52 protein-coding genes (1 of these 52 running past the window's edge) are annotated in these 57,671 nt (G+C 42.8%); 9 read left to right on the forward strand and 43 right to left on the reverse strand.

Annotation, left to right across the window (positions count from 1 at the left end; translation table 11 throughout):
* The 4 genes from IAE45_RS19010 to IAE45_RS15235 all read right to left on the reverse strand — a co-directional run.
* Positions 1 to 3,651 (reverse strand): BspA family leucine-rich repeat surface protein (locus IAE45_RS19010; RefSeq protein ID WP_325123430.1); only part of this gene is annotated, 3,651 nt, incomplete at its 3' end.
* A 247-nt stretch (positions 3,652 to 3,898) separates the two neighbouring features.
* Positions 3,899 to 5,377 carry a helix-turn-helix domain-containing protein gene (locus IAE45_RS15225; protein ID WP_200127143.1) on the reverse strand — a complete coding sequence of 493 codons (1,479 nt, stop codon included), beginning with the start codon at positions 5,375 to 5,377 and terminating at the stop codon, positions 3,899 to 3,901.
* 551 nt (positions 5,378 to 5,928) lie between these two features.
* On the reverse strand, positions 5,929 to 7,239 hold the full coding sequence (locus IAE45_RS15230) for an NCS2 family permease (RefSeq protein WP_016610053.1): 1,311 nt from the start codon (positions 7,237 to 7,239) through the stop codon (positions 5,929 to 5,931).
* Positions 7,240 to 7,399: 160 nt separating this feature from the next.
* Positions 7,400 to 7,999, reverse strand: coding sequence for an NUDIX hydrolase N-terminal domain-containing protein (locus IAE45_RS15235; protein ID WP_200127145.1), 600 nt, complete (start codon positions 7,997 to 7,999; stop codon positions 7,400 to 7,402).
* A gap of 189 nt (positions 8,000 to 8,188) precedes the next feature.
* Here IAE45_RS15235 and IAE45_RS15240 point away from each other — a divergent pair, with 189 nt between their 5' ends.
* Positions 8,189 to 9,193, forward strand: coding sequence for a DUF389 domain-containing protein (locus tag IAE45_RS15240; protein ID WP_230472233.1), 1,005 nt, complete (start codon positions 8,189 to 8,191; stop codon positions 9,191 to 9,193).
* A gap of 44 nt (positions 9,194 to 9,237) precedes the next feature.
* On the opposite strand, the gene IAE45_RS15245 is transcribed toward IAE45_RS15240, so the two are convergent.
* From IAE45_RS15245 to IAE45_RS15345, 21 genes are all read right to left on the reverse strand, one after another.
* A complete protein-coding gene (locus IAE45_RS15245; RefSeq protein WP_200127147.1) occupies positions 9,238 to 9,864 on the reverse strand; it encodes a zeta toxin family protein in 627 nt (208 codons plus the stop codon).
* The gene (locus IAE45_RS15250; RefSeq protein ID WP_010747730.1) at positions 9,865 to 10,731 is read right to left on the reverse strand and encodes a class II fructose-bisphosphate aldolase; all 867 of its coding nucleotides are present in this window, start codon (positions 10,729 to 10,731) and stop codon (positions 9,865 to 9,867) included.
* Between the two features lie 22 nt (positions 10,732 to 10,753).
* Positions 10,754 to 11,146 (reverse strand): tetratricopeptide repeat protein, encoded by a 393-nt coding sequence (locus tag IAE45_RS15255; RefSeq protein ID WP_200127149.1) that lies wholly within the window; start codon positions 11,144 to 11,146, stop codon positions 10,754 to 10,756.
* Between the two features lie 18 nt (positions 11,147 to 11,164).
* Entirely contained in the window at positions 11,165 to 12,454 is a 1,290-nt protein-coding gene (locus IAE45_RS15260; protein ID WP_200127152.1) for a PTS sugar transporter subunit IIC, read from the reverse strand.
* Positions 12,455 to 12,485: 31 nt separating this feature from the next.
* Entirely contained in the window at positions 12,486 to 12,788 is a 303-nt protein-coding gene (locus tag IAE45_RS15265; protein ID WP_015509266.1) for a PTS sugar transporter subunit IIB, read from the reverse strand.
* A 24-nt stretch (positions 12,789 to 12,812) separates the two neighbouring features.
* Positions 12,813 to 14,882: a BglG family transcription antiterminator gene (locus IAE45_RS15270; protein ID WP_195960372.1), complete on the reverse strand. Its 2,070-nt coding sequence runs from the start codon at positions 14,880 to 14,882 to the stop codon at positions 12,813 to 12,815.
* A 236-nt stretch (positions 14,883 to 15,118) separates the two neighbouring features.
* Complete coding sequence (locus IAE45_RS15275) at positions 15,119 to 16,168, reverse strand: FUSC family protein (protein WP_200127154.1); 1,050 nt, start codon at positions 16,166 to 16,168, stop codon at positions 15,119 to 15,121.
* 261 nt (positions 16,169 to 16,429) lie between these two features.
* Entirely contained in the window at positions 16,430 to 17,650 is a 1,221-nt protein-coding gene (locus IAE45_RS15280) for an NAD(P)H-dependent oxidoreductase (RefSeq protein WP_042890446.1), read from the reverse strand.
* Between the two features lie 26 nt (positions 17,651 to 17,676).
* On the reverse strand, positions 17,677 to 18,282 hold the full coding sequence (locus IAE45_RS15285) for an NADPH-dependent FMN reductase (RefSeq protein WP_005234653.1): 606 nt from the start codon (positions 18,280 to 18,282) through the stop codon (positions 17,677 to 17,679).
* A gap of 24 nt (positions 18,283 to 18,306) precedes the next feature.
* The gene (locus IAE45_RS15290; RefSeq protein WP_200127156.1) at positions 18,307 to 19,245 is read right to left on the reverse strand and encodes an FAD:protein FMN transferase; all 939 of its coding nucleotides are present in this window, start codon (positions 19,243 to 19,245) and stop codon (positions 18,307 to 18,309) included.
* A gap of 201 nt (positions 19,246 to 19,446) precedes the next feature.
* Positions 19,447 to 20,298 carry a helix-turn-helix domain-containing protein gene (locus IAE45_RS15295; protein ID WP_200127158.1) on the reverse strand — a complete coding sequence of 284 codons (852 nt, stop codon included), beginning with the start codon at positions 20,296 to 20,298 and terminating at the stop codon, positions 19,447 to 19,449.
* A 64-nt stretch (positions 20,299 to 20,362) separates the two neighbouring features.
* Positions 20,363 to 21,085, reverse strand: a complete 723-nt coding sequence (locus IAE45_RS15300) for a deoxynucleoside kinase (RefSeq protein ID WP_200127196.1) — start codon at positions 21,083 to 21,085, stop codon at positions 20,363 to 20,365.
* Between the two features lie 119 nt (positions 21,086 to 21,204).
* Positions 21,205 to 21,540, reverse strand: coding sequence for a nucleoside 2-deoxyribosyltransferase (locus tag IAE45_RS15305; protein ID WP_233619091.1), 336 nt, complete (start codon positions 21,538 to 21,540; stop codon positions 21,205 to 21,207).
* Entirely contained in the window at positions 21,537 to 22,115 is a 579-nt protein-coding gene (locus IAE45_RS15310; protein ID WP_200127160.1) for an LOG family protein, read from the reverse strand. The genes IAE45_RS15305 and IAE45_RS15310 overlap by 4 nt, the downstream gene beginning before the upstream one ends.
* 322 nt (positions 22,116 to 22,437) lie before the next feature.
* Positions 22,438 to 22,845 (reverse strand): helix-turn-helix domain-containing protein, encoded by a 408-nt coding sequence (locus tag IAE45_RS15315; RefSeq protein WP_015509256.1) that lies wholly within the window; start codon positions 22,843 to 22,845, stop codon positions 22,438 to 22,440.
* Between the two features lie 247 nt (positions 22,846 to 23,092).
* Positions 23,093 to 23,302, reverse strand: coding sequence for a hypothetical protein (locus tag IAE45_RS15320; RefSeq protein WP_200127162.1), 210 nt, complete (start codon positions 23,300 to 23,302; stop codon positions 23,093 to 23,095).
* A 9-nt stretch (positions 23,303 to 23,311) separates the two neighbouring features.
* Complete coding sequence (locus IAE45_RS15325) at positions 23,312 to 26,407, reverse strand: WxL domain-containing protein (RefSeq protein ID WP_200127164.1); 3,096 nt, start codon at positions 26,405 to 26,407, stop codon at positions 23,312 to 23,314.
* A 550-nt stretch (positions 26,408 to 26,957) separates the two neighbouring features.
* Positions 26,958 to 28,181 (reverse strand): amidohydrolase family protein, encoded by a 1,224-nt coding sequence (locus IAE45_RS15330; protein WP_086338556.1) that lies wholly within the window; start codon positions 28,179 to 28,181, stop codon positions 26,958 to 26,960.
* Positions 28,182 to 28,197: 16 nt separating this feature from the next.
* Positions 28,198 to 29,559: a hypothetical protein gene (locus IAE45_RS15335; protein WP_005225442.1), complete on the reverse strand. Its 1,362-nt coding sequence runs from the start codon at positions 29,557 to 29,559 to the stop codon at positions 28,198 to 28,200.
* 349 nt (positions 29,560 to 29,908) lie between these two features.
* Entirely contained in the window at positions 29,909 to 30,793 is an 885-nt protein-coding gene (msrA, locus tag IAE45_RS15340; RefSeq protein ID WP_325123432.1) for a peptide-methionine (S)-S-oxide reductase MsrA, read from the reverse strand.
* Positions 30,794 to 31,159: 366 nt separating this feature from the next.
* Complete coding sequence (locus IAE45_RS15345) at positions 31,160 to 31,705, reverse strand: cysteine hydrolase family protein (RefSeq protein WP_017144326.1); 546 nt, start codon at positions 31,703 to 31,705, stop codon at positions 31,160 to 31,162.
* A gap of 120 nt (positions 31,706 to 31,825) precedes the next feature.
* On the opposite strand from IAE45_RS15345, the gene IAE45_RS15350 reads away from it, so the two are divergent.
* Positions 31,826 to 32,233, forward strand: coding sequence for an Lrp/AsnC family transcriptional regulator (locus tag IAE45_RS15350; RefSeq protein ID WP_404850161.1), 408 nt, complete (start codon positions 31,826 to 31,828; stop codon positions 32,231 to 32,233).
* 225 nt (positions 32,234 to 32,458) lie between these two features.
* Here IAE45_RS15350 and IAE45_RS15355 read toward each other — a convergent pair whose 3' ends face one another.
* The 4 genes from IAE45_RS15355 to rlmH all read right to left on the reverse strand — a co-directional run bounded on the left by IAE45_RS15355 (position 32,459) and on the right by rlmH (position 36,484).
* On the reverse strand, positions 32,459 to 33,979 hold the full coding sequence (locus IAE45_RS15355; RefSeq protein WP_325123431.1) for a C40 family peptidase: 1,521 nt from the start codon (positions 33,977 to 33,979) through the stop codon (positions 32,459 to 32,461).
* A gap of 421 nt (positions 33,980 to 34,400) precedes the next feature.
* Positions 34,401 to 35,159 (reverse strand): type I methionyl aminopeptidase, encoded by a 759-nt coding sequence (gene map, locus IAE45_RS15360; RefSeq protein WP_005234612.1) that lies wholly within the window; start codon positions 35,157 to 35,159, stop codon positions 34,401 to 34,403.
* Between the two features lie 42 nt (positions 35,160 to 35,201).
* Positions 35,202 to 35,939: a tRNA pseudouridine(38-40) synthase TruA gene (gene truA, locus IAE45_RS15365; RefSeq protein WP_005225435.1), complete on the reverse strand. Its 738-nt coding sequence runs from the start codon at positions 35,937 to 35,939 to the stop codon at positions 35,202 to 35,204.
* 65 nt (positions 35,940 to 36,004) lie between these two features.
* Positions 36,005 to 36,484, reverse strand: coding sequence for a 23S rRNA (pseudouridine(1915)-N(3))-methyltransferase RlmH (rlmH, locus tag IAE45_RS15370; protein ID WP_008379108.1), 480 nt, complete (start codon positions 36,482 to 36,484; stop codon positions 36,005 to 36,007).
* A 373-nt stretch (positions 36,485 to 36,857) separates the two neighbouring features.
* Between rlmH and IAE45_RS15375 the strand changes: the two genes are divergently transcribed.
* Positions 36,858 to 38,162 (forward strand): S1C family serine protease, encoded by a 1,305-nt coding sequence (locus IAE45_RS15375; protein WP_010747716.1) that lies wholly within the window; start codon positions 36,858 to 36,860, stop codon positions 38,160 to 38,162.
* Between the two features lie 68 nt (positions 38,163 to 38,230).
* Here the strand turns inward: IAE45_RS15375 and ytpR are convergent, their stop codons facing one another.
* The 4 genes from ytpR to pepA form a co-directional block, all read right to left on the reverse strand.
* Positions 38,231 to 38,845: a YtpR family tRNA-binding protein gene (gene ytpR, locus IAE45_RS15380; RefSeq protein WP_142964304.1), complete on the reverse strand. Its 615-nt coding sequence runs from the start codon at positions 38,843 to 38,845 to the stop codon at positions 38,231 to 38,233.
* Between the two features lie 577 nt (positions 38,846 to 39,422).
* Positions 39,423 to 39,884 carry a universal stress protein gene (locus tag IAE45_RS15385; protein WP_005225429.1) on the reverse strand — a complete coding sequence of 154 codons (462 nt, stop codon included), beginning with the start codon at positions 39,882 to 39,884 and terminating at the stop codon, positions 39,423 to 39,425.
* A gap of 12 nt (positions 39,885 to 39,896) precedes the next feature.
* On the reverse strand, positions 39,897 to 40,217 hold the full coding sequence (locus IAE45_RS15390; RefSeq protein WP_156236031.1) for a thioredoxin family protein: 321 nt from the start codon (positions 40,215 to 40,217) through the stop codon (positions 39,897 to 39,899).
* Between the two features lie 132 nt (positions 40,218 to 40,349).
* Positions 40,350 to 41,426, reverse strand: coding sequence for a glutamyl aminopeptidase (gene pepA / locus IAE45_RS15395; protein WP_005225427.1), 1,077 nt, complete (start codon positions 41,424 to 41,426; stop codon positions 40,350 to 40,352).
* A 292-nt stretch (positions 41,427 to 41,718) separates the two neighbouring features.
* On the opposite strand from pepA, the gene IAE45_RS15400 reads away from it, so the two are divergent.
* Positions 41,719 to 42,063, forward strand: a complete 345-nt coding sequence (locus IAE45_RS15400; protein ID WP_005225425.1) for a peptidase — start codon at positions 41,719 to 41,721, stop codon at positions 42,061 to 42,063.
* Positions 42,064 to 42,123: 60 nt separating this feature from the next.
* On the opposite strand, the gene IAE45_RS15405 is transcribed toward IAE45_RS15400, so the two are convergent.
* From IAE45_RS15405 to IAE45_RS15415, 3 genes are all read right to left on the reverse strand, one after another.
* Positions 42,124 to 43,158 (reverse strand): hypothetical protein, encoded by a 1,035-nt coding sequence (locus tag IAE45_RS15405; RefSeq protein WP_200127166.1) that lies wholly within the window; start codon positions 43,156 to 43,158, stop codon positions 42,124 to 42,126.
* A 77-nt stretch (positions 43,159 to 43,235) separates the two neighbouring features.
* Positions 43,236 to 43,637, reverse strand: a complete 402-nt coding sequence (locus IAE45_RS15410; RefSeq protein ID WP_005225423.1) for an Ohr family peroxiredoxin — start codon at positions 43,635 to 43,637, stop codon at positions 43,236 to 43,238.
* A gap of 185 nt (positions 43,638 to 43,822) precedes the next feature.
* Positions 43,823 to 44,071, reverse strand: coding sequence for a GlsB/YeaQ/YmgE family stress response membrane protein (locus tag IAE45_RS15415; protein ID WP_005225422.1), 249 nt, complete (start codon positions 44,069 to 44,071; stop codon positions 43,823 to 43,825).
* Positions 44,072 to 44,477: 406 nt separating this feature from the next.
* Between IAE45_RS15415 and IAE45_RS15420 the strand changes: the two genes are divergently transcribed.
* From IAE45_RS15420 to IAE45_RS15430, 3 genes are all read left to right on the forward strand, one after another.
* Positions 44,478 to 45,737: an ABC transporter substrate-binding protein gene (locus IAE45_RS15420; protein ID WP_087627106.1), complete on the forward strand. Its 1,260-nt coding sequence runs from the start codon at positions 44,478 to 44,480 to the stop codon at positions 45,735 to 45,737.
* 92 nt (positions 45,738 to 45,829) lie between these two features.
* The gene (locus IAE45_RS15425; protein WP_200127168.1) at positions 45,830 to 46,702 is read left to right on the forward strand and encodes a carbohydrate ABC transporter permease; all 873 of its coding nucleotides are present in this window, start codon (positions 45,830 to 45,832) and stop codon (positions 46,700 to 46,702) included.
* Positions 46,692 to 47,543: a carbohydrate ABC transporter permease gene (locus tag IAE45_RS15430; RefSeq protein WP_123834269.1), complete on the forward strand. Its 852-nt coding sequence runs from the start codon at positions 46,692 to 46,694 to the stop codon at positions 47,541 to 47,543. The genes IAE45_RS15425 and IAE45_RS15430 overlap by 11 nt, the downstream gene beginning before the upstream one ends.
* Before the next feature lie 72 nt (positions 47,544 to 47,615).
* Here the strand turns inward: IAE45_RS15430 and IAE45_RS15435 are convergent, their stop codons facing one another.
* The gene (locus tag IAE45_RS15435) at positions 47,616 to 48,557 is read right to left on the reverse strand and encodes a magnesium transporter CorA family protein (protein WP_200127170.1); all 942 of its coding nucleotides are present in this window, start codon (positions 48,555 to 48,557) and stop codon (positions 47,616 to 47,618) included.
* A 185-nt stretch (positions 48,558 to 48,742) separates the two neighbouring features.
* Here IAE45_RS15435 and IAE45_RS15440 point away from each other — a divergent pair, with 185 nt between their 5' ends.
* Together IAE45_RS15440 and IAE45_RS15445 are read left to right on the forward strand one after the other, a co-directional pair.
* Positions 48,743 to 49,570, forward strand: coding sequence for a manganese catalase family protein (locus tag IAE45_RS15440; protein WP_005225417.1), 828 nt, complete (start codon positions 48,743 to 48,745; stop codon positions 49,568 to 49,570).
* A gap of 135 nt (positions 49,571 to 49,705) precedes the next feature.
* A complete protein-coding gene (locus IAE45_RS15445; protein ID WP_016610001.1) occupies positions 49,706 to 50,545 on the forward strand; it encodes an aldo/keto reductase in 840 nt (279 codons plus the stop codon).
* Between the two features lie 351 nt (positions 50,546 to 50,896).
* Here IAE45_RS15445 and IAE45_RS15450 read toward each other — a convergent pair whose 3' ends face one another.
* From IAE45_RS15450 to IAE45_RS15470, 6 genes are all read right to left on the reverse strand, one after another.
* Entirely contained in the window at positions 50,897 to 52,426 is a 1,530-nt protein-coding gene (locus IAE45_RS15450) for a hypothetical protein (protein WP_200127172.1), read from the reverse strand.
* A 67-nt stretch (positions 52,427 to 52,493) separates the two neighbouring features.
* Entirely contained in the window at positions 52,494 to 54,026 is a 1,533-nt protein-coding gene (locus tag IAE45_RS15455; protein ID WP_200127174.1) for a hypothetical protein, read from the reverse strand.
* A gap of 188 nt (positions 54,027 to 54,214) precedes the next feature.
* Complete coding sequence (locus IAE45_RS15460) at positions 54,215 to 55,732, reverse strand: hypothetical protein (RefSeq protein ID WP_200127176.1); 1,518 nt, start codon at positions 55,730 to 55,732, stop codon at positions 54,215 to 54,217.
* 67 nt (positions 55,733 to 55,799) lie between these two features.
* The gene (locus IAE45_RS15465) at positions 55,800 to 56,867 is read right to left on the reverse strand and encodes a hypothetical protein (RefSeq protein WP_233619093.1); all 1,068 of its coding nucleotides are present in this window, start codon (positions 56,865 to 56,867) and stop codon (positions 55,800 to 55,802) included.
* A gap of 15 nt (positions 56,868 to 56,882) precedes the next feature.
* Positions 56,883 to 57,317 carry a hypothetical protein gene (locus IAE45_RS19015; RefSeq protein WP_233619095.1) on the reverse strand — a complete coding sequence of 145 codons (435 nt, stop codon included), beginning with the start codon at positions 57,315 to 57,317 and terminating at the stop codon, positions 56,883 to 56,885.
* A gap of 70 nt (positions 57,318 to 57,387) precedes the next feature.
* Positions 57,388 to 57,671 carry the 3' end of a hypothetical protein gene (locus IAE45_RS15470; RefSeq protein ID WP_200127178.1) on the reverse strand. 1,294 nt of this gene lie beyond the right edge of the window, so the window shows 284 of its 1,578 coding nt (coding positions 1,295-1,578); its start codon lies off the right edge, out of view; the stop codon is at positions 57,388 to 57,390.

Raw genomic sequence — 57,671 nt, forward strand, 5'->3', positions numbered from 1 at the left:
ATTGCTTGGCGTTTCTGGAACATACCAGCCTGGAATTTCTTTTGGTTCGCTTTCGTATGGCAGACCAATTTTCCCGCTTAGAATCGTTGGTTCCGAAAGTTGATTTCCTTCGGCATCCTCATACTTGACGGTTACAGGTGCTGCATCCGATCGATCGTAAACATAGAGCACTTCCTGTGGGTCTCCGCTAAAAATTCCATGAGCATTGCTTGGCGTTTCTGGAACATACCACCCATGGATTTCTTTTGGTTCACTTTCATATGGCAGACCAATTTTTCCGCTTAGAATCGTAGGTTCTGACAATTGATTTCCTTTGTCATCTTCATATTTGACTGTTACAGGTGCCGCATCTGAACGGTCATAGACATAGACCACTTCTTGCGCTTCTTCAGTAAACGTTCCATGAGCATTACTTGGCATTTCTGGCACATACCACCCTGGAATTTCTTTTGGTTCGCTCTCGTATGGCAACCCGACTTTCCCTCTTAATATCGTTGGCTCCGAAAGTTGTTTTCCTTCAGTATCCTCATACTTGACTGTCACCGGTTCCGCATCTGAGCGGTCGTAAACATAGATCACTTCTTGCGGTTCTGCGGTAAATGTTCCAAAAGCGTTACTCGGTGTTTCTGTCAAGGACCAGCCTGGTATTTCCTTTGCTTCAGTTTCATAAGGAAGGCCTATCGTACCGTTTAAAATTGTCTCAGTTGACAATGGATTCCCATCGACATCCTCATATCGAACTGTAACTGGTTGTGCTTCCTTTTTTTCCCACACATAAGTACCAGTCTTGCTTCCGTCATATTCATGAAAAAAGTTAGTTGGTGTCAGGGTTAAATGTTCGGTTGAAAGATTTCCCTCAAGGTCTTTTTCAAAGATCCAATTACCTGTATACAAGTCGGCAGGCATCACATTCTCCGGTAAAGTAGGCCGACGATTTTCAGCAAGATTTAAAAAGGTCGTCTTCTCTCCTAAATGTAATCTTTTGAGGCCGTTCATTCCTCTAAACATACCTCCAGCATTAGCGTTTGTAGAAGTAGAAGAGTCCATATTACTTGTGTTCCAATTTGATAAGTCTAATTCTTCTATTTTCGGTGTTACTTCAAATAAATTACGCATACTACTAACACTTGAGGTGTCCCAATTTGAGACATCCAAATGAACTAAGTTTCTAGCTCCTCCAAACATAGACGACATATCTTCAATATTAGAAGTATCCCAATTTGAGACATCAATCGTAGTCAATTTACTGACCCAGTCACCGGTCAAATTGTTGTAAAACATATAATCTGTTCGTTTTACTTTAGAGGTATCCCAATTCGAGACATCGATTTCTGTTAAGCTAGCAGTATTTTGAAAGACCCCCTGCATCCCTTCTACTTTAGAGGTATCCCAATTTGAGACATCCAACTTGGTCACTCTTCTAACACCATTAAACATGTTGTTTATATTCGTGACATTGCCTGTTTTCCAATTGGAGACATCCAGCTCGGTTAATTGACTCGCATTTTGAAACATAAAGAACATACTTGTGACATTAGATGTATCCCAATTTGAAACGTCCAATTCAGTTAAGCTGCTGTTTCCATTAAACATGTAGTTCATGATTGTTCCATTAGAAGTATCCCAATTTGAGACATTTACGGAACGTAAAGCGCTAGCTCTATGAAACATGTAACCAAAGTTTGTTACATTCGAGACATCGATTTTCTCTGCATTCTCGATTGTCTCCAAACTTGTTAATGGTGTATCTAAAGTATGCCCAGAAAACATGTATGCTGAGTTGGCTGGAAAAACGACCGTACCATTTACAACAATTCGAGCAACATTTCTATAGCTTGTTCGCCAAGGGGATGTGTGTGGTGCGCCGGCTGTTCCTTCTTCTAGCTCAACTGTTCGAGTTTCTTCATCCCATGTCCACGGAACGGTTCCCCACGTTCCTCTGACTAGTGAATCTGATCGCTCATAAACATAAATGACTTCCTGTTCTTCTTCTGTAAATCTACCTGATGCATTAACTGGTGTTTCTATAACAGACCAACCGGGAATTTCTTTGGGTTCACTTGTGTAACGTTCTCCCACCTCCCCATTTAATATGTCTGGTTCGGATAATTCATTTCCTTCATTATCTTCATACCGTATAGTCACTGGTGCTGAGATTAACCTTTCCCAAACATATGTCCCTGGGTTACTGCCATCATACTGATTCATAAACTCATCAGATGAAGCATAAATTACTGGAGTTGAACCGTTATCCCCTCCATCATTGATACGCTCTATCCATCTTCCAGAGTAGGGTAGACCTGCGTTGATTCTTGGCAATCTTACGTTTGAAGCAAAAATAGATTTCTCACCTAAGGTCAGTTCACGTAACGATTGGGTCATGTCAAACATATTATTCGTATTTGTAACATTCGTTACATCCCAGCTCGAAAGATCAAGACTCGTTAAAGATCTAGCCGAACTGAACATACTCAGCATTGATGTGACATTCGACACGTCCCAGTTTGACACGTCAATAGTAACTAATGAAGTCGCTACTCCAAACATATTCGACATGTTTGTTACACTCGAAACATCCCAACGTGAAAGATCCAAGCTTGTGAGAGAGTTAACCGCATTAAACATCAAGCCCATATCAGTTACACTGGAAACATCCCAGTTTGAAAGGTCTAAGTCGGATAGGGATCTGGCTAGACCAAACATGCTACGCATATTCGTCACGCTTGATACGTCCCAACTTGCAACATCCAAACTCGTTAAAGACTCTGCTGAATTAAACATTCCTCCCATATTTTGTACATTTGATACATCCCAATTTGACACATCTAAGCTTGCTAAAGATCTGGTTTGTCCAAACATTCCATTCATGTCCGTCACATTCGATACATTCCAATTTGATACATCAATATTTTTTAGTGTAGTAACGCCATGAAACATGCGATCCATGTTTGTCACATTTGACACATCGATATTTCCTGCATGCTCAATCGTCAGCAAATCTGTTAGACGTTCTGCCGCTTGCGCTTGCGGTGATCCAAACAACCATGAAACGTCTTCTGGAAAAATAACCTTGCCTTTAACAGAAATTTGAACAACATTCGTGTAGGTTTTCCAAGGTGCTGTGGCTGACGTGCCGGCTGCCCCTTCTTCTAACACAATTGTTTTCGTTTCTTCATCCCACGTCCACGGAACAGTTCCCCATACGCCTTCCACATTTTCATCTGACTCTTCATGACTGTCTTCCTTACTACTGTCTTCTGCACTACTATCTACTGATTCTTCATGACTGTCTTCTGTACTACTATCTAATGTAGCTTCACTGGAGCTTTCCTCAGAAGAGCTTTCAGATGAATCTGCCTCTATACCACTGTCTGTTTCGGTATGTTCCCCAGATCCATTGGTACTTATGTTTTCTTCAGTTGCTGTCGACGGTTGATCGTCTTCTATCAATTGCCTTTCTTCATAACGATCTGCATTTCCATCCGCCAATTCACTTAGAAACCCTTCAGCAACAGAAACATCCGTCATTTCCAAATTATTTTCTACGCTGTCGTTTTGAGAGCCATCCTTTACTGTATTAGCAAATACAGTGAGCGGCTGTCCTAGAGTCATTGCAATGACCAACATTATGTAACCTAACTTGCGTATCACTTCCCTAACACTCCTTTTCTTTTTAACGTAAACTTCTTGAAACATGAAAAATAATTATTCATGCAGGCACTGCTGAATTGGTAGAATAATCTATCACAAGCTTGGAAGTTCTAAACAAAAGTATATAAGGATGTTTTTTAATAAAAAAATCATGTTTTTCACCCTAGGGGGAAATTAAGTATAAAAAAACCTATGCAAAAGGCTTTCTTTCCTTCTGAATAGGTAAAAAATAGGGTTATTATTTTAATTATTTTATAAGTTCGAACATTTTTGGTTCGATCGTTTTGAATAAGAGTTCCCAATCTTGTTTATCTGGAACTGTTTTCAATAATAGGCAGTTGGTGCTCACCTTATACTCTGACAAGTATTCACTGTAGTTTGTCACAATCAAATCAATATCTTCTTGGTTTAAGAATTCTTCCGTCAAAGCTGGAATCGTAATAAAAAAGATTTGATGACGATCACCAAAGTATTGATATACTCGCGATCTTATCAATTGACAGACATACAGATCGCCTTCTAATAAAAAAACAATTCTCTTGCTTTTGTACAAATACTGTTCTTTCAATCTTTCTCCCAGCAAAGTTAAGCTCGTCGTAATATCTTCCAAAAAGTCTTCTGTTATTCCTGATTCAGCGAAAAAGGAGCGCAAAAAGTGATGATTGTTGATGTATGATTCTTTGCATTCATGTTTTGTTTTCTCTATGATTTCTGACATTATTCTATTTTGAACTGGTGAAATTAGATGATTCACATACCTAGAAAGGAAGAACGCACGATAGATCCATAAAATTTCTGATGTATACAACTCAGGCGAGCAATTCTTGAGATAGTTTTCAGTTAAATGAGCAAAAGAATCAATGCGCTGCAATTGCTTACAGAATACCTTATCTTGGTCTATTTGATTAAAAGGCCGCTTGGCAATCGTTACTAAAAATAGCCAACAGAGCTCATCTGCACATAAATCCACTTGATAGATCTTTTGAATTCTTTGCTGAATCAAGAATAAATTAAGAAAATCCTTGTTATTCCTAACACTCTTATAAAGATTTGTTGGTACATTGATCCTCTTTCCCTGGCGTACTCGCTCGATAGCAATATATAAATTATAGTAAAATTCATTTGGAGAAGTACCTGTACCAATCGTAATTTCTTTGATTTTAGATAAAAAAGTTTGATAGATCAATTCATGAATCTCTTTTGGAGGAACCAACGTATGAGGGGTCATTTCCCCTTCATAGTAAAAATCTTTGAAAAACTTTCGGATGTTTGCTTCATCGCCTTTTAAATCAATTGGAGTGAGTGATAGTTTTAATCCGTATTCTTTAAGAACCGGCTCAATTTGTCTTAAATAGCGTCGAAATGACGTTTCTGATATGTGAAATCGGTCAATTAATTCCGCTACGTCCTCTAGCTCTCCATAGAAAACGTTTCCCAATAATTCAAACAAAATTTCATTTTGCAATAGTTTTTCTTTTTGTTCAATAAATCGAAGGGAGTTCTTTTTTTCGAAAAGGTACCCATTGTTCGTTGAAACAATTTGCGCACTATCAGAAAAATACTCCTTTAGCTTATTTATATCAGTTAAAATCGTCCGTTCTGAAACCTCATTTAGTTTAGCTAATTGACCCTTAGTCGCTTTATGTGTCCGCTCAAAAAGATTCAATATACGAAACCAGCGAATAGTTGTTGGATCAACAATAAACTTTAACTGCAGATCTTTCATCCTAACACCTCCCAACTTTATAGAAAATCATACCATGTATTTTTAACCCATAATCATTTTTTCATTCCTTTTCTAACTTACTACATTTTCTCAATGATGTGAACGTCACTTGTAAATGAATATTTTTTTGCTATTGATCAAAGACTCTAGTCAAAAAATATCAAAACGATTACTGCTGAATAGAAGGCGTTATTTATCTAATCTAAACAAAGAACAATTGAAGTAAGAAAACCTATACAAAATCAGCTACGCCAAACCTTTTCCTTTTGCATGTGCTACCATTTGATTGAAGAAAATTATAAGTTAGAATCAATGATTCGTTTTTTTAAATCAGAATAAAATCATATGAATTTTAGGTAAAAAATAGAATTCCTTAACCACTCCTCGTATTTGTAAAAAATGAAAAAAACTACTATTCAGCATCCATCGCTTTAATAAACACTGTTTTACTTTTTTCAGTTTGTATTTATCAACTCTTATTCTCAATACAAAAAAAACAGCTAAGCCACAAGCTTAACTGTTCTTTCTTATATAATTGATAAACGTCTCTCTCACACATTCAAAATCCACATAAACCCAAGAAAGACAAAGAACAAGCCGTACATGATCGGTGAGACTTCTTTGCCGCGTTTGGCTGCTAACATGGTGATTGGGTAAAAGATGAAGCCCAAGGCGATCCCATCGGAGATGCTGTAGGTCAACGGCATGCCTAGTAGAATCAAGAAGGCTGGGATTGCGATTTCCATTTCGTGCCATTTGATTTCTCGCAGCGATTGTGCCATCAGCACACCTACAACGATCAGTGCTGGTGCCGTCACTTGGGAAGTAACAACGGATAGCAATGGTGAAAAGAACAAGCCGAACAAGAAGAAAACTCCAGTCGTCACGGCAGTCAAGCCAGAACGACCGCCCACAGCGATCCCAGCGGAGGATTCCACATATGCGCCTACTGGTGAGGTCCCTAATAAAGAACCAGCGAGCATGGCGGTGGAGTCAGAAGCAAGTGCTTTGCCGACCCGCGGCATTTTGTTGTCTTTCATAAAGCCCGCTTGATTGGCAAGTCCCACCAAGGTGCCTGCAGTATCAAAGAAAGTGACGAGTAAGAAAGTCAGTACTACGACCCACATTTGCAGGGAGTTGATGTCTCCTACATGGTTTAGCGCCACTAAGAATGTGGAAGAAATACTTGGTGCAGCAGAAACGATACTGGATGGTGCTTGGATCAAGCCAGTCAAAAGACCTAAAACAGTTGTTGCGGCCATCCCGATAAAAATTCCACCAGGAACTCTGCGAACCATCAAGACGGCAGTGATCACTAAACCAAAAATCGTCAGCCACGTCGTACCGACACTCAATGAGCCTAGTGCCACAAGGGTCGAATCATCGGAAACGATGATCCCGCCTTCGCTCAATCCCAAAAAGGCGATGAACAGACCGATCCCGCCAGAGATGGCGTATTTTAAATCAGCAGGGATCGCATCAATGATCAGCTCCCGTAATTTGAAGATCGTGATCACGATGAAAATCAGTGATGCCACAAACACACCCGCTAATGCTGTTTGCCATGGAACCCCCATTCCAATACAGACTGAATAAGAAAAGAAGGCGTTGATCCCTAATGCGGGTGCCGTAGCGATCGGGTATTTTGCTAAAACCCCCATCAAAATACAGCCCAATGCGCTGGCTAACGCCGTTGCCGTAAAGACGGCACCTTCGTCCATCCCAGATGCCCCAAGGACCGTTGGATTGACGAATAAAATATAGGCCATCGAGATAAAGGTGGTAAAACCAGCTAAGATTTCTCGTTTGACCGTTGTTTGTAAGGCATCCAGCCCAAAAAAGGAATTGATTTGATTCTTCATTTTTACTCCTCCAGCAATCAAGCAAAGGTGTCGCCATTGCTTGATTTTTTATAATGAAAACGACGAAATCAATCATAAACCAACTTTATCTGCAAGTAAATATTATCCAGTTAAAAAAACCAATAAAACGCTTTTTCCAACATCTTACCCTTAGCAGTTTCTAATCAACGTGTAACGACTTCTCATTCACCAATTGCTCCAACTGTTCCTTGGTGGTGCGCTTGATGGAAAGCTTCGGCAGCTCCTTCAACGAAAAGTAATCGCTGTTAGAGGTTTCACTATTTTTGATAAAATCTCCTGCCAAAACATCACAGGCAAAGACCAGCTTATAGTATTGAAACACTTGCGGAATGTCTGGTCTTAGATTCGTATCAAAAATTGCTCGCAGCTCCTTGACCTCAACGAGCAAGCCAGTTTCTTCCAGCACTTCTTTTTTTATGTTTTCCCGTGGCGTCAAGCCAATTTCTGCATAGCCTCCTGGCAGTGACCATTCTTTCGTCAGGCTGTCTTCCACCAGCAAGATTTTTTCGTCTTTTTGGATCAATGCTCGTACATCGCTTTTGGGCGTAGGATAGCCCTCATTTTTTTCTGTTAAAAGGGTCAACGCAGCTGCGTCTTGATCCACGACGGTACTCATCAAATGCAATGCCAACTCTTTGATCTCTTGGTAACGTTCCTTATCGTACACATCTTTGCCATAGTACAAACCTGCTTCAGCGATCGATAACAGGCGTTTGTATTGCGCAAAATAATCTTTCATCCATTCCCCGCCTTTTCCATTTCTCTGTTATGCTTCTTATTCTAGAGGAAATCGGCTGTTTTGCAAAAGATTGGCAACCCAATCCTTGAATTCTCATGGCTGCCAACGCCTAATAAACGCAGATTTTTGTAAAATCAGTCGATTTAAGGGACAATGAAAAGAGTAGAATGATTTTTCTCAGAAAGGATGATGAAGGTGAACTTAACGCCTGATTTAGTTTCCAAAGAACAATTGATTGGAAAAATTCAAAAAGATATGGACCAAACGATGCTCGTCTATGCACTTTTAGTTTGTGCAACGCTGATTGCTTCGATTGGTTTGAATTACAACTCTACGACAACGATTATCGGGGCGATGTTGATTTCGCCACTTTTAAATGGGATCAACGGGATCGGCTTTGGTTTAGGTCTTTCCCATTTACGTTTGGTTAAAAAAGGATTGCTGGTCTTTAGCATCCAAGTCATCATCGTACTAATCATCTCATTTGCCTTTTTCTTACTCACGCCAGTCAAAGATACAACACCTGAAATCATCACCCAAACGTCTGCGACGATTTGGGATATTTGCGTCGCATTGATCGGTGGTTCAGCACTGGCATTTGCCAAAGTCAGGGGCCGCGACAACGATGTCATTATCGGGGTCTCCATCGGGACGTCCCTGATTTTGCCGCTTTGTGTAACGGGTTATGGGCTGTCGATCAAAGACTATTCGATTTCATGGGAATCCGCTCAACTCTTTTTCACCAATTCCTTTTTGATTTGTTTTTCCTTGTTCATTACCATCTGGCTGTTGCAGTATGGGGATTTCCGTCACCAAAAATGGTGGAAGTTTGCCGTGGTTGCCTTACCGATCACGGTCATTGGGAGTTTCTTCGTTTATACGACGATCCAAACGACCATCGTGGAATACCATGCCAAGCGTTTTGTAGAAGCCAAACTGGGGGAACATTATTTGCTGGAGCAAACACTTAATGAGCAGAAACAATCCCTTGAATTAAAACTCGTCGGTGAACCACTCTCGAAACGAGCGGTCGCGCAGCTTGAAGCAAGTCTTGAAAATTATGCTTTGCCCGACTACCAGCTCAAGGTCAATGTCTATTCTGCCAATAAAGAGGGGCAATTTGATGCCAAAGTATTAGCCGAAATCCTCCAAGTCCAAAACCAAGGAACTTCGAAATTTTTGGGTTTAGACTAAAAAAAACAGGCGCTGCCCTTTTCAGGTGTAGCGCCTGTTTTTCTTCAATTTAAGTCATTGAGTTGTTCAGCGATTCGCTCGATCAACGGGCGATAATCCACTTGCTCGTAATCTTCCACATTGACTTCGATAAGCGCTCCTAACTGAAAGTCATCGTAACGGCGATCAGTGATGATTTGCCGAAACGCTTCTTTGGTTATATGGTTGGTTGCAGCTTGTCTATCTTCCAGTACATCCCCGTAATGGTACCGTTCCATGATAAAACTCAAATGGCGGTCATCCGCTCGATCACGTAAGTAACGTCTTTCCCATAAGGTTTCAAAAGAAGCTGTCAAACGTATGGTCAAGCAGTCATAGCCATAGCTTTGGGCGAGAAAAGTCAGCAAGGGCTTCTGCTTTTCACTAAAGGGGTATTCCGAGACCACCAAGCGTTTTCCTAAAGACATGTACAAACCCAATGCCTGATAGTAAAAAGGCCAAATATACTGCTTTTCGATCTGGGCTTTTTCTGCCAATGAATCAAAGCCGAGGGATTCGGCATAGCACTCTTTGATTTCATCTGGCGTAAGAGCGAAAAGATCAGGAAAACGTGTCTTCAACAGATTCAGTAAATAACTTTTTCCAGTTCCAGGGCTGCCTGCCAATAAAACAAGCATCTTTTTGCGTACCATCTATTTGCCGATCGCAGTCGGCGCTTTCGTATTCATGAAAAGGCCGATCTTGTGCTTGACGATTTCTTTGATGGCTTCATTGGATGGGATCACGTTGTGGCGCAAAGATTTGTTGACTTCCGTTGCCCCAAAATTTTCTTTCGCAATCTTCGTCCAATTGACCAACAATTCAGTACCTACATTAAACTTGCGAATGCCGTTATTGATCAATTCAGGATAATCTTCTTCCTTGACGCCAGTTCCTCCATGAATGACTAGCGGCACGTCGACGACTGCATGGATCTCCTTCAATAACTCAACATTCACTTCGGTTTTGGAGCGGAATTGACCGTGATTGGTTCCGATAGCGATGGCTAGCGCATCGACGCCAGTAGCAGCGACAAACTCTACCGCATCTTCTGGGCGTGTGAAGACTTTATCGTCTTCTTCCACATGAATGCCTTCTTCTGTGCCGCCGATCGTTCCTAGTTCTCCTTCGACGGACACCCCATGGGCATGAGCGTATTCTACGACAGCGCGCGTTTTCAAAATGTTTTCTTTGAAGGGCAAATGCGAGCCATCATACATCACCGAGCTATAGCCGCTATCAATCGCCGCTTTGATCTCATCGAAATCTCTGGCATGATCCAAATGCAAGACAGCGTCAACTAGCTCGTGATCGGCAATCGTTTTGACGACATTGACCAAGACATCATAGCCGATGTATTTCGCCGTATCGATACTTGTTTGAATGATGATGGGTGCCCCCATCTCTTTGGCTGCCCGCAGCATACTTGGCAGCATTTCTAAATTATGGGTATTAAAAGCCCCCACTGTAAAATTCAATGCTTCTGCTGTTTTCGTTACTTCTTTTAATGTTGTATACATCCTTGATTCCACCTCGTCTAGTTTAATTGCCGCTGATCGTAAGTTGTTTGGCGATTTGCCGCATTTCTTCCATTTTGTCCATGTAATAGTCGATCTTTGCATCGTCGCCGTTTCGTGCGGCGGCGGCACGTTGAGCATTGTAAAGGGACATCAGTTTTTTGTAGCCTTCCCCGATCGATTTTTTCGCCTGCAAGCTTTTTTCCAATGCGCCGATCGCCTCTTCTGTGCGAGAAAGTTTTGCCTGCGCTAAGCCTAACGCTTCATACAATTTTGCTTGTTCGTCGATGTCGGTTTCTGCTTGCAATTGACTTTCTAGATTTGCAATAAGCGCTTCTGCCTCTTGGCTTTCTTCAGCGGTCAAAGGAACCGCTGGTGTTTCTGTGGGCTTTTTTTCTTTTTTGAAAAAAGAGAACATGCGTCTTCCTCCTAGCGATTAAAAGTTTTTCAATAAGGGACTGATGATCCAAGCATATAGCAAGGCTGCCGTAACGGTATCCACATCAGTTGCCGTAGCGTTAACAAAGCCCATTTGATTGAAGATCGTTACAAGTAGGGCTGGCAGTAACGTAATGAAGAAGCCGTGAAAGATCCCTCCGATGATCGCCCCTCGACGTCCACCGACCGCATTGCCGAAGATCCCAGCGGTACCGCCTGCAAAGAAGTTCGTCAGCATCCCTGGCAAGATCATCGCCAAGCCAAAGACTGGTAAAACGAACATGGCGATGACTGTCCCAATCGTTGTAGTAATGAAGCCTAAAATAACTGCATTGGGGCTATATGGGAAGAACACTGGGCAATCGAGTGCTGGTTTTGCATCAGGCACCAATTTCATGGCGATCCCACGAAACGCAGGGACGATCTCGCCTAAGAGCAACCGAACGCCTGCTAGCAAAACATAGACCCCAACCACGAATTGAATAGCTTGCAAGAAGGCATACATGATGTAATTTTGATCACCAGAGAGCGTAGAAGCAAAGGTTTCTCCAGCAAACAAGACCGTCACGATATACAGTGGAACCATCACGACCATGACAGAAAGATAGGTATCTTGTAAAAATTCAAAAGAACGTGGCAGTTTGATGTCTTCGATCGATTTTTTCTTCTCGCCTCTTTCTCCAAACAGATAGGCAACGCCTGCTTCAAAGAGGTAGCCGATCGTACAGAAATGTCCGAGAGCAATGTCGTCTGACCCAGTGACTTTGCGGATGATGGGCTGAGCCATCGCTGGCATCGCTACGGCAAAGATCGCCCCAATCAACCCACCGACAAGAATCAAGACAACGCCGCGTAAACCAGCGAAATAGCCAAAGACCGTCGTCATGGTCGCCATCCATAAAATGGCTTGACCCGTTAAGAAAATATATTTCCATTTTGTAAAGCGTGCCAATAAAATATTAAAAACAAAGATGGCTAAAAATGTCAGCGCTATGTCCCGACCCAAGCCCAACTCATTCATCGCTTGCCCGTTGATGGCTTCGATGGAAGGAATTATGCCTTGCATGTCGAATCCTTCTGTGAAAATCTCGCCGAAATAGGTCAAACTACCGACGATGATGCTAGAACCAGCGCTTAAAACCTGGAAGCCCAATAGCGTCTTCAAACTTCCTGAAATGACTTGACCTGCTGACTTTTTCTGAAGCAGCAGCCCTAACATCGCGATCAAAGAAATCGTGATCGATGCCTGCGTTAAAATATTATCAATGATAAAATTGATGATGCCCATTTTTTCAAACTCCCTTCGTCATGCCTCTTCCTTACAGTGCGCCTTTTTCCGTTAATACTGGGATGATTTTTTCTTCGATTTCTGGTTTTGAAACGATGTTGCGTAAATAAATAATTGCGGTTGTCGGGTCCAAGGCAAACTTTTCAAATTGCGTTCGGAAATTCTCTGCCGTAATGATGATGTCTGGTTTCATTGATACCGCTGATGAGATATCAACATGATCCAATTTCGCCTCCACTCCTAATTTCGTTAAGACATCTTCTGTTGACATCTGAGCCGCAAAGCTGCTGCCAAGACCTGCACCGCATACGAATAAGATCGATAATTTGTTCATGATTTTTTCCCCTTTTCTTGTTTTTTATGAAAATAGCAATGATTGAAAAGCTTCAATCGTAGAGCAAGCCAGCAACTGCGTGACTTTTTCTTCATCATTGATCAGTTCGATCAATTCCTTCATGATGGCAAGATGAGAGTAGGAGTCCACCGCAGCCAAGCAAAAAATGATTTTGACGGGGTCCATTTCTGGGTTCCCAAATGCGACTGGCGGCGCCAAGGTGAGGACACTCACACCCAACTGCTGGGCGCCATCTTCTGGTCGTGCATGCGCCAGCGCCAAATGTTTGCCAATGACGATATAAGGACCGTATTCCTCCACCGCCGCAACCATTGCCTCGATATAGCGTTTTTCGATGATCTGTTCTTTTAATAGCGGCTGCGCAGAGCGTTCAATGGCTTCTTCCCAATTTTGAACAGGAACGTTTAATTGAATATGACTAGCGGATAAAACATCTTTTAACATTGGCTGAATCTCCCTTGCATTAATGGCTAATTGATTTTGTTCAAACAAGTGTGTCAATTTGCGATAGGCGGCAGCATCGACTGTCCCGCCGCTTTCTTCAATCACTGTAAGCAACTGATTGAAGAACAGCGTGGCATTTTTTTGGTCAAAGGCGATCCGCTTGAATTGTTCATTGTTGTTTAAGAAACGGCGGATCACTTGGTGATTTTCTTCATTGATGATCGGTGGGATCAGTAATACTGGCTTTTCTCGATAATCGATCTCATAGGTTGAAAAAACCAGATCTACATCGAATTTTGTAATCAAATTGACTTCTTGTGAATTCAAGACTGCCGCAACTTCTACTTCCGGAAACTTCTCCTTGAGGCTGGCTGCCAGCAGATTACCGGTTGCCATTCCATGGTTACAGACGACGACCGCCTTATAGATCGTAATGATCTCGTGGTTCAATGAACTTAGGGCTGTAGAAAAATGGATCACGAGAAATGTCAGTTCATCTTCTGATAGTGGTTGACCGACGATCTCTTCGATCGTAGGAGCGAACCCCTTGACGGCTTGGTAGATTTGTCCATAATTTTTGCGAACGGTCTCTTTGATCGGATTGGGTACTTGAATGCCGCTCTTGGCTCGAACGATCAGCGCGGCCATATGTTTATACAATCCCTCTAACAGCTCTTCTTCCTTTTTACTAAAAGGGATCTTGGTTTGGCATTCGACAAATTGAATCAGCTGCAGCGACAAAAGTTGCGCATGCGCCCATTCGATGGAATTGGACAAATCTTTAAAGTTCAGTGACTCGATGATGAAAGAAAGATAGTTGACTTCGATTTCTGGTGGCTGGATCGAAAAGGTTTCAGCGATCGCCTGGATATAGGCTGACCCTTGAAGCTGATTGCTGGAAGTAGACCAGTTCATGCGAGTGATAAATTCCTTCATTCTGATACGCATCAGCCAAATGGCGGTAAACAATAAGATTTGGCTACTGTACAACTCATTTTGATTTGGCGGCAACACTGCTTGCATCACTAGTTGGATCTGTTTGATTTCTTTTTGCGGCAAATAGCGATAAAGCAATTTCGTAAAGACTAGATCTGGGGTCTGTTTATCAAGTGGCAGCCTACCGATCCGCTGATTGATGATGTCAAAAATCATCGTCCGAATCGCTCGCTCCGATCCATTCAACCGCAGTCCTTTTTTTCCTAGGCTGATGATCTCAATGCCATATTTATTGATGTCCGCCCGCAAACGGCGCATGTCTTCATCCATGCTGCTTTTTGATATCTGGTACGCTTCTTCTTTTTTATTCAACACCAGGATCTCTTTTGAAAATGTCAGATGCAGCAACAGATCAAAACTACGCTCTTCACGGGTCATATATTCCGACTGTTGTGCGTGTAATGCCTGCCAAACGATGGCTTGCTGTTTCGAGGTCAGTTTCAAAAGGATGCCCTTTCCTCGAAGGGTTTGGATCGGTCCGATGTGTAAGTCAGCAAGAAACGTGTTGATCTCATTCAAATCATTGCGGATCGTCCGCCCACTGGCTGCGGTCTCTTCTGCCAGTTGCTCGATGGATAGTGGATAATCAGTCACTAACAGGCGATGCAAAACATCTACGATTCGTTTTTTCACAACTTTCTCTCCTTCTCTGATTTGAGTATATGATTTCGCTTACAACAAAAAAAGTAGATGTTTCTGCCACTTTAGTTTGCAAAAATGTAAACGCTTCTATTTCAAAATAGGAACCTTTGCTCGATTATTTCATATTTCCCTTATTTTTCCTATCCGATGGAGATAACGTTTAGATAGAGGATCAAAGGCAAAAAAAAGCAAGAGCTGCTGCTCTTGCTTATCGATGATGGTGCATTCTATTGTGTATGATCCGTCGTGTCTTCTGGCTTATTTCCCAGCGCTTGTTCCATTTGCTTTACTGCCCAATCCATTAGAAAGATCAACAGCATTGCCAGCACGCTGCCGATCAATGCCCCTGAAAAACGCAATGGGATCAATTTCAGCGGCGTAAAACTAGTACCGATGGTCATTAACAGCAGGACTTGCGGATTGGTAAAAAAATTAGCAACGGTATAATTGACTGGCATAAAAAACTCCGTCAATATGTTTAGAATGATCAATACCACTGCGATTGCTTCAAGGGGCATATGCAAGGACATCAATAAGAAACCCAGCAGCAGCCCCACGATTCCCCCCAGTACCCTACCGATCGTGCGATTTTTGATTTTTTCCATATGTTCCCCTGCCAATACGGCAGCAGCGGAAATCAAGATCCAATAGCCGTTGCTGTCCCGCAGCAGATAGGCAATGTAGGTCGCAATAAACAATATCAAAGAAAAGTGCAGCGCCTTGATGACCATTTCTGGTTGCTGAGATAATGCTAGCGAATATTTCTCGTGCAAGCTCAGTTGTTGAAAGGCCGTTTTTTCTTCTTTCAGCGGCAGCTGTTCAGCCAACGAAATCACCAGTCCAGCAAGCAGCGAGCCTGCGATGCCATAAAGCAAATAGGAACTGTGGTGCAAGATCTCTCCAAGGTGCGCTGCGTGAAAATTAAAGCCGGTGGCATAAAGCATCAACACGAAGAAATAATCGGGCTTGGGGATCCGCATCACTTTTGACAACAAAAACGCAGAAAACGATAACGCACCGATGATAAAAGGCGCGCTCCAAGGAATCAGTGCTGTCCCAGCGCCTAAAATAAATGCCAGCAGCAGCGCAGCGCCGTGGGTCAAAATGGCGCGCAGATTATAAAAAAGGGACCGATGTTGAAAAGCCAAGTAGGAAAAAGCCCCCATCGCCCCCACAGAACTTATCAAAGGGTCCTGAACGAGGATCCCAATAAACAAAGGAACCGCCATCGCAACCCCTGATCCTAACGGACGCAAGACTTTTCGTTTGTCTTTCATGCAATTCCTCCTATCAAAAAATATGTACGATGATACAGCCGTTTTATAATCAACGTCCTAAACTAGTATACGAAGCAAAAGATGAATATGCAAATTTTTTTCAGAAACTTTGTGAAATTCTCGCAACGATGACCTTGATCAACCCAATCGCTCATAGAAAACCGTTTATTCATGAAAAAGCAGCAAAAAGAGAAGCATTCGCTTGGCAACTGATTGCAAGCGAATGCTTCTAGCGATTCCTTCTCTCCCTTTAGACAACCCTTATTTCACTGAAGCGCTGGTGACCGCATCTGCTGCAGGTGCGTCATGAGTACTGGCACTAGTGACCGCATCGGTCGGTTCTTGGTGCACAGAAGCACTGGAAATGGCGTCTTCATTGCCGACAAGTTTTTGACCGGTTTGTTGCAAATACCATTCGATGATTGGCTTGAAATCAAGGATGTATTCGTTGATCCCCGCATATTCGCCGTTTTCATCGTGCATCGCTTGATAATTGTGGACGATGTATTTTTCTGGCACCTGTTTCGGCACATGGACCCGAACCGCGTCGGTTGCCCCACTGCGCAGCTGTTGGATCACCCACTCAACATTTTTGAAAGATTTTTCAGGATGGCATTTTGCTAATGGATTGCCGACTTGTCCTGGCACACGTGCTGCCAGCATATTTTGGGCTTCTTCCCGCAGATTGTAATACAAGAATTGGTTGTTGCTATCGGCAAATGTCAATTCCATCGGCATTGAATCTAAGAAGTAATTGATCTGATCGACTGTCAGCAAGCCGCGATTTAGTTTGACGTAGGTATTGCCAGAAACAGCACCGACTGCTTCAGCGGCTTTTTCCAGCCATTGATCATCATACATATCCACCCCTTCCACGGTGGTTGCGATTTTCCCTGTGGCGTAGAGGTCTTCGGGCGGCAATTGTTTGGGACCCGCTAAGGCAGAAACGACTTTGATAAATTGCAAGAAGCTGTTGATCGTCGCATCTAAAAAAGCAACCGTTCGGGCATCGATCAAATCACCGGCTTCATCAAAAGCTTCTTTGGCTTTGCCTAACAAAAACTCATTCCCTGGCATCACTAAAGCATTGACTCCCGGTGCGTCCAAAATCTGGCGCAGATGCAGCTGGGCCCTTGAAGTTCCTTGATCATAGTAAGAGGCACCCACGATCATTACTGGTTTGTTTTCCAAAGGATGGATTTTGAATGAAAGCCATTCTAGCAAGCTTTTCAGTCCTGCCGTCACGGTATGGTTGTGCTCTGGTGTAGCAATGATCACACCGTCTGCCATCAATAATTGCCGATTCAAACGCTGGATGGCTGGGCTTTGGGTTTGATCTTCCTCTTGATTAAAGAGAGGAAAGTCTTTGATCTCTACAAGTTCTAACGTGAATTCCTTTTTGTATTGCTTTTTGATAAAGTTCAGCAGCTGACGATTGGTGGAGACTTCAGCGGCTGATCCGACGATTCCTATCAATTTCATTGTCTTTACGCTCCTATCTTTTGCGATTAGATGGTTTCCCATGAAAATTCAGCAGCTTCTTTTTGATTGGCGGCATGGGCGTGCTGCAACTGGCTGGTAATTTTTACAAATAAAAGAAAATCGTTGAACAGTCCTTGCAGTTTTTGGGTCTGCTCTTCATCGATCAAGTTGCCTTGCTCGTCAAACGCTTGCAGCGAATGACCTAATAGAAATTCAGAGCTAGGCATGATCCGTGCTTTTAACTCTGGAGAGTCCAGAATCTGTCTTAGATGGGCTTGGGCACGAGAAGAACCTAACGTCCCATAAGAAGCACCAGTGATCATCACTGGCTTGTCAACAAACGGGAAAATTCCATAGGACAACCAGTTCAGGGCATTGATCAACGCTGCGGGTACGGCATGATCGTATTCTGGTGTGCTGATGATCACACCGTCTGCTGCCGTGATTTTTTCAGCAAGCTGGGTTACTTGTACGGGCAACTCCTTTGATTCTGGTTTGTTGAACATTGGAAGATCTTTGATCTCGACTAGTTCGATCTCTGCCTCATTGGCAAACATTTTTTTCATAAATTGCAACAACGTGCGATTGGTGGAACGAGTGGCATTGGTTCCTACGAATCCGATAAATTTCATCCTGTCTCTTCCTTTCTGGTTGGGCTATCTTAAAAGTCTTGCCTGAATGCCTTTAGAGGCAATGACTTCATTTTCTTTGGTTACGATGATTCCTTCGATTTCTGGCTGCTGCTGAATCTCTTGCAAAACAACTGGAATGGGCTTGCCAAACAAGCGCGAAGTCCAGATTTCCCCCAGTAACGATGTCGCTGCAACGATCGTGATGCTCAAATACCCACATTCGATGGGAAAGCCACTCTGAGGATCAATCAAATGATGATACGTTCCTTCAGCGGTGGTCAAGACCCGCTCATAGATCCCCGAAGTGACGACGGTTTGGTCCTTGATTGGCAGAATGCCCAAGGTGTCGGCCCGACCACCCTTGGGATCTCGGATCCCGATCCGCCAATGCCCGTCCGAATGATTTGGTGCAGCGCCGAAACAGACAATATTTCCGCCTAAGTTGATCAATCCATACGCTACGCCACGGGTTTGGCAAAGGGTGCGTAACTTATCAGCGATGTAGCCTTTTGCTAATGCTCCGAGGTCGATCCTCATTCCAGCTTTTTTCAAAAAAACCTTGCCTGCTGCCAATTGGATCTGTTGCGGGTCTGTTAGCGCAAGCAACTCTTTGACCTGCGTCTCTGATACGATGCGGGCATCTTCAAACCCGATGCGCCATGCTTGGACCAGTGGACCGATGGCAATATTCAGCTGACTGTGGGGAGCACAGCTATGGTGTTTGCCGATTTCGATCAGCTGGTACAATTCTGGATCAAGCACAAGCCCCTTTTGTCCTGCCAACTGATTCAGCTGATTCAATTCCGATCGCGGATCATTAGCACTAAAGCGATGGTCGTATACTTTCAGCTGGGTCTCCAGCTCGTCCAGTACACTTTCTGGTTTTGTATGAGCGACTTTTAACTCAATGGACGTGCCCATCCGCTGAATCGTGCGAGCGGCTTCTCTCACTGCTGCCTTCATAAAATCCCTTCTCCTAAAAACGATGCATCTCAAATTATGTTAGTTTTTTCACAATTAAAGAATACTCCCGATATATTTTTTTGTCAACACGATTATATATTTTTTTATATAAGAAAAAACAAAAAAAGCAGTCCCTTCGTCGAAAGGACTGCTAGTTATCAAGCATATGAGCAACAAAACTTTTTTGTCGAAAATATATTTTTATTCGATCGTTTCTTCGACCGCTTTTAAATGCGCCAGTAATTTTACGTTTTTATTGATTTTGGCATATGCTCGTGCATCGTGTAACATTTCCAAAATTGTTTCTTTCGGATGTTGTTCGCGAATGGCATTTTCGGTCAGTTGGGCTGCCGCGCGAGCCAAGTAGTAGGTCAAATGATTGTCAGAACAAATCGCCAACACATAATTCAACAAGGTATCACTAGTTTCCAAATCATCGACTTTGGCATAAAAGACGCCGCAATGAAAGACGATGTTCAACACCCGCCACGTGTCTTCGATCGTTTTGATCGGATAGGTATAAATTTTCTCAAAGACCTTCGTCACATAAAACTCGGCCTTTGCCCATTCTTCTTCTCTGGCATACACCAAACCGATCCCAGTATACGCTAAGAGATCAAACAATTCCTCCGCCGTTTCATTCATCAATAACTGATCGAATTGAAACAGGACATCGGTAATCGCATCTTCATTAAAAATCATTTCAAAGCCTTTTAAATAATCATATTGCGCTTTTAATGCTGGTTCATCGATCAGCTTCACTTCGATTTGACTTAACAATGCAGCCAACTGTTCGTACTCGCTCGTGATCAAGTAGAATTCGGCTTTTGCCAATTCTTCTTTGATTTTGGTCGTTGCGACATTCATGGAAGAAAACAAGTCGACCAATGGCAAGCCGATCCGATTACACAATTTGATCAAAATTTTGAGGGACGGTGCTTGACCGTTGTTTTCAAATTTACTCAAAGTGGCTTGCGTACAGATTCCTTCCGAAAGTTCTTGCTGCGAGAAGCCCGCCTGTTTCCTCGCCTCAATAAATCGTTCAACATTCATCGCCTTGCTCCCTCCCATTGTCGATAAGACACTTTTTTTCCCTAAGCTGTCCTCAACTGCTGGATCAGCTTGTCACAGATGCTGCATTTTTCTTAGAAAAATCACCTTTTGCGATGGCTTTGTCCGTACAATAGTGTCCTTTGTCATGGATCTGACGGACTTCCGCCAATTTTTCTTGGATCATCTCGAGGATCACCATGAGGTTGTCTTCATTGGCAACAAAGTCCAATTGATCCCCATCAATTTGCATTTTCGGACAAACGTCAAAGTTTTCATACCATTCATCGTATCGCTGATTCAACTCTTTGTAATAGTCGTACAATGTCGGATCGTTGGCAATTTGTTCATAGGAACGCCCACGTTTGTTGATCCGTTCAATCATTGTATCCAAGGAAACCTTGATATGAACCATTAGATCTGGATGTTTCAATGGCGCTGATTCTTCCAATTCCCGCAACATCGTGTTCAACAGGTTATCGTATTGTTCGACTTCCATCGGTGCGATGCGACCTAGATCCGCATTTAGATGAAACATCAAACTATCCTCATAGATGGAGCGGTCAATGACATTGTCATCATTGGACAAAGCTTCCCGCATCCCTAAAAAGCTTTTGTTTAAGAAAAAAATCTGCAATAAAAAGGCGTATCGTTCTGGATTGGAATAAAACAATGGCAGAACATCGTTGTCCTCCACGTTTTCATAGAAAGGCTTCGACGCCATTTCCTTCGATAAAAAATCAGTCAAACTGCTTTTTCCTGCCCCGATCGTTCCTGCGATTAATAACACATTCATCATCCTTTATTAAATATAGTCACCGACAAATGCTCGGTGCGCCATCGCTTCAAAATCATACGCTGTTCATGCCGCCAAATCAGTCAAATACGCTTGCACCGACTCCGTCAACATCAAATTGACCGCCGCGGCTTTTCCTGAAAAGCGATCACTGGTTTATTTCGTACGTGTGCTGCGCCGATTTCAAAGGCTGATCCCGGATCGGAGATCCCTTCATGGTCATCCAAAACGGCAACGACGACGTCGGCTCGTGTCAATTCCAGCATGTCTTTTTCGAAAATTTCTCTTGCCCATTCTGGTGTATTGGGTTCAGATGAACCTTCTTGATACAAGCGCGGCGAATAGACCGCCAAGGGCTGCGGGTTTTCAGCTAAACTGCGTTCTACCTGTTTGAGTCGGGCGACTTGTTCGCTTGAAAAAAACGGTCCCGCTAAATAGACATGCTTCATCCTGCCAAGCACTCCTTTCCTGACCCCATCGCAGCCAATCGTTGGATCAACGACTCAACGTCAGATAGGAAAAAAAGCGTTTCGGACAGCTCAGCCCAAGCAAAGCTAGAAGCTTCAAACATTTTTAGCAGCGGCTTCAGTCCATCATTTAAGCCTTCGGTCATCAATACACCGATCGGCTTGCCTGACAATGGCTCAAGAGTCGTAAAAGAGCATACTGCTGACAACTCCTCTAGTGTACCAAATCCACCAGGTAATACAAGGTAGGCATCGCTCATTTCCAGCAATTGTTGCGTTTGTTCCTCCCTCGTATCCGTATAGAACTCAGTATACGTGCTTGATCCAGTGACGATTGGCGGCAATTCTTCTGCAAAGGAACCTGATGGATAGATCCCTGTCACTGCGCCTTCTTTTTCAAAGACCCCTTTCACGATCTCCTTCATCAAGCCAGCCAAAGGGCCGCAATAAACCAACTCGATGTGATTTTTTGCCAAGGCATTGCCGATGGCACGAGCGGTCTTTGCCAACTTTTCCTCATTTTCTAAACGGGTGCCGCAACATACAGTTACTCTCAAAAACAACAGCTCCTTCTTCACTACATCTGCTATTTTACACAATCTCTCAAAAAAGTAAATACTATATATTGTGCTCCATTTAGACAAAAACCGTTCTATTCACTATATATTGTATATAGCCGTTAGTATCTTTTCACTTTTCCTTAAACGTTACAAACCTTGAAAATAGCAGAAAAGAAAAAGTAGAATCAGCTTTCATCGATTGCCTCAGCCCTCTTTCATCCCACATAAAAAAACACGACGCAGCTGGGCTCGTGTTTTTTTATCCATCACTTTTTTTCTCTTGTTCAAGCAAAATTCAGCAAAATACTGTATAAAAAATTTATTTTTCGTCAGTGGCTGCTTTCAGTTTTTTCAACTCCTCTTGCTCGACAAAAAAGGTCACTTCTCCTGTTTCTAAATCGACGGATGCTTTGACTTCAACCCCTTTTGGGAAAAACTTGCTGGCATCGGTCTCGATTTTCAAACGCATCGTTCCATCTTTCAATCCAGCGCCATAGGTCATCGTACGAAAGTTCTTTTTCATTCCTGCTCGCTCCTTTTTTAATAGCTCATCGACACTGCACCCATAAAGGGTACTCAGTTTTAATAAATTCAAACTGTCTGGTACCGTCTTGCCGGTTTCCCAATTTGAGATCGATGTGCGGGTCACTAAAATTTTTGTTGCTACTTCTTCTTGGCTCATTTGCTGTGTGACTCGATGGTTCTTTAGTGCTTCCCCAATCGTCATCTTGGCCTCCTTCTCCTACCTTAACGCAGACCTGCTGTGATTGCTGCTCAAATCCATTGATATTGCGGCATTGTCAAACAGTTTTGACAGGATTTTCTTAAACGAACTCTCCGTGATAGCGGTTTTCTTTCTATCATAGATGAAAAAAGAACAAATGACTAGAAAATGATCTTCTTATTTTTAAGAAAACATTTGGCGAACGACTACATCTTTCGTGACAAAATGTTTCCGAACTATTTCTTGCCCTTCAACGTGAAGGAGTAAAAAGCAGCATCTGCTCTAGTAAACGTGATGAATGATTCCCCCATTTCTCTAAGCAAAGAAGATCCGCCAAAGCACAAAGGGTGCTATCGGTTGCTTCATCATCGATGGCTGCTTGCAGATAAAAAAACAGCTGCAGATTTTCTCTGCAGCTGCTGGCTCCATTTTCTTCCTTTTTTCGATTACTGAGAAACATTGGGGCGGCTCAGTCCATCTCTGGGACAAAGCTTAATTCCCAATGGATAATGCCCGTATAGCTTGTTGCTTGCGGTGTAGCACTGATAGGAACTTCCAGCATCACACTTTGATCCATTGTTTCTCCATCACCAAAACGTTGGATCCATGTCCCGCTGCCTTGTCCCTCTTCTGCTTTTGCCAAGATTTGTCTGCCTGCATTTAGTTCACGGCTTTCCCAGTAGGTTGGGGCGCTGGAGGTATTCGAACTTGTCGTTGCCATGCGGATGTTGTTGAGTAAGAGCTGGACTCCCCGCAGCTGATGGCCTTCCTCACTGACAAACCCTGCTTCATCTAGCCGTGCGCTCAGTGTCCAGCCGGTGGACTCCTCACGCCGATCCGAAATTTGAACATAATTTGGACGTTCTTCACCAGCAGGATCATTCTCTGCATTGCGCAGCTTTTGCGGCAGTGCTGGATAATAGACTTGACTCGAACGAATCGGCACGTGTCCGAAATCAAATTGCGAGATAAAGTCGATACTGATCAACCCTTGGTTTTCAGGAAGAGTCGGACGATTGTCTGGATCAACATCTACATCAGGATTCAGAGGATCTCGAGGATCGACACCGTCTACGATGACGGAGGTCTCATCGCGTCGTCCATTTAAAAATGCCGTTGCCGTTACAACTTCTTGCCCGCGGAAATAATCAAAGTCATCAAATTGGGAAAGATCAAATTCAAAGGAGCCATCTTCTTCGGCAATGACATGGAACCATTCCGTTTCCTCTTCCCCCGTTTCAACGGGTCCAATCACTGGTTCTGGTAAACTCAGATCCCTACTGAAACGAACGTAAGCGCCGGGACTGGTTTCTCCCGTGATCGTATAGGAATTTCGTCGAGAGCGATCATTGGTCAAAGGATCAAGCGCGATCTCGACACGAGGAATCTTCTCAAATAAGAGACGTTGTGCTCGTGAAGCAAAGTTCACTCGAGCATCTTCCGCTACATTGGGGTCTACTGCGGTAACCTTAGTGCCACTCGGTACTCCTCCTGGAGAATTTGCGAGCCCTGGACGAGAAAAAGTAGACTCAAAGCTTAAAATATTTTCCCAAGTATAGGTAGATTCCTCCGTTCTATTGTCACGATTCCACTGATGTATAGAATGATTCCGTGCATCCAGTATCAAATTTTGGAGCAAAGCCGTGTTCCCTGTAAGATTTCCAGTTTTTTGTAAGTTTACCTTTGCCGCATCATTAATATTCATCCTAATAGATGAGCTTAAAGCTTCAAGCCTATGGGCAGTCGAAATCAAACTATGTTCGGGTCTATGACCATCAGAACGAATATCTAAGGTAGCATCTTCCTCGATGGTCAAAACCCCACCCGAATGGTAGTAAATAATATGCTGATTTGTATTTTGATTCACTGCTTCAATTTCAAGTGTACTTCTCTTTCCGAGAGTAAGGCTGCTAGTATTCCCAAGTGGCATCGAAATAAGCGTTCTATTGTCCCAATTATCGCCAATATGAGTACGACCAGGAGAATAAATGCTTACTTTACTATCTTCTAACAAATGGATATGAGAAGTCACATTCGACCAGCCTTGTTTTGATATGGAACCAAAATTATGTTTTGGGTTCAAGTAAAGAATTGAACGTTCCCCAACCGTCAAAATACCATGCCCAGAAAAGTACAAATTAGATCCAGCTGCTTCACCTGCAGCAGTCCCATTAGCAGTAATGGTTATTTTCGCATCGTCTCCAATAATAAGACTCGTATTCGGATTAAGACTCCGCTGAAGATCATAAAAATGAATATTCCCTGAGTTGATCGTGGAAAGTTCAACTGTTGCTCCATCCTTGATCTCCATACTGTTGATTTCAAAATTCGCTTGATTAAGATCATTAATATCCCAGTTACCACGCCCTAGACCTGCGTTATAAGGAGACATTTGATGAGAAGACACATGGCCCGATAAAACAACTGAAGTACTACGAGTATATAACAATTGATTGCCAATATGCGTAACATTGTGATAACGGATCTTTGAACGAGCCTCGTTCGCATCACTTATATTATTGAGTTGAATGGGACCATAGAAATTCCCACTATAAATTTCCAAATTTTGAAGTGTAAGGTCCCAATGGATGTTTTCAGCTGTATTGACTGTTATGTTATTAAAGGCTACCGACACTGATCGAAAATCGATTTTATGTCCTTGTCCGTCGATGATTAACGTTCGAGAAATTCGTGGCGCATTGTGATAGAGGTAAGTAGGGTGTCCATTAGGATTTTGATCCCACCAATGGTCAGTCATTGTAACGTTGCTTAATCCGTCTGCCGGACGATCAGGAGAGTCAAAATCATCTACCAGAAGGATATGGTTATATCTTGTGTCCTGTATAGCTCGCATAAACTCTAACCAATCGCTTACTTCTATCGTCCGAACATCATCCCCTAATAAATACAGATTGCCCGGATCATCGGCATCAAAGGGAAGCGGTTGACTCGTCTGCTCTGTTTGGCCAGGGTCGGTTGTTTCTGGCTGCTCTGTTTGATCATGTACGGTTGTTTCTGACTGCTCTTCGTTCTCGGGTTCTGTTTCCTCTCGATCACTTTCTGGCGCTTCTTCCTGACCTTCCTCACCTTCTGCTGGTGAACCTTGGATTTCTATCTCTATCCGTTCTTCTCCTACCATGACTTCGTAGGTTCCTTCTTCTTCAAAGGTTAGGGGCAAAAGCCAACTGCTCTGAGGTGTTTCGCTAAGTAGCTGCCATTGGTCAGCTTCCACCTGTTCAATCGTCATTCCTTCGGGAAACAAGGAGGGCTCAATCACTGCCTCTGGCGGCAGAACCACCGCCACTTCGGTTACTGGCTGATGTGCCATGATTTCGATGGGGATTTTCTCCCCTAAATAGCCTTGCTTGTTGCTTGTTAAAAATTGAAAATCAACGTCTGTTAAATCAGCCCTTTCTTCCACTGAAGAAAGCTCATCCTCTTCTCGTTCTTGCTCCTGCAGCGCATACAATGGCGCAATAAAAGTATCTCGTAAGAAGGGAAAACTCAACGGAATACTCACTAGCCCAATCACTAGGAGCAGCAATTTTAGCGGCTTCTTTTTCATTTTGTTGATCTCCTCCTTTCTTTGTCTAGGTACTATGATTGTGACGATTGGCTAGTGACTGCTCACAACAACTAGGAAATACAGCCAACGAAATACTCAAAGCCAATACAGTTTTTGCTCCTTTTCTTCGCTTAAGCTGAGCAATGCGTTTCTTATGGATAGCTGCCAGAGGCCCAAGCCTAAACGCTTTTGAAAAATCTGATTTTAGAAGTGAAAAACAGGTGCCCACTCCTCTTTTCCTGCGGAGAAAGATCCACACTCCTTGATTGTCTCTTTAAGTATAATGGACAGCTCCACAGATCAAAAATCAGGATATTCATCAGTCAAGGAAATCCTTGCATGGGCGGCATTCCCTCCTTCTAGATCAGGAAGGTTCATTAAAGCGAAAACGTCCCACTATCGGTTTCAGAAAATCAAAGCGCATACCCTTCGACCTCGTTGCTCCTATACAAAAAAACATCCGTCAAAAGCAGTCAGACTGCCTTTGACGGACGTGTTCTTTCAGTGATTCACTTTTTTTGTGACAACCACCATAGGGGCGAAAAATCGCTTAGCGGTGGATCGTCACTTCTTTTTTGACTTCCACAGTGATGCGGCCATTTTTGATGACCATCAAACGTTCAGGTATATCGATCAGCACATCGGCTTTTCTCTGAGTATCTAAAAGAATCAAATCTGCGCGGTTGCCAACAGCGATCCCATAGTCTTTGATATTTAATGCTTTGGCGGTATTGGTCGTAATCATTGGCAAGACCGTCGGCAAGTCATCGGCGCCGCCTAAATGCGCCACTGGCACAGCCAACATAGCGATTTGGATCAAATCCCCATTGCCATAGGGCGTAAAGGCGTTTCGGATATTGTTGCTGCCTAAGCAGATATTCACACCAGCATCACGTAACTTGCGAATCGGCGTCACGGCACGGCGAACGTTGTAGGCATCGTTTCTAGCACCTAAGTGCAAGTCGGTCGCAGGCAACGGCATCACATTGATTTGGGCTTTGACCATCAAATCGATGACTTCTGCCAGCTGATTTGGTTCCATGGCGTGCAGCGCAGTCAAGTGTCCTACTGATACCCGGCCTTGGTAGCCTTCTGCAATGGTTTTTTCACACAGGTAGACGATCGATGTATCGTCTGCTTCGTCGGCAAAATCTTGATGCAAGTCAATGTCTTTGTCAAATCGTTTGGCGATCTCAAAGATCAAGTCGATGTGTTCATTGGCTGGCGCATCATTGTAAGGAATGCCGCCAACGACATCGGCGCCTTTTTCCATCGCTTCGATCATCATTTTATCCGTCCCTGGGGCTTTAAAAATCCCTTCTTGCGGAAAGGCAACGACCTGAATATCGATCAAGTCGCGGTATTCTTCTTTTAAGCGCATGATGGTGTCAAACCCTGTGAAGCCTTGTGCTGGATCAAATTCGGCATGGGTGCGCACAGCAGTCGTGCCATGTACGATCAGCATTTCTAATGCGCGTTTCGCCCGATCATAAATGTCTTCTTCGGTAAAGGTCGGTTTCAGCTTTGCCGTAACTTGGATCGCTTCTTGCAACGTACCTGAATTATTGGGCTCACGATCGGCGATCAAGGCTTTGTCTAAGTGGATATGGCTTTCGATCAATCCAGGGATCACCACTTTGCCTTTCGCCTCAATCGTTGTTGCTGCTGATTCTTCAATGTTGGGTGCAACTGCGGTGATTTTTCCTTCTGAAATTGCAATGTCTACTAGTTCTGCATCGTCTTCAAGACGTGCTTGCTTGATCAATAAATCCATGTTTTCCTCCTATCCATCAGCCAAACACTAAGCCGATGACTAATAATAATACGGCTGCTAAACTCAACCACTTCACGTTTCCTTTGACTACATCCAGAATCGGAATTTGGAAACCAGAAGATAAAGCTTGCATCGTAATGTTGACAAAACTCATTTGACTGCCGAGGCCAACCCCCATCGTGACAAAGCCAAGAGCTAAGACTGGGAAGCCTAATGAAACGGCAACTGGTAGCACGAGTGTTAAAACGGAGCCGACATAGGCACCTGCGGGAATCCCAATCAAGACACCCGTCAAGATCGCCACGGGAACGACGATCGCTGCGGGGGCATTTTGTGCCGCACCTGCAATTACAGCAAACGTCCCAGTTTCAGCGATTACGTTGATGAAGGCTAAAAAGATCCCCACTTGGAACAAGCGGGTCAAAATATACGTCGATCCGTCCACCATCGCTTCCACCGATTGATTCATCGAAAAGTCGGTACAAACAAAAATCAACGCCAACGTGACCACCATATAAACTAGCGGCGTAAAGAGGACAAAGCCGATCAGGTCATTGATCAACGGACCAAAGATGACCGCAAAAAGCAAGAAGATCGCAGGCAGTGTCGTTTTGAACAACTCGCCATTGCTTTTGTTTTCATACTCTTGGTTGGCTGATTCTTTAAAGCCCAGATGACGACGCTTGGTCCCAAAGAATGCCAATAAAATCGCCAAACCAACGAATAACAACCAAAATGGGCGCATTTGATCGACGTAAGAAGCGACACTAAAGCCGCCTAGTTCAGACACGATACTAGATTCCAAAGAGGCAGGAGAAGTCGTAAAGGAGACCGCTGCCGCTAACGACATCGCTGCGATCAATTCGGGTACCACCCCAACTGCCGCAAATGCTAACGGTGCGATCACCATCGCACTCCCGCCGCCGATCCCAGACATATAAGTCGCTGCTGCCAATAAGATGACAATAAACCCTGCCACATATTCCACTTTTCCTTTAGTCCCTCTTTTGGCTAAGGTTAAGGCCGCCGTATAACTGCCCGCTTTGAAGACCGCCATCGCTACAGCGGAATTGATGATTGGCACCGTAATACTCAACATCGTCGGAATAGCTTCCAACAGTTGCGAATTGGCTTCAGCTAAACTGATCCCGCCAATAATCATCGCCAAGATCCCAGCAATCAAGCCAGCAATGATCATATCTACTTTTTTAAAGAGCAAAACCAGCACTAACACTAATGGAATCAGTACTAGAAATGCTTTGACTCCTGTTGGTGCGACGATCTCATTGATCGCTTCTGCCGCAAACACTGTTCTTTCTGAAAAGATAAAAAGAATGAGAGCCATAAACAGTGAGACGAACGTTCCCTTTTTTTTCATCACATTTCTCCTAACTTATATGAACCTTCATATAATAAATGTTGTGTTGCTATGGGGTGTTGCCGATTGATTTTTCCGCTGATTTTTCTCTGGTGTTTCCCACCTTCTTTCCTCGAAGAAAGGAATCAAGCAAAAGACACCTGCTTTTTCGACCTTTTTCGCCACTTTTTCTTTCTCTATTATAATTCTTGTTGTTAACGCTTTCTTTGGACATTATTCTAAAATAAATCTACGTTTTTTATCCAATTGGCTAAAAGCGCAGAAAAAAGCGCGGCTTGTGGAGAAAAGAGCCTTCATTTGATCCTCTTCCCCTTTTCTCGGAGCCTCGCTTTTTTTAGTGATCTTCTGTTTACGATCGTTTTTTTCCTCGGTTTGTCCAGCGTTTCAGCCGATAAAAAAGCATCAGTTGTTTGCGCGCTCGCTTGATCCGCTGGTAGCGCTTTGGCTGTTTCTTGTAAAATGCTTGATGGTAGTTTTCCGCTGGCCAAAACTGCATGGCCTTGCGGATCTCAGTCACGATGGGTTGCTGATAATAACCAGATTGGGCTAGTTCCTTTTTGGCTCCTTGCGCAAGCACTTCCTGTTCAGCAGTCGTATAGAAAATGATTGGGCGATAAAAATTGCCGCGATCTTGAAATTGTCCGAAAGCATCTGTCGGGTCTGTCACTTGCCAGTACAACTGCAACAAGTCCTGATAGGTGATGATTTCGGGATCAAAAATGATCTCTACCGCTTCGACATGCCCTGTTGTTCCGCTTAGTACTTGATCATACGTCGGATTCGGGACTGTTCCCCCGGTATACCCCGACAAGACGGAAAGAATGCCCGGCTGGTCTTCAAAAGGCTCTACCATACACCAAAAACAGCCGCCAGCAAAAATAGCCACTTCTTGTGCTTTTCCACCTGTTTCGTTCGGCTCCACGGAAACTTCTGCTGGTTGGACTTTGCTTGTTTCTTCATTAATTGCCTTTTTCAGTGCTGACTGGCTGATTGTTTGATAAAACTCTGCGACATTCGGGGTCAGATTGTTTCTCAGTGCCAAAGGACGCAGCGACGCTTCTAGTTTTTCCAAAACCCGTCTGGTCTGTTGGTCTTCAAGGCTATTTGACGATTCTTTTTCGTGTTTGCCTGCTTTTTGTTTGGTCGCCAGCTGGGTTTCCAGTGTATTTTTTGCTTGCACCAGTTGTTCTCGTTCCCACTGTCTCGTGCCAGGATGCAAGATCAAATTATAGATTTATGACAGCCACGCCATCGTTGTTTGCTTCATCACCATTGCCCCTTTGCCTCATGAAGGAGCGACTCTCGCTCCTTGTTTGGTTGCACTGTACCATAGTTTCGCCGATTCGCCCAATTTGATGCCCAAAAAAACGTTCGAGAGAAATCCTCGAACGTTTTTGGCTTTTGTATGGGTTGGGGCGTAATTGGTTCGCATGCATCCTTTGAGGAATCAGCTCAGTATCATTGGTGGGTACGCAACTGGGCATTCATTTTTTTTAGAAACATTGAAGCGGAATGAGATAGGATCGCCAATTTCAAAGAGTGATCAAGAACCACTCAATGCAAATGAACCTTTGCCTTTGTTAGTAAATACGCAATTTTTCTACAATCCGTTTAAATAGTCATCGGTTTTCATCACCGTAGAGAAAGTTTCCAACGCCGATAAAAACGCTCGTTGAACAGCTTCCGCAGGAATTTCGTGTGCTTCAAATGTTAATGCTTTCGTTGCCGTGGCATCAGAAATCAGTATGGGCTGATAACCGAGTTCTTTACTAGCTCTTGTGGTTGAATCGATGCACATATGCGTCATCATCCCAGTGATGATAACTTGTTGAACACCTAAAGAGTCTAACGTCTCTTTTAAATTTGTTTCAATGAAGGAGTTAGGAAAGTGCTTTTCGATAATAATAGAAGAATACGTTGTTTTTAACTGTTCATGCAGCAGCACACCTTTGGTCCCTCGTTCAAAAAAATCAGCTGCTTCTTGATCGTTGATGTGTTGGATATAGATGATCGGGAGTTGCTTTTCGATAAAAGACGCTTCTAGTTTATTTATGTTTGCAAGCGCCTGTTCAGGGGAATGAAGGGCCATTCTTCCTTCTTTAAAATAGTCATTTTGGACATCAATAATTACTAAAGCTTTTTTCATAGAATCACCATTTCTTTTCTTATTTGTTATAATCCAGTATAAATACATATGACCCTACAACAAAGCGTCTCTTGAAAAAGATAAAGTCAATTCACTTTCATTATGAAAGGAGGAACCCTTATGGACATCATCGATGAACAAATCCTAGCTATCCTGAAACACAACAGCAAATTATCGAACAAAGAAATCGGCGAAATGGTCCACCTGACGGGACAAGCCGTGGGCAATCGGATCTTGAAATTGCAAGATGAGGGAATCATTCAGCGATTTAGTATTGTGGTGAATTACCCAAGTACGCAATACATCCGGTTTTTTATGGATTCAAATCGCTATACAGCTTTTGAAGCCTTCGTGAATCAATACAAAGAAATTGAGGTTTTTCATAAAGTTTCAGGTCAAGCTTGTTATCTCTTGGTCAGTCATTTTACAGATGTAACCTTCCCTTTATTTATAGAGAGTCTCTCAAACTGGGGCAGGTATAGTGTAGAAACCTTTGTGGCTGATAAACTCAATCATGGGGATGATTGATGTGCTTGCTAAAGGGTTGTTGAATAAAGCTTTCACTGGAGCGGTGAGAGGGATAAGAAAAAGGGGCAAAACGATTTGAGTTTTTTTCCTTTTAAATGAATTGTTCGAAATTCATTGTTCTAATTATATTAATTAAACTTGAGAAAGCAAAAAGCGAATCAAGTGTGGATTCGCTTTTTGCTTTCATCTAGGATAATAAAAAATATTGATAATTTTTGCGAGAACTTATTTAACACTTGTACCTTGAGTGTTAACATATCCAATCCATGTATTTGTATTATCATATAAGGAATAGAAGGTCTTTCCATTTCCTAATGTATATTTTACTTTAGCAGTGTAACTATTACCATACAACTGACCTGCTTCGAATTTTTTACTAGTCCAATAAAAATTGTTCCACATAGGATAGTTTTTGCTAGTAATCTGTACTCCTATGTTAATATTTTCAGTTCTTAAATCTTCAGTAGCATCAGAATTAATATAACCTATCCATGTGTCGCCTTGATATATAGAATAAAATATCTTTCCATTTGACAAAGTATATTTATATTTTGCTTTATAGACCAGACCACTCGAATAATTTTCTGTACTTCCTAATTTACTCGTCCAATATAGGTTTCCCCAAATCGGATAATTCTTCGTCGCACTGACAAATTTATCAATATTTTCAGCCTTCAAATCAATAACCGCTTCAGCATTGATATAACCAAACCATTGATCACCACGATAGAGAGAATAAAACTTTTTACCATTTGTTAAAGTATAACTAACAGATGTATAGTACACTGGATTATCGGCGAAATCAGAAGTATCGCCTAGTTTACTAGTCCAATAGAGATTTCCCCATCTTGGAAAATTTTTAGTTGCCATAATATTTTTATTCTCGCTTGTAGCGGTTAATTCTTCAACTGCTACAGTATTAATAAATCCTACAAAGGAATCTCCACGATATAGTTCATAAAACGTTCTACCATCACTAAAAGAGATTTGATTTTTCGCATAATAAACTAAACCATCTTGAAAATTAGAAGTATTTCCATTTTGAGAAGTAAATTCTAAGTTGTTCCATATTGGATAATTACTGACCGCCATAACCGTTTTTCCATAAGGCACTGTTTGGTATTCTGATAGATCCATCCGGATGGCAAATGATGGATAGAAACTGTCCCAGATTGGAGATAATTCAACCGTTCTTCCAAAAGTTGGAGCATGAATATACTGATTATTTCCAATATAAATGGCAGTATGACTCGTTTTCCCTCTACTTCCCCAAAAAAGTAAGTCACCTGGTTTAGCCTCAGAGATAGGAATTTGCTTTCCAGCATACTCTTGCTCCCACGTCAATTTTCCGACATCTTTTCCTGTAACTTGATTAAAAACATAATAAACTAAGCCAGAACAATCAAATTTGTCAGGTCCCAATCTATCAGGATTTGTTTGAGTATATGGTTTACCTATATGTTTTTTTGCTTCTGCTACAATTTGCTCTCTTTGACTCAGATTACCGACTGATAATGAACGAGATACGACCTCTCTTGTTAGTTGATTATTTTGAGAATTAATTTCATTGATGAATTCTACATATTCTTCATATGTCATAACTGAACTACGATTATCCTTTGAATAGTCTTCAAAAGTCACCTGCCCATCGTCAAACTCATCTGCTTGTACAGATTGGAATGTGAAATTATGAACAAAAAAACAACCAATTCCTAATAATAAAATACCCCATACACGTTTTTTCACTTTATCTCTCCTTTATATTTTTATCTTAAAAGTATATCACGGTTTTTTCAGTAAATAAAGGCTATAAAGAGATAAATATAGATGAATAAAAACTTCTAAATTTAAAGATTCTGATTCTTCCGAGATTTTTTTTCGTTCTCTCAAAACTATGACGATATTTTAAAAAGGAAATAACAAAAAAATAATTCGATACTGACTCTTCTTATATCCAGCTTTTATATCTTTTAATGTTTACTCCAAAAAGCTTCTACTGGAAGTAGTTTGATTGTTTCATAATCATTTCCTAAAAAGACCTACTTTTCTTCCTATTTGAATGTGCTATACCCTAGCTTCGCAACTTCGACAAGTAAATGCAAAAAATCGTTCGTGTAGAAACACTCGAACGATTTTCGTATTTTCTTCTATTCTATCGGCCTTGTGTTCACGTTTCTTCCTTTTGCAATGTCATGATAACTGGACCTTCTTTGGTGATGGCGATCGAATGTTCATATTGGGCACAATAACTGCCGTCAATGGTGCGTGCTGTCCAGCCGTTCGGGTCCATCTTCATGCGCCAAGTGCCGGTCGTGATCATCGGTTCGATGGTAATCGTCATGCCTTCTTTCAACCGAATTCCTTTGCCAGGTAACCCGAAATGAGGAAAGAATGGTTCTTCATGAATGGTTGGGCCAATGCCGTGAGCAATAAAGTCCCGCACGACACCATACCCTTTTTCTTCAGCGAAGCTTTGGATCGCATAACCAATATCGCCAACACGGTTGCCGACTTGTGCTTGCTCGATGCCTCTCATCAAGGCTTCTTTCGTTACTTCCATCAGCGCTTGATGTTCTGGTGAAATCTCTCCTACCGCATACGTCCAACAGCTGTCAGAGATTGCCCCTTTGTAATCGACACAAAAATCGACTTTGACGACATCGCCTGATTTTAAAACATATTCTGAAGGGAAACCATGACAAATCTCTTCATTGACACTGATACACGTCGCAAATTCATACCCTTCAAACCCGATTTGCGCGGCTGTTGCCCCTGCAGCTTCTATCTGTTGATGGACAAAGGCGTTGATTTGGTTCGTAGTGATACCGGGAACGATTTTTTCCCGTAGCTGTTCGTGAATACTTGCCAAGATACGACCAGAAGTTTTCATTTGTTCGATCTCTCGTGGGGATTTTAATGTGATCAATAGATGATCTCCTTTCCTTAAATAGCCATTACCCTGTTTCTTTTAATAATACACCTCATCTAGAAATAAGCCATGAGAAGGCACTGTTTCACCAGCTGCTTGTCGTACTTTATCGGCTAACACTTGATCGATCACTTCTGGTGGCAGTGTGCCATCGCCAATGGCAATCAGTGTGCCTGTTAAGATTCGGACCATTTTATGCAAAAAGCCGTTGCCTTTGAAGGTAAACCGCAATAGATCGCCTTCTGGTGTGATGGTGATTTCATCGATCGTGCGCACCGTTGATTTTTTTGATTTTTTCAATGCAGAAAAGCCGATAAAGTCATGGGTGCCGATCAACTTCTCAGCCGCTTGCTGCATTTTTTCCAAATCAAGGGGCTGCGGGCAATGAAAACTGGTATTGCGAGCAAAGACCGATGGGATCGCGTTGTTCCAAACGTAATAGCTGTATTGCTTGCCTTTGGCGTGATAGCGTGCATGGAAGCGCTCAGGTACCTCTTCAATCTTGTTGACGACGATGTCTTGCGGCAAATAGCGGTTAAAGAACTGCTGCATCTCTGGCAAACTCATTTGATGGGTCGTCTTGAAATTTGCCACTTGTCCTCGAGCATGCGTGCCCGCATCGGTTCTGCCAGAACCCACGATCTCAATTTCTTCTCCCGTCAATAATTTGATGACCCCTTCAACTTTTTCTTGGATCGTTTTTTCAGAATCTCCTAGTCGTTGCCACCCTAAGTAGCGCTTGCCGTCATATTCAATCGTTAATTTGATATTTCGCATGGTTGTTGCTCCTTTTTACCGATACTATCGGTGGATAATTTTTTCTATTATATTGCTTGAGGTATTTACTTATGATACGGCGCCCCCGTATTGATTCGATACGCGCGATAGATTTGCTCCAATAAGATCAGTTTCATGAGTTGGTGCGGGTAGGTCATTTTGCCAAAGGAGATTTTGGCATCACTGCGGGTCATGACTTCTTGACTCAAGCCTAGGGAGCCGCCGATGACGAAGGTCAGTTGGCTTTTTCCTTGGATGCCGAGTTGATCGATTTGCTTGGCGAAGGCTTCGCTGGTAGGGTTGGTGCCTTCGATTGCTAAGGCAAAGACATATTCGGTGTCTTTGATTTTGGCTAAAATGCGCTGCCCTTCTTTTTCTTTGATTTGCAGCATTTGGGCTTCACTCAAGGTTTCTGGTGCTTTTTCATCTGGTACTTCGACAAACTCAAGCTTTGCGTATGCCCCCAATCGCTTGGCGTACTCGTTGATTCCTTGAACGAGGTACTTTTCTTTTAATTTTCCTACCGTGACGATTTTGATTTTCATAGGTTCCTCCTCGTTATCCCCTTATTTTATGAACATGTGGACAATGCTATCCACAACCTTTTACACACTTTGACTTTCTTTGAAATTCTTCTATCTTATCTATAAAACTGCGACACTTCAAGGGTTTCTTCATCCACCCAACAGAAGCTTTCAAGTTTGTCCACACACTGTGGATAAAAAGACCTTCGCTTCTCCCCAGTTTTGCCTGCTATTTTTATTCAAAAATGAACGGGTTTTGCGAAGAAAATTTCATCGTTTGAAACAGATTCTTACGCAACTTCTTCATATTTTTTTCAAAATCTCTTAGTAGACTAATCTCAGATAGAAGGAATATACTGATTATAACGAATTATTCATTAAGGGGGAAATAGTAATGGCAAGAAAATATGTCACACCAGGCAAGAAAACTTCTCCTGGTTTATTAAAACGATTAGGTATTGGGATTTTAGGCGGTATGGTCGGCGGTTTATTGACCTTCGGCGGTCTGTATCTGGCAATGGGTTCCTCTTTGACTTCAACACCAGAAACCACGACCAACAGCGGGGTCCAAGATTCTAACGGACAAACCCAAGTATCCAATGTAAAACTTGATGTGACTAGCGATGTCACTGAGGCAGTTGAAAAAGTACAAGATTCTGTCGTTTCCATCATTAATCTACAACAAAGTCAAAGCAACGATTGGAACAGCCTCTTTGGTCAGCAAGGCGGACAAAGTGAAGGCGATAGCCAAAGCGACGACGACAGTGCTTTAGAAGCTTCTTCTGAAGGGAGTGGGGTCATCTACAAAATCGATGGCGACGATGCCTATGTCGTAACCAACAACCACGTCGTAGAAGGTCAAGACGGTTTAGAAGTTGTTTTAGCAGACGGTACGAAAGTCAAAGCTGAATTGGTCGGTACTGACGCTTACACAGACTTAGCTGTATTGAAAATCTCTTCAGAGCATGTGACGACTGCCGCAACATTTGGTGATTCAAGTGCCTTGAAAGTCGGCGAACCAGCCATCGCGATCGGTTCTCCTCTAGGCTCTGACTACGCAAACTCTGTGACACAAGGGATCGTTTCTTCCTTGAATCGTCAAGTAACAAGCCAAAACGAATCTGGTGGTACGATCAGCATCAATGCGATCCAAACGGATGCTGCGATCAACCCAGGGAACTCAGGTGGTCCACTGATCAACGTTGATGGTCAAGTGATTGGGATCAACTCAAGTAAAATCGCCAGCACCTCTGGCTCTGCTTCAGGTGTTAGTGTCGAAGGGATGGGCTTTGCGATCCCAAGTAACGATGTCGTTGAAATCATCAATCAACTAGAAGCAGATGGCAAAGTGGTTCGCCCTGCACTAGGTATCCAAACGATCGATTTAGGTTCCATCACATCACAACAACAAGAACAAATCTTGAAAGTTCCTTCATCCGTAACTTCTGGCGTTGTGATCTACTCAGTCAACAATGCAACACCAGCAGAACAAGCAGGATTGCAACAATATGACGTTATCACGAAGATCGATGACACAGAAGTCAGCACAACAACGGATCTGCAATCTGCGTTGTACAAACACAAAGTCGGTGACACGATCACTGTAACCTTCTATCGTGGCGATGAAGAAAAAACAGCAGAAGTAAAACTTTCCGTTGATACGTCGATCAACGAACAATCAACAGACAGCAGCAACTAATCATCAAAACCAATCGAAACAATCAAAAAATGAACTGCCGCAAAAACAGGAAGCGGCAGTTCATTTTTTTAGGCTTTACCGACTGGAAAAGCTTCACCTACAACGGCATCTTGAGGCAGCTCAAGGATGCCTTTTTTCATTGGTGCACCTTCTAAATGCAGTTCTTTAGCAGAGCAGATCATTCCAAAGCTTTCTACGCCACGAAGCGTCCCAGGCCAAATCATCAAGCCATCTGGCATCATTGCGCCAGGTTTTGCGACAACGACTTTCAATCCTTTACGGATATTGGCAGCGCCACAGACGATTTGCAAAACTTCCCCATCCCCGACTTCTGTTTCCGTGATAGATAGATGGTCGCTGTCTGGATGTTCCACACAAGATTTCACATAGCCAACGACGATTTTTGGTTCTGTATCTTCTGGCAGTTCTTCGCTGAATCCTGCTTCTTTGATCATGGTGTTCAATTGTTGGATTTGTTCTTTCGTCAACGTCACTTGGCCACGGCCTTCGATCGTCATCACTTCTGAGATCGCAAAAAAGTTCCAGCCGACGATCGTGCCTTCTTCATTTTTGATTTGGGCAACATTGCCTTTGCGTTCGACGGTTTGTTCTAATCCTTTATCATCTGCTGTGATGGCAAGCAGTGTATCACTGACATATTCTTTGTTATAAGCAAAAATCACGTTTTTTCCTCCTTAGGTACTTACACATTCCGCCCATAATCTTAACAAATTTTTCGGCATCCGTCATGGAATTTCTTTGTTTTCCTTGAAATTCTACTCATTTTCAAAGACAAAAAACGCCTGAGAACTAACTTCTGCTGGCTGGCTTAGGTTGAGGATTGGCGAAGGAGCAGAACCCGCGGCTTCTGAAGAACTTGCTGGTAGAACTACTTTCTACGAAAGAAGGCAACAACAATAAGTTTTCCAAAAAACGGATACAGGAAAAAACTAAGAACCAGCTGCGGCTTATTAACTAAGACGCTGCTTTGCTAACGAGCCGATAAACGCTGGTTCTAAAAACTTCTGTTTTGCACTATTACCTAAGAAGAAAGACAGCAGCGACAGATATCTTCCCTCAAAACGAGCACAAAAAAACCTAAGAACCAGCTGCAGCTCATTAGCGAAAGACGGTGCTTTGCTAACAAGTGAAACATCGCTGGTTCTCAGGAACTTTCTTTTAACCCTTGTCTTCTTTTGCTGCCATCTTCTTTAAGGAAAAGAACACGGCAACGACAAGCTTATTTTTTCCAAAATGACCTTACGCTTTGGTTTCTTCAGGTGATACGATCAGCACATCGCACCGGGCTTCACGGATAACGAAGCTGGCGACACTCCCCATCATGAAGCGTTCCACGGCGTTCAGCCCAGATTGCCCCACCATGATCAAATCGATGTCGTATTGGTCTGGTAATTGAGTGGCAAGGGCATCTTTGATGGAGCCGTAAGCGACGATGCCTTCTACTAAATCAAAATCCACTGATTTGGCGTAAGCTTTGCAGTCGTCGATCAGATTTTTCGCCGTGTCTTTTTCTTGTTCCAAGATGGAACTATCCAAAGGTGCATAGCCCATCATGGTCGGCACTTGCTGATCGATGATCGTTGCGGCATAGACCTTCCCTTGATTTCGACGAGCGACTTCCACTGCTTTTTTGAAGGCAGACATCGCTTGATCTGAACCGTCGATCCCTACTAAAATGTTTTGATATCTTTGTGCTTCCATCTTTTTCCCCTCCTATGCTGATTGTACGCTGGTTAAAAAGGCTTCGATCTCTTCTTTGGTTTTGCGATCCTTGTTGACTAATCGCCCCAGCTCCTTGCCGTCTTCGATAACGACGAGGCTAGGAATACCAAAAATGTTCCATTCAACCGCTACATCCATGTATTCATCACGATCGACTTCGATAAATTGAAGATTTGGAAAGTCCGCTTCGATCTCAGGCAATTGCGGTTTGATGTAGCGGCAATCCCCACACCAATCGGCGGTGAAAAAGAAGACATTTTTGCCTTTCTCCACATATGTTGCTAACTCTGCTAAATCTTTTGGAATAATCAAATGCTCACCACTTTCTTTTCTTTTAGTATACACCTTTCTTTCAGGGACTACCAACTGACATGCTGATCTTAGAACCTCTGCAGAAAAAAAGAGACAACGGGTTGCTGTCTCTTTGCTTTCGTTCGTTCTCGCTTATTGTCCTGCCAAGATCGTATCAACGGTTGAACGATCCAAACCTTTCAAGACTTGAATCACCATTTCCCGTGCCGCTTCATAATCAGCGATACTGAATAGGGTTTGGTGGGTGTGGATGTAACGTCCAGGAACACCGATGACTGAACTTGGGATCCCTTCATTTGCCATGTGTGCCGCACCAGCATCGGTACCGCCTTTGGAAACAAAGTATTGGTACGGAATGTTGTTGCTTTCTGCTGTATCCAACAAGAATTCTTTCATCCGTGGCAACATGATCATGCCTGGATCATAGATTCGCATCAAAGTCCCTGCCCCTAAATGACCAAAGGTGCCATTTTTGGTGACTGTGTCATCTGCAGGCGAGCAATCGACCGCAAAGAACAAGTCGGGTTTGAATTTCGTCACAGACGGACGAGAACCTCGTAAGCCGACTTCTTCTTGAACATTGGCACCAGCAATCAGCGTATGGCCTAATGTTTCCTCTTTCAAGGCTTCAAGAGCTTCTAATACGACTGCACAGCCGTAACGGTTGTCCCAAGCCTTCGAGATGATGTTTTTCCCATTGGCAGTTTTGATGGTTTCCACTTGTGGGACGATCGTATCGCCAGGACGTACCCCAAAGCTTTCTGCTTCTTCTTTTGATTCAAACCCAGCATCAAACAAAATATCTGTGACTTCGACATTTTTTTGACCGCTGCTTCCTCGCAACAAATGTGGCGGTACTGAAGAAGAAACACATGGATAATCGCCTTTCGCTGTTTTCAATGTAAAGCGTTGAGCAGAAACCACATAAGGGTTCCATCCGCCTAAAGGAGTGACTTTGAATAAGCCGCGATCGGTGATCGTCGTCAATAAGAAACCAACTTCATCCATGTGAGCAGCTACCATCACTCGTGGTGCATCTGCTTCTTGGTGGTGACGCAAACCGAAGATGCCGCCTAAGCCGTCTTGTTGGATCTCGTCCACCAATGGGGTCATCGCTTCACGCATATACGCCCGCACGTCGTGTTCAAACCCACTGGTTCCTTGTAACTCCGTTAGTTCTTTGATGCGTTGAAATGTTTTTTCTTCCATGATCATTCGAGAAACACGTATCGGTTGTTTGCTGCCCTAAAGAAACAAAGCTGCTTTTTTTGAAAAAGCAACGCTTGCTGTTGCTGTGTTTTCCAGCAATTTTTGGGTGAAACAACGGATGTGCTCTCTTCCTCCTTATTCCTACTGATATTCTTTATTATAGCGCAAATTTCTATTGTTGGTTATTTTTCTTATAGAATATTTCTAAACTATGGTAAACTATTGTTAAGAGAACCTGTGCTTTCACCGAGATCAAAACATTCGGGAAAACTTACTTTAGGAGGGACATTAGATGGAGAATGAGCATCCATTGCATTATTTTAAAAATGGACTGACCATCGGTTTAGGTCTTGGCTTTGCAGGAGGGATTTTTTCAACGATATGGTTGAAGAAAAGGCAAGCCATGAATGCCGATGATGTCTTAGACAATATAAAAGCGGCGTTTATCAAAGAAGGACCGATCGAAGGTTCTTGGATCAATTTCGAAAAACAACCTTTGCGCAAATTTGCGATCACTTCCCAAGGATATACTGGCGGCATCACCCGCACCGAAGACGGGCAGCTTGTCACCTATGAATTTTTGGCAGATGCTCATACAGGTACCGTCTTAGATATCCAACGAGCAATCGTGGACTAATCACTGCACTTACGACCAGCTTCTTAAGAGGCTGGTCTTTTTTCTTTTTAAGCAGTGCTTTTACTGGAGCAAGGTCGCAAGGTCCAATACCACGACTTCATCGATGCTGCCGCCTTTTTGCCGATACGCCCATGCCCCACTTTCAAACAAGCAGTACAGCTGTCCTTTTTCTACCACGATCTGTTCAAGGTAATGGGGAAACTTGATGCGCCGCAACGCATGTTTGCGGGTCAGCACCGTTGCATCCTTTGAAAAGACCCATAACTCCGCCGACCCTGGTCCAAAGGAACGTGCCAGCAACATGTATTCAGTGGTAAAGGCGATACTTTGGACTTTCGTGGTGGTGACCCTTCTCTTACGAGGCTTGATGCGAGGAGGCGTTTTGCGACCGCTGTCTGAAAGAACAGGCAGCGGATAATTCGCCACCACGCCTCCTTGTTTCAAGGCAAAGGTCCCTGAGACAAGTTCACCGCCATCGGCTGCCAAATAGGAGCTGTGAGTGATGCCTGCCAATTCGATGACTTGCTGATAAGCGATAGGCTGATTGATTGCCAAGGAATCATCTTCCAGCAGTGCTTGTAGAGAAACACACGCCACGCGCCCCATTCCTTTTCCAGTGATGGTTAGCCACAGCATTTGCGTTGCTCGATCAAAGACTAGCCCACCGACATGGGGGCGTTTTGGCAGAACCACCGTTTTCAGATGCCGCCCGCTCGTTCTTTCTATTATATAAAGCTGTGAGTGATGTTCCTGCTGCGAACAATACGCTGAGATGAACAAATAGTCCTCTGAAACAGCCAACCCTTGTGGGGTCATCGCCTGACACTGATCTGCATGCTTGTGCAGCCTCGTTTCTGCTTTCGCCGTTGCCTTCGTTGCCACTGCGGCAGTGGCTTCTTTTAAACCTGGAACCAAAAGGACTGCTTCCCTGTTTGCCCCGGCTGCCAGCCACGCTTGCCGCACGCTGGGATAACGCTTCAGCTGGGCTGCCAGTGCTTGGTTGTGGCGTGTATGTCGTTGCTTTTTCAGCCAGTACACCACAAAAAGGCCAACCGCAAACACGCCCAAAAGCAGCAAGCTCTCTGTTTGTCTCATTGATTGGCCTCCTTGATGAATTCCCTCTTGTCGGCTGATTTACCAGCCGCTTATTGTTTGTCTATTCGTAATAATGCTTAGACTACTTGAACTTCGACATCAATGTTGCCGCGAGTGGCCCGAGAATACGGACAAAAATCGTGAGCTTCTTCTGCGATTTTCTCTGCCTCGGCTTTTTCAACGCCTGGTAACGATACTTCTAAAATCACGCCGATTTGGTAACTACCGTCCTCATGCTGATACAAAGACACTCTTGCTTTAACTTCGGATTCGGATTCGATGTTATGCTCTTTCAGCATATGCTGTACGGCACCGTTGAAGCATGAAGCATAGCCTGCGGCAAATAATTGCTCAGGATTGGTCCCTTCACTATGAAGACCTGGCTTATCGATTTTCAGGTGAAAACTACCGTTTGGTGCTTCAACCTCTCCGACACGTCCGCCTCGATTGATCATCGCTGTTTCATATTGCTTTTTCATTGAACCTCTTCCTTTCTTTTTTTGACCTACTTCAAGTGTAACGACAATTTTCTAATCTGACAAAAGGATTGCTTATGCATCCTTTTAAAAAACAAAAAAAGGCAAACCCAGAAACTCTGGATTTGCCTGTCTATTCAAGGTAGTTCCTACCCGAAATAAATGAATGAAAACAATTGCTGAATGGACTAGCCGTTTGAACGTCCTAAGAAGAATGAAACAACAGCAACTACAATAACCGCACCAATAATTGATGGGACGATTGCCATTCCAGCAAGTGATGGACCCCAAGAACCTAAGATCGCTTGTCCAATAGCTGAACCTACTAAACCTGCAACGATGTTGGCGATCCAACCCATTGATCCACCTTTATTTGTGATAGCTCCGGCGATCAAACCGATAATAGCTCCTACGATTAATACCCATAACCAATGCATATTTTTCTCCTTCTTTCTTTTAAGTAGTTATTACACATATTATGTTACGCTTAATCCCCGTTTTAGACAAAAGATTTGCACTCAATTTGCAAAAATAATTTTCAAACCTTGTTATATTAACGTTTATCAGCACTTCTTAATTATCGTTGTAAGAGCTTTAATTCGTTTTTTTTAGTATTGGTGCATTTTTTGAAATCGTTTTATTTTGTATTTTGCATTTTATCCGCTAAACTGAGGGAGAACCACTCTTATTTTGTCAGATTATTGGCACTTTTCACTCCTCAATCAGTCCTAGGACTGCTATCTTTTCAGTACTTCAGCTATTTTTCATTGGGGGACGTTTCGATCGTTTTCGATTGGAAACGTTTTTTTGAACAAAATTCATTCAATAAAGGAGAGGAACAAAATGAACAAAAAAATAGGGTATTCAATTTTGTCTTTGGCAGCAGTGATGTTAGGGGTCGCTGGCTGCGGCAGTGGTGACAGTGCCAGCGAGAACAAGCAGATTCGTATGTTCGTTTCTGGAGATACCAGTGAAGGCGGCGCTTATTCGAAAATGGCGGAAAAATACAAGGAAGAAACGGGTGTGACTGTCGAAGTCACCGACGTGCCTTATGCAGACTTGCTGACAAAGATCACCAAAGCTGTTCAAGCGGATGATGCGCCAGAAGTCGTGCGGGTTTCTACCGTTCAACCTGACTGGAATGACTATCTGATGGATCTATCAGACATCGCCAGTGAGGCAAAAACATTGGAATCGATGACGATCAAAGATGAAGCAGATGTCGTCAAAGCACTTCCTTCTGATGTCACTGCCACTGGGTTGTTTATCAATACGGATTTGTTTGACGAAGCTGGTGTGACCTACCCCACTTCGGAAGAGGACATTTGGACTTGGGATGAATTTTTAACCGCGATCAATGAAGTCGTTGAAAAAACCGATGCCAAATACGGCATGGTCATGGACGCGTCGGATCACCGTTTACGGGCTTTCACCTATCAATATGGGGGACAAGATTTCTTTTTAGATGACAGCGGTGATTCTTATACGACCGATGATGCTACGAAAGCGGCTTTGCAAAAATTTGTTGATTTGAACAATGACGAAGTGATGCCAAAATCGGTTTGGACCTCTGGAGAAGATGCTTCTGCTATGTTCAAGAGCGGCCGTGTTCCAGCTTACTTTTCTGGCAGCTGGCAGATCGTTGATTTTTCTACCAACATCAGCAACTTTAACTGGCAATCCACCTATTCTCCTTATGAAGAGACCCGCGCGGTCAATATGGGCGGCAACTTCATCACTGGCTTCAACAATAGTAAAAACAGTGAAGAAGGCGAAAAATTCATCAAATGGTTGTACGAAGAAGAAAATTACAAACAGCTTTGTACCTATGCTGGTTACTTACCTGCGGTGGAAGATTTGACGGTCGACTATGAACAAGGCCAGGATGCTTATGAAATCTACAACCAAGAGATCGCAGCCGCTGCTCAACCAATCAGCAGCAAGCAAACCACCGATCAAGTGACGATGAGTATGAAAGGCTACACTGGATTGACAGGGGCTTACCGTGATGCCATCGTGCAAGTGTTAAATGATGAAATTACATTAGATGAGGCAATCGACAAGACGATCAAGGATTACAATGATGGGTTTTTGAAGAAATAAACAGACGTTCAACCACAAAGAACCCATAGTCTGGCTTTTTGCAGACTGCGGGTTCTTTGTTGCTGATACGATCGTCGGAGGAGGAATTTTCTGTGAGCACTTTACAAAAAAACAAATGGCCGCTGCTGTTTACTGGCGCAAGCATCATTTTGTTCATTATCTTCTTTTTGATTCCAGCACTCTTAGGACTTTATTACTCGTTGACGGACTATAAAGGCTTTGCGACAGCCAATTTTATCGGCTTGGCGAATTATCAAGAATTGTTTCAAGACGCCAGCTTTTATAAAGCACTATTTCGTACATTTCGTTATGTGATTATTCTGGTCCCAAGTATCTATGTCGTTTCTCTCGCCGTCGCTTTGATGTTGAATAGTCAGCTGGCGAAAGGTAAATTTTTCGCAAAGATCATTTTTTTCTTACCATGGACCATCTCTGGGATCATCGCTGGGGTTATCTGGAAATGGCTGTTTGGTGAAAACTTTGGCTTTATCAACTTTATTCTAGAGCAAGCGGGACAACAAACTGTCCCATGGTTTACCGACTCGAATGCGGCCTTTTCTGTCATTATTTTGGCTGCCATCTGGGGCGGGACTGCCTTTAACATGCTGCAATTTACTGCAGCTTTGAAAAATATCCCCCGCTCGTTGTATGAAGCTGCCGAGATCGACGGCGCCAACTTTGGGCATAAATTGCGCTACATCACCTTGCCTATGCTGCGACCGACTTCCTTTATGGTCATCTTATTGGCTTCGATCGGTGCCATGAAAGAGTTCGCCCTCGTGCAATCGCTGACCAATGGTGGTCCAGGAACCGACAACATGTTGATCGTGCAATATATCTATACGACTGGGTTTGACAAAATGCGGGTTGGCTATGCCAGTGCTGCCTCCATGGTACTTTTCGTGATTCTTTTACTGTTAGGCTTAGCACAAATGAAGATTGGAGGCGGCAAGAATGACATCTAAGATCATCAAAACCAAACGACCTGTCACAAGAAAGTCAGCGATGTTTTTTTTAACGCTGGCACTGATCATCACTTCCCTGCTGTACCTTTTCCCACTACTTTGGTTCTTATTAAGTGCCTTTAAACCAGGGACTGAACTATTTGCTTATCCCTTGAAAATCATTCCTGAAAATCCAACCATTCAAAACTTTATTGATGCTTGGACAACATTGGATTTCTTTCGTTACTTCAATAATACGTTGATTTCAGCGGTGGTCACCACTTTATTGACGATCCTAGTCAGCGCCGCTTGTGGCTATGCCTTTGCAAAATATGATGCGAAATGGCTGCGTTTTTTCTTCATCTGTATCATCGCCACCACCATGCTGCCGACGGAAGTTATCATGAACCCAACGTTTTCTGTCATTCGTTCACTAGGCTTATATGATAACTTATTGGGGATCATCATCCCTTCCATCAATACAGCAACAGGTATCTTTATGTTCCGAACCTTTTTCGTCTCCGTTCCTGACGATCTGATTGAATCAGCCCGCATCGATGGCGCTTCGGATGGGATGATCTTTTTGAAAATCATGCTGCCGATTGCCCGACCAATCATTATGACACTGGGGATCTTTTCCTTCCAGTGGCGGTGGAATGATTATATCTGGCCCTTGATCGTCTTGAATGATCCGAAAAAATACACCTTGCAAGTGGCGATCCGCAGCTTGGTGGGCGCGGAAAATATCAATTGGACGATTTTGATCGCTGCCTCGGTAATTTCCATTTTGCCTTTGCTGCTGGTCTTCCTCGCCTTTCAGCGCTGGATTCTCGACAGCAATTTAGACAGCGGACTAAAATAAAAAAAGTGCCGACTGCTTCGTCGCACCTTTCTCCTTTTATGGATGAACGGTGCCACAGAGCAGCGGCGCTTTTTATTTTGAAAAGTCTTTTCGTGACAAGTAGACGGCAGTTAAAATGCCGACTAAAATAGCCAAGCCAAAGACGACGATCGTACCGATCGCATTGTCTTTTCCTGGCAGTCCTCCGGTGTTGATCCCCCATAGCCCCGCGATCAAGGATGGCACAGCCACCACTAATGCCGCAGAATCTAAGTATTTCATCAGATGGTTTAGATTGTTGTCCATCATATCAGAGAACAAGCCACCGATGGTTTCTAGCAAGTCGCGATAGATAGTGACCATTTTCATGGCAAATTTCTGCCGCAGCTTGATGTCATAAACGAGTGCTTCATTATCCAAACGATCCAAAAATTCTTTGCGATCCATCAATCGATCGACAGTATGGTTTTGGTCCCGCAAGGTGTGATCAAGATAGACCATGTCTCGCTCGGTATCGGCTAAGTTAAACAATTCCTTGTTTTCCGTCGTTTTACGAGCTGCTTGATCCAAATCATCGATTTGCTTCTTCATTTCCTGCAGACCTTTGATGTAATGGGTGTAGATCATCAACGTCGAATAGGCAACGATATCTTCATACCGTTGGATATCTTGTTCATGCTTTTCGATCAATCGTTTGATCAGATTGGATTGATGGGAGACATACGTAATCAACAGATCTTTGGTGTAGATAAAAGTCACAGGCTCAAGACGGTCTTCGATTCGATCCTCAGTCACTTCCGATAAATCGATCAAGGTGTATAGAATCGGATGATTTAACTTGGTGTTGCGCAAGTATTCCAACCGCGACACTTCTTCCGGTTCATTGGCGCCAATAAAAATATCTTCGGGCAGTTGATACTTATCTAACAAGTGTCGTTGTTCCTCTGGATCTGTACCAGAAACCACCAGCCAATTGTAATCCTCCTCCGAAGATATGCTTATTTTTCGGTCTTCCATTTTATAATACTGAAACATGGTGACTCGCTCCTTTTCTAATTCTCTCTTAATTCCACTATCTAACGCTTCAGGCTTTTTGTCAAAATAAATGGCTTTTCTTTTCAATGCTTTTTTCATTTTGGCAAAGTGCGTTTTATTAGACGAACCTTTCAATTCATGAGAAACTTTTTATGGGCCCAATAAAAAATTTTAGGAGGAATAGTATGTTTCGTCATCAGAAAGAATTACAGTTTGAAGCTAAACCAGAAAAACCAAATCCGTTAGTTGCGAAATACCTTCAAGAATTAATCGGTGGACAATATGGAGAAATGAGTGTTGCCATGCAATACTTATTCCAAGGATGGAGCTGCCGTGGGGAAGAAAAATACAAAGACATGTTAATGGATATCGCTACTGAAGAGCTTGGACACGTTGAAATGTTAGCAACGATGGTTGCACGTCTACTGGAAGGTGCACCTGTGGAAGATCAAGAAGCGGCTATGAAAAAAGACCCAACGATCGGTGCGATCATTTCTGGAATGAATCCGCAACATGCCATCGTTGCAGGCTTAGGACCACGTCCTGCTGATAGCGTCGGCAATCCATGGTCAGGTGCGTATATCATTGCTAGTGGCAACTTACTTGCTGATTTCCGTGCCAACTTAAATGCGGAATCACAAGGTCGTCTGCAAGTAGCACGCATCTATGAAATGATCGATGACCGTGGGGTCAAAGACTTACTTTCGGTCTTATTAGCACGTGATAGCTACCACCAAAATCTCTGGGCAGCTGCCGTGAAAGAATTGGAAGAAAACGAAGGCTCGATTTTAGTGCCGACTACCTTTGACCGCAAAAACGAACGCTTAGATATCGCTTATGATTTCTATAACTTCTCAGAAGGCGACCAAAGTAAAGAAGGCTCTTGGGCGAAAGGCAAAGCCCTTGATGGTGAAGGCGAATACCAATGGCTAGACGAACCAAAAGTCGAAGGAAAAGCGCCAAAACTCGATCAAGTCACACCAAAAATGTATGGCACACCGCCTGAAAAATAATTTGATCAAAAAGAGCAATTGTTTCTGAAACAGAAACCGTTGCTCTTTTTTCTTTGTCTGTTTGAGCAAGTTGGTTACGTTCCTGTCAAAAAAGCGTTAGAGTAGAATGTAGAGAAGAAAAGGAGGAATCATTTTATGAAAGCACCTTTACTGACATTAAACGACGGCAATTTACGCCCCGCAGTGGGCATCGGTACCTATCAGATCCGTGGTGGCGAAGGATTGAGCCAGCTGCAAGCAGCGATCGCCGACGGGTATCGCTTGATCGATTCTTCAACCAATTATGACAATGAAGGCATTGTCGGCAAAGCGATCCGTCGCTCGGGTATCCCACGATCAGAATTTTATATCACCTCAAAATTACCAGGAAAATACCATGGCTATGATGATGCCTTAACCAGCATTCAAGAATCCCTTGCTCGCATGGGGCTCGACTACTTCGATGCCTTTTTGATCCACTGGCCATTACCAAAACGCGGCAAATATGTCGAAGCTTGGCAAGCCTTAGTGACCGCCCAAAAATTAGGCTTGATCCGTTCCATCGGCGTTTCCAATTTTGAACCAGAACATTTGGATGCCATCATTGAAGCAACTGGTGTGACTCCTGCACTAAATCAAATTGAGATCCATCCTTACTGGGTCCAAGAACGGATGGTCGCAGAAAACAAAAAGCGCGGCATCGTAACGGAAGCTTGGAGCCCATTAGGTCGTGGCAGCGATGCCCTGAAAGAACCACTGATCACTGAATTAGCTGAAAAATACCAAAAATCAGCTGGTCAAATCATCTTGCGCTGGCATGTGGATCGTGGCATTTTGCCCCTTCCAAAATCAAGAAACCTCGCCCATCAACGAGAAAATCTTGCGATCTTCGACTTTGAACTAACTGAAGATGAAATCAATCAAATCAATCAGTTAAACAAAGCAGACGGCCGCATTGATGGGCAAGACCCAAATGAGTATGAAGAATTTGAATAAACAATTTCAACTGGAAAAAACACCATAGCTATCTCTTGGTAGACAAAACCTCTCAAAAATCAGCGACCAGCTGCTTTTGAGAGGTTTTTTATGTAACCAAGGCTCCAGTGGTTAGCTTTGCGTGGATCAAAGTCGTACGATCAAAATATTCTTTTTGGCAGAAATTCCCTTGCTAGCAGTTCGATTTTCTTAAAGGTAACAAGCGTCAGCTAGGCGTTCATCACAGCTTTTAATCGAATGTTGGTTTCTCGAAAGAAGGTTGTCCTTCACTGTTTCGACACTTAAAGACAACAGCGTTTCCCCCGTTTTCCTTCAGCTTGAAAGGACTTTCCACATGCCCATCAATGAACGTTATCCCCAAAACTCGTGCTTCTTGCGAGGAGGTCTTTTTCGGTAAATGAAGATGGCGAAACTCAGAATGCCACAAAATAGACCGGCGCCTCCTAGTAGTTTCACGATAGCCGGCAGCCCTCTTAAGCCCATATCTGCCATTGAAGAAACTGTGCCATTTTCATTAATCCTTCCCCAAAATTGGTATATTTGTTGTTCTAAGTGATTTAATCGCCTATCAAGAGGTTTTCTTTCGTATTCAGGAATTGTGGCATAACGTGGTGTTTTTATGTCTGCCAATATAGCTAAACGTGCTTCTGCAAAAATGTTGGGGTGCTCTGCCAATAGTTTTTGGGCTTTTTTTATCAATTCTCTAGGTGTCCCATCAGCAACCTTTACGCGGAAAAGAGAATAACTAGAAGGATTTCTTTCCAAGCGAATCCCATCTATTGCTGTAATTGTTTCATCAATCTTATTTTCTATCAGTTTTTTACTAAGGTAAGTCTCTGGAAACGTTTCAGCATTCAAAAAAGATGTTTCTTCATGCAATTGAAAGCTCAACACATTGTTTTGATACCTTCTCAAAAACAATCCAGGAACAAAACCAACTCGCACCATTTCAGGTTTTAACTCAAAGGAGCGGTTGACAGGTTCTTCCTCACTAGGCAATAAATCTGATGTGGCTAAAGCTATCTCTTGGATCTTTCCATCAGCGATAAATCCATAGGATTCTGAGATTGACTTCTGTATAATCCTTTCAAGCTCTCCATAAGTAGTTCCCTTCAAACGAATTGTTGCAAAATCATTTTTATCTGGACCGGATAGAAGTTCACCACCAAAATATGAAAGTTCATAAAGCAATTTGTCTAAAACCGTTTCATGGTTTGACCCGAATTCTTGATTAAAGCGCTCCCTATCAAGTTGAAAATGGAGCCGATTGTTAATGAAGGTCACTTCTTCACCGGAATACTCTTCCGTCGTTACATCAGCGATAGTCGGCAACGGCGGCTCGGGATTTTCCGATAACCAAAATGACTGATCTATGGGATAATAAGTCCTTTTGTTACTGCTATCGACGGCGACCAATTCAAATTCACTTTCCTGTTGATCAGCAGAAAGAAAAAGCCTCGCCTCACCAAATGTTCGCTCCGTGAACTTTGGCTCCCCCATCGCTCTTTGGTACAAATGCCGATCATATTCACCGTTCACATTGACATAGACTTCTTTCAGCATTTCCCCCGCACTTGGTGTCACTGCATAAATCAATTCTAAAAAGGGAACCATCAATTCTGAATCGGGAAGTTCCGTGACGATTTCCAGCAATGGTTCAGTGAGTGGCTCTGTGGGTTCTGAGGTATTCCTTTCGCTGTTGAGGATGTCAGCTAAGACGCCTTGGGACTGGTCGGTTGGTCCTTCGGCTGCTAATACTTGCCAACTGGTCATATGATAGATGGCAAGAGCAAAGAAACACAGACTAAAGATTTTATAGATGGGAAAGATATTTTCAAAAAATTTCTCTTCGGTTGAATTTATTTGCGCAGCGACTTGCATTCACTTTGCTCCTTTCTTCTTTGGAGGTAACAGAATTCTATTAGAATTTAAGAATGGCCAACGAGAATCAGTTTTTACCTGATTGTCTATTCCTTTTCCGTCTTTCTGCCCTTTGACAAGCAAAAAGTTCAAATATAAACACAATAAAGCCGATAGAACCAAATCCTATCACTAACGCCATGCTGACAGTCACGCCGTGCCAACCCATACTCGTTAACGAAGAAACTGTGCCGTTCGGGTTGATGATTGCCCAGATAGGGTAGTTCCTTTCTTCAAAGGTGCTCATAACACGCCATCGTCGTTTGTATTCGGCTGTGGTATTATAGCCATAAAAATTTTGCCTTCCTCTGATTATTACATACCCTTTTGAAAAGACTTCGGGATAATTCGTCAGTAGTTGTTGCCCTTTCTTCACTAAATTCCTTGGTGTATTTCCTCCTACAGCTATTTGCACATAAGGATAAGAAAGTCGATTTTCTTCTAAACGAACGCCATCAATCGCTGCAACAGCTTCGTCGATTTTTTCATTTATCAGTTTCTTACTGAGATAAGTTTCAGGAAACGACTCGGGATTTAAAAAAATGGTTTCTTCATGCAGCTTGAAACCTACCACGTTGTCCTGATATCTTCGGAAAAACAAACCCGGTACCCAGCCGATTTTTAACATATGCCGTTTAAACTCAACCGAGCGATCGACGGGTGCTGCTGTTTTGGGTAACTGATCCGCCTCAGCTAAAGTCATCTTTTCGATTTCTCCATCGGTAACAATACCAGAAGTAAATGTTTCTAAATCACAAAAGAATCTATTAAGCTCTCTATAAGGAGTTTGCTTTAACTGAATCGTTACTCTCTCATTCTTGTCTGGTCCAGCAATCAACGCCATGTCATAGTAAGAAAGTTCATCCAACAGCCGATCTAAACTCGTTTCGCCGTTTTGCTCGTTTATTCCTGTAAGTATCTCGTCATTATATTGGAGATGGAGACGATTATGTACAAAAGCTATCTTTCCTTCATAACGATCAAGTATTGATATGTCGGCAATAGTCGGCAACGGCGGCTCGGGATTTTCCGATAACCAAAATGACTGATCTATGGGATAATAAGTCCTTTTGTTACTGCTATCGACAGCGACTAATTCAAATCGGCTCTCCTGTTCATCGGTAGAAAGAAAGAGACGAGCTTCACCGAATGTTCGCTCCATGACCTTCGGCTCCCCTATCGCTCTTTGATACAAATGCCGATCATATTCACCGTTCACATTGACATAGACTTCTTTCAGCATTTCCCCCTCACTTGGTGTCACTGCATAAATCAATTCAAAAAAGGGAATCATTAATTCTGAATCGGGTAGCTTTGTGACGATTTCCAGCAATGGTTCAGTGAGCGGCTCTGTGGGCTCTGGGCTATTCCTTTCGCTGTTGAGGATGTCGGCTAAGATGCCTTGGGACTGGTCGGTTGATACTTCGTCTGCTGGTGCTTGTATGCTTGTAAAGTGATAAGTGGCAAGAGTAAAGAAGAGCAGGTAGCAGATTTTCAAGTGGCGAAAGAGTTCCCTAAAGACTCTCTCGACGATTGATTCCGCATAATCAATGAATTGCATCTATTTAACTCCCTTCTTTTATTGATTTGAGATACGCACCACATCGTATGCTGTATCAGATTCTAATTTGTTACACATTTGGAACCAAAAGGTTTACACAAAAACATTCTCTACCTTATAGAAATAAATCATTGCCTTTGAAGCACACCTTCGTAATGAAAGGAAATTCATTTGTCCTTCAACGAATTTCAACCCCAAAACTCGTGTTTCTTGCGAGGAGGTCTTTTTCGGTAAATGAAGATGGCGAAACTCAGAATGCCACAAAATAGACCGGCGCCTCCTAGTAGTTTCACGATAGTCGGCAACCCTCTTAAGCCCATTTTGTATATGGATGATACTGTGCCATTCCTATTGATGGTCGACCAGATAGGATAGTTCCGTTCTTCAAAGGTGCTCATAACACGCCATCGTCGTAGATAGACATCTGGCACACTATGAAGTTTTTGACTTTCTCTGATTATTACATACCCTTTTGAAAAGACTTCGGGATAATCAGTTAGTAGTTGTTGCCCTTTTTTCACTAAATTCCTTGGTGTATTTTCTCCTACACCTACTTCCACATAAGGATAGGAAGGTCGATTTTCTTCTAAACGAACGCCGCCAATCGTTGCAACAGCTTCATCGATTTTTTCTTTTAGCAGCGTCTTACTGAGATAAGTTTCAGGAAATGACTCTGGATTTAAAAATGTGGTTTCTTCATGCAGCTTGAAACCTACCACGTTGTCCTGATACCTTCGGAAAAACAAACCAGGTACCCAGCCGATTTTTAGCATCTCTGGTTTGAATTCTACAGAACGATTGACAGGTTCCTCTGTCCTCGGTAATCGTTCAGCCACTGCTAAAGTCATTTCTTCAATTTCTCCATCGGTAACAATATCCTCAGTAAATGTTTCTAAATCACAAATAAATCTATTAAGCTCTCTATAAGGTGTTTGTTTTAACTGAATCGTTACTCGGGCATTCTTGTCTGGACCAGCAATCAATACCATGTCGTAATATGCAAGTTCATCAAGCAAATCATCTAAAAATTTTTTGGCATTCACTTCATTTTCTTGCACGAATTTCTCATTATTCAATTGGAGATGAAGCCGATTATTAATAAAGGTCACTTCTTTCCCATAATAATCTTCCGTCGTTACATCAGCGATAGTCGGTGATGACGGTTCGGGGTTTTCTGACAACCAAAAGGGTTGCTGGATGAGATAATGAGTCCTTGCATTACTGCTATCGACGACGACTAATTCAAATCGGCTCTCCTGTTCATCGGTAGAAAGAAAGAGACGAGCTTCACCAAATGTTCGCTCTGTGACCTTCGGCTCCCCTATCGCTCTTTGATACAAATGTTGATCGTATTCGCCGTTTACATTGACATAGACTTCTTTCAGCGTTTGCCCCGCACTTGGTGTCACTGCATAAATCAATTCAAAAAAGGGAATCATTAATTCTGAATCGGGTAGCTCTGTGACGATTTCCAGCAATGGTTCAGTGAGCGGAACTGTGGGATCTGTAGTATTCCTTTCGCTGTTAAGGATGGCGGCTAAGGTGCCTTGGGACTGGTCGGTTGGTCCTTCGGCTGCTGATACTTGCCAACTGGTCATATGATAGATGGCAAGAGTAAAGAAAAACAGACAAAAGATTTTATAGATGGGAAAGATATTTTCAAAAAATTTCTCTTCTGTTGAATTAGTTTGTCCCTCGGCTTGCATTTGCTTTACTCCTTTCTTCTTTGGAGGTAACAGAATTCTATTAGAATTTAAGAATGGCCAACGAGAATCAGTTTTTACCTGATTGCCTTTTCCTCTTCCGTTTTTCTGCCCTTTGACAAGCAAAAAATTCAAATATAAACACAATAAAGCCGATAGAACCATATCCTATCACTAACGCCATGCTAACAGTCACGCCATCCCAGCCCATACTCGTTAACGACGTAATTTTGCCATTCGGGTTGATGATTGCCCAGATAGGGTAGTTCCGTTCTTCAAAATTACTCCTAACACGCCATCGTCGTTTGTATTCGTCTGTGGTACCATAACCATAAATATTTTGCCTTTCTCTGATTATTACATACCCTTTTGAAAAGACTTCGGGATAATCCGTCAGTAGTTGTTGCCCTTTTTTCACTAAATTCCTTGGTGTATTTCCTGCTACCCCTACTTTTACACTAGGGTAAATGGGTTGATTTTCTTCTAAACGAACGCCGCCAATCGTTGCAACAGCTTCATCGATTTTTTCTTTTAGCAGCGCCTTACTGAGATAAGTTTCAGGAAATGACTCTGGATTTAAAAATGTGGTTTCTTCATGCAGCTTGAAACCTACCACGTTGTCCTGATACCTTCGGAAAAACAAACCAGGTACCCAGCCGATTTTTAGCATCTCTGGTTTGAATTCTACAGAACGATTGACAGGTTCCTCTGTTTTTGGGAGACGTTCAGCCGCTGCTAAACCGATTTCCTCTCTCCCCCCATTGGCAATCACATCATACGTAAATAACTTGAGATCAGAAATTAGTCTACCCAGTTCCTTGTACGAGGTTTGCTTCAACTGGATCACTACTCGATCATTTCTGTCTGGTCCAGCGATCAGCTCCATATCATAGTAGGAAAATTCATCAAGAACAAGGTCAAGCATCGTTTCGAACCCTTCATCATTTTTTTGCGTAAAACTCTCACCGTTCAATTGGAGATGGAGCCGATTATTAATAAAGGTCACTTCTTCCCCATAATAATCTTCCGTCGTTACATCAGCGATAGTCGGCAACGGCGGTTTAGGATTTTCGGATAACCAAAATGACTGCTCAATAAAATAGCTACTGACAGCACCACTACTATCGACGGCGACCAATTCAAATTTACTTTCCTATTGATCAGCAGAAAGAAAAAGCCTCGCCTCACCAAATGTTCGCTCCGTGACCTTGGTTTCTCCTATCGCTCTTTGATACAAGTGCCGATCATATTCGCCGTTTACATTAACATAGACTTCTTCCAGCGTTCCCCCGGCACTTGGTGTCACTGCATAAATCAATTCAAAAAAGGGAATCATTAATTCTGAATCGGGAAGTTCTGTGACGATTTCCAGCAATGGTTCAGTGAGCGGAACTGTGGGTTCTGGGGTATTCCTTTCGCTGTTGAGGATGTCAGCTAAGACGCCTTGGGACTGGTCGGTTGGTCCTTCGGCTGCTGATACTTGTATGCTCGTAATAAGATTGCTGGCAAGAGCAAGGAAAATCAGGAAGAAAATTTTGTAACTGCGAAAGAGTTTTTTTGATTTTAATGATTGCTTGTTTTTGTTCATTCCATTCATTCCTTACGTACAAAATCGAACTGTTATCGTTAATAAGGTTGATGCATATGTTTCTAAATTTTCACAATACTCTTTTTTTCCTTCGGTAAACAATTATTCCAGACGTCAAAGTGACACAAAGCATCATAATACCTAACATCACTTTCATAGTTATGGATAACCCTTTTAAGCCTATTTCAATCAAAGAGGATACAGTACCATATTTATTGATAGTCGCCCAATAACGATAGACTTCATGCTCAAACTCAGGCAATTGTCTTCCCTGAGTGTTAACTTCTGGTATCCCCACACTAGATGATGATTCTATATCTGTAACAATCATTAGATAGGATTTCTCAAAAACTT

Source organism: Enterococcus sp. S53 (assembly GCF_016516865.1).
GTDB classification, from domain to species: Bacteria; Bacillota; Bacilli; order Lactobacillales; family Enterococcaceae; genus Enterococcus_D; species Enterococcus_D innesii.

Coding starts and splice junctions, on each gene's coding strand:
- IAE45_RS15350 (WP_404850161.1), top strand. CDS start 31,826: ATGGACATCATCGATGAACAAATCCTAGCTATCCTGAAACACAACAGC.
- IAE45_RS19015 (WP_233619095.1), bottom strand. CDS start 57,317: ATGAACAAAAACAAGCAATCATTAAAATCAAAAAAACTCTTTCGCAGT.
- IAE45_RS15385 (WP_005225429.1), bottom strand. CDS start 39,884: ATGGAAGCACAAAGATATCAAAACATTTTAGTAGGGATCGACGGTTCA.
- IAE45_RS15400 (WP_005225425.1), top strand. CDS start 41,719: ATGGAGAATGAGCATCCATTGCATTATTTTAAAAATGGACTGACCATC.
- IAE45_RS15405 (WP_200127166.1), bottom strand. CDS start 43,158: ATGAGACAAACAGAGAGCTTGCTGCTTTTGGGCGTGTTTGCGGTTGGC.
- IAE45_RS15335 (WP_005225442.1), bottom strand. CDS start 29,559: ATGAAAAAAAAGGGAACGTTCGTCTCACTGTTTATGGCTCTCATTCTT.
- IAE45_RS15305 (WP_233619091.1), bottom strand. CDS start 21,540: ATGAAGCATGTCTATTTAGCGGGACCGTTTTTTTCAAGCGAACAAGTC.
- IAE45_RS15455 (WP_200127174.1), bottom strand. CDS start 54,026: ATGCAATTCATTGATTATGCGGAATCAATCGTCGAGAGAGTCTTTAGG.
- IAE45_RS15315 (WP_015509256.1), bottom strand. CDS start 22,845: ATGACGATTGGGGAAGCACTAAAGAACCATCGAGTCACACAGCAAATG.
- IAE45_RS15430 (WP_123834269.1), top strand. CDS start 46,692: ATGACATCTAAGATCATCAAAACCAAACGACCTGTCACAAGAAAGTCA.
- IAE45_RS15265 (WP_015509266.1), bottom strand. CDS start 12,788: ATGAACAAATTATCGATCTTATTCGTATGCGGTGCAGGTCTTGGCAGC.
- IAE45_RS15295 (WP_200127158.1), bottom strand. CDS start 20,298: ATGAATGTTGAACGATTTATTGAGGCGAGGAAACAGGCGGGCTTCTCG.
- IAE45_RS15445 (WP_016610001.1), top strand. CDS start 49,706: ATGAAAGCACCTTTACTGACATTAAACGACGGCAATTTACGCCCCGCA.
- IAE45_RS15330 (WP_086338556.1), bottom strand. CDS start 28,181: ATGGATTTATTGATCAAGCAAGCACGTCTTGAAGACGATGCAGAACTA.
- IAE45_RS15260 (WP_200127152.1), bottom strand. CDS start 12,454: ATGGGCATCATCAATTTTATCATTGATAATATTTTAACGCAGGCATCG.
- IAE45_RS15320 (WP_200127162.1), bottom strand. CDS start 23,302: ATGTTTCTCAGTAATCGAAAAAAGGAAGAAAATGGAGCCAGCAGCTGC.
- IAE45_RS15435 (WP_200127170.1), bottom strand. CDS start 48,557: ATGTTTCAGTATTATAAAATGGAAGACCGAAAAATAAGCATATCTTCG.
- IAE45_RS15440 (WP_005225417.1), top strand. CDS start 48,743: ATGTTTCGTCATCAGAAAGAATTACAGTTTGAAGCTAAACCAGAAAAA.
- IAE45_RS15325 (WP_200127164.1), bottom strand. CDS start 26,407: ATGAAAAAGAAGCCGCTAAAATTGCTGCTCCTAGTGATTGGGCTAGTG.
- rlmH (WP_008379108.1), bottom strand. CDS start 36,484: ATGAAAATCAAAATCGTCACGGTAGGAAAATTAAAAGAAAAGTACCTC.
- IAE45_RS15375 (WP_010747716.1), top strand. CDS start 36,858: ATGGCAAGAAAATATGTCACACCAGGCAAGAAAACTTCTCCTGGTTTA.
- IAE45_RS15250 (WP_010747730.1), bottom strand. CDS start 10,731: ATGTATACAACATTAAAAGAAGTAACGAAAACAGCAGAAGCATTGAAT.
- pepA (WP_005225427.1), bottom strand. CDS start 41,426: ATGGAAGAAAAAACATTTCAACGCATCAAAGAACTAACGGAGTTACAA.
- IAE45_RS15415 (WP_005225422.1), bottom strand. CDS start 44,071: ATGCATTGGTTATGGGTATTAATCGTAGGAGCTATTATCGGTTTGATC.
- IAE45_RS15410 (WP_005225423.1), bottom strand. CDS start 43,637: ATGAAAAAGCAATATGAAACAGCGATGATCAATCGAGGCGGACGTGTC.
- IAE45_RS15275 (WP_200127154.1), bottom strand. CDS start 16,168: ATGAAAGACAAACGAAAAGTCTTGCGTCCGTTAGGATCAGGGGTTGCG.
- IAE45_RS15235 (WP_200127145.1), bottom strand. CDS start 7,999: ATGAAAGATTATTTTGCGCAATACAAACGCCTGTTATCGATCGCTGAA.
- IAE45_RS15345 (WP_017144326.1), bottom strand. CDS start 31,705: ATGAAAAAAGCTTTAGTAATTATTGATGTCCAAAATGACTATTTTAAA.
- IAE45_RS15285 (WP_005234653.1), bottom strand. CDS start 18,282: ATGAAATTTATCGGATTCGTAGGAACCAATGCCACTCGTTCCACCAAT.
- truA (WP_005225435.1), bottom strand. CDS start 35,939: ATGCGAAATATCAAATTAACGATTGAATATGACGGCAAGCGCTACTTA.
- IAE45_RS15245 (WP_200127147.1), bottom strand. CDS start 9,864: ATGGTACGCAAAAAGATGCTTGTTTTATTGGCAGGCAGCCCTGGAACT.
- IAE45_RS15420 (WP_087627106.1), top strand. CDS start 44,478: ATGAACAAAAAAATAGGGTATTCAATTTTGTCTTTGGCAGCAGTGATG.
- IAE45_RS15450 (WP_200127172.1), bottom strand. CDS start 52,426: ATGCAAGTCGCTGCGCAAATAAATTCAACCGAAGAGAAATTTTTTGAA.
- IAE45_RS15225 (WP_200127143.1), bottom strand. CDS start 5,377: ATGAAAGATCTGCAGTTAAAGTTTATTGTTGATCCAACAACTATTCGC.
- IAE45_RS15255 (WP_200127149.1), bottom strand. CDS start 11,146: ATGTTCTCTTTTTTCAAAAAAGAAAAAAAGCCCACAGAAACACCAGCG.
- IAE45_RS15240 (WP_230472233.1), top strand. CDS start 8,189: ATGAAGGTGAACTTAACGCCTGATTTAGTTTCCAAAGAACAATTGATT.
- IAE45_RS15280 (WP_042890446.1), bottom strand. CDS start 17,650: ATGAAATTGATAGGAATCGTCGGATCAGCCGCTGAAGTCTCCACCAAT.
- IAE45_RS15460 (WP_200127176.1), bottom strand. CDS start 55,732: ATGCAAGCCGAGGGACAAACTAATTCAACAGAAGAGAAATTTTTTGAA.
- IAE45_RS15290 (WP_200127156.1), bottom strand. CDS start 19,245: ATGAAGGCAGCAGTGAGAGAAGCCGCTCGCACGATTCAGCGGATGGGC.
- IAE45_RS15230 (WP_016610053.1), bottom strand. CDS start 7,239: ATGAAGAATCAAATCAATTCCTTTTTTGGGCTGGATGCCTTACAAACA.